Origin of the sequence: Brachybacterium sacelli, assembly GCF_017876545.1 — a bacterium.
GTDB classification, from domain to species: domain Bacteria; phylum Actinomycetota; class Actinomycetes; order Actinomycetales; family Dermabacteraceae; genus Brachybacterium; species Brachybacterium sacelli.
Genome location: NZ_JAGIOD010000001.1, coordinates 516,715 through 574,253, shown reverse-complemented (window position 1 = coordinate 574,253; position 57,539 = coordinate 516,715). Strand labels below are relative to the sequence as shown.

The following is a 57,539-nucleotide window of genomic DNA, read 5'->3' as shown; positions in this document are numbered from 1 at the left end:
GATCCGGGAGCAGCTCTTGCAGGCGCGCCGAGGCCGAGGACTTTCCGATACTGGATGTCCCGACGATCGCGATCAAACGTCCACTCATGTCTAGAGGGTAGCTACCTACTCCGCGAGCCTTCAGGTCTCCCGCGCTGGCCCTCGTGTAGGTTCCGGCACAAGCTGGCCAGTTCCGGGTTTCTTGGCCAGTGCGTGTCAGATTTCCGGCGCATCTGTCAGACGGGTGCGATGGCCCTGTGGGCGGACGTGAGACTTTCCTCCAGTGCTGCACCGTCGCCGACGACGAAATCCCGACGACGTGGGCAGAGGTGTACCGATCCGGTCGGCGAGGACTTCGCTAAGCTTCTTGCATGAACTCGCCGACGAGATCACCGAACATCCCAGATAGCCGCGCTCGGTACGACGGCCTCGCAGACTGGTATGACGCCCAGATGGCGGAAGGTCCCCACAGAGACGCGGTCCTCCGCGAAACCCTCCCCAGAGGATCCGGCACGTGCCTGGACATCGGGTGCGGCACAGGCAGGAACCTCGCCATCATCGAAGAGCTCGGCTGGACCGCAACCGGCGTCGACATCTCTGAGGACCAGCTTCGCCTGGCGCGTCAGCGATGCCCCCGAGTCCACCAGGGCGACGCCGAGGACCTCCCATTCGACTCCGAATCCTTCGATCTGGTCATGAGCGCTTGGACGTCCACGGACGTCGACGACTTCAGTCGCATGGTCAGAGAAGCCGCACGGGTCCTGCGTCCCACAGGGAGGTTCATGTTCTACGGAGTGCACCCGTGCTTCAACGGACCACATGTACACAGCCTCCCCGCAGGAGAGTTGGTCGTGCACACGACCTATCGCGAGGCACGACGACATGAGTCCGCCCCCTGGTGGGGAGAAGGCGGCATACGGTACAAAGTCGGCGGCATGCGCCAAGTTCCGCTCGCTGAGTTTCTGAACGCCTTCGTCGACGCTGGCCTTCGGATCGACAGGGTCACAGAACCGGGTGAGAAGGACGTCCCGGTCTCCATCACCATTCTCGCCTCCAAGGACCGGTCGCTTCCTTCGCCCCTCTAGGAACCTGACGCCATAGCGAGACGCCGCGCACGCGCCACGACCGTCGCACCGCAGGTCACAGTGCTGCGCGTCTGACAGGTCGGGCGAGAACCTACACCTCGCGAAGCGTCACTCTCTCCATGGAAGAGGTCCTGGATCCACTCATCAGGACTACAGTGATGCATCAATGTTGCAACAAATGCAATACTTGGGGAATGGCCCAAGACCCTCGTGGCGTCTCACCCCTTCGTCAGCTCCGCAACGTGCGGGCGCTGGACGACAGGCGCTTCGTGTTCGAGGCCATGCTCTCGGGTTGGGCGGATCAGCAGAGCAGCCGAGGCCTGGCCGAGCGGACGATTGGGAGCCGTGAACTGGTCATCCGGAGGTTCGAGGAGTTCGCTGGCCACTACCCCTGGGAGTGGTCACCGGGTGACCTGGAGGACTACACAACCCAGGCGAAGTCTCGACAGCGACCGGCGGCCCCCTCCACGATCCGCGGCTATCACTCCATCATTCGCTTGTTTGGCGACTACCTCACCGATCCGCGGTACCGGTGGACGACGGATTGCGAAGAGCGCTTCGGCACAGCCCCGCAACAGATCTGCCACGAGTGGAACACGCTCGCGCACCTGGTCGACTATGAGGGCCGCCCGCAACGGCGAGCACTCACGTATGACGAGCTCGAGCAGCTCTTTGCCGCGGCCGACCTCCGCGTCGAGACGATCCTTCAGCACGGTCGGAAGGGAGCCCTCGCAGCGCTGCGCGATTCCCAGATCTTCAAGACGATCTACGCCTACGGGCTGCGTCGGGCCGAGGCTGTTGGTCTGGACGTAGCGGACCTGCGGCCCAACGGTGCGGCTCCGAGCTTCGGCCGCTTCGGCGCAGTCGACGTGCGCTGGGGCAAGGGCGCACATGGCTCGGGACCGCGACGCCGATCGGTGCTCACGATCCCTGAGCTGGACTGGGTTACGGAAGGGCTGGCCCAATGGGTCGACCACGCCCGCCCTCGGTTCACCACGAACCCGGCGGGAGCGCTGTGGCTGACTGAGCGCGGAACGCGCGTCTCGCTGCGCTATATCGATCTGCGCTTCGCCCAGCTCCGCGACGAAGCAGAGCTACCTTCGGAGCTCAGCGTTCACGCCCTGCGGCACACGTACGTCACCAACCTCATCGAGTGGGGATACGCCGAGAAGTTCGTGCAGGACCAGGTCGGGCACGCCTACGCCTCGACGACCGCGATCTACACGTCCGTCGGCGACGACTTCAAGAACCGCATGATCAACCAAGCCCTCTCCCGGATCTATGGAGGACCCAATGTCGAACAACCCCGCTCCTGATGCCCCTATCACCTGGAACCTGCGCCCGATGATGGCCGCGGCCGGCATGTTCCAGACCACAGATCTGATCGCACCACTGCGCGCCCAGGGAGTGCAGCTCTCGCGCGAGCAAGTGTTCCGCCTCGTGACGAAGACTCCCGAGCGGCTGAACGTCGAGGTGTTCGCCGCCCTCTGCCGAATACTCGATTGCACACCCAACGACCTCATCGAGATCCCAAAGGTCCAGAGCGAGCGTCCACGCCGAGCCGCCGGCGCTCCAGAGACCTCCGGGCCGGCGATAGGCGACCTGCGCCCCATCCACGCCAAGCTGCACCGCCCGAACGAGTGAACCGACCAGGACGCACTCATCGCCACCAGGTCGGCTGCGATAGGTGTGCTCGTCACGTCGCGGCCCGTTACTTGATCCTCGAGCAGCGCATCTGCAACGCCTGCTACTCAAGACTCCGCCGGCACCCCGAACTCTGCCCCGGGTGTGATCACGTCAAGGTCCTCGCCTTCTACGATTCGGGCCGACACATCGTCTGCGCGGCCTGCGCTGGTGAATCGCCTCGGTTCGCGTGCATCACCTGCGGAAGCGAGGAACAGCTCACCGGGTCTCAGTGCGGCACCTGCCGACTGACCGAGCGTCTCAGTGTGCTGCTCGCAGACGCAAGTGGCGCGATCCATCCCGGCCTCGTCACCCTCTATGAACTTCTACTGACTGCGCGTGACCCGCGCACGGTAGTGCGGTGGCTACGAAGAACACCGATCGGTACGACTCTGCGCGCCATGGCAACTGGCGAGGCTCGGATCAGTCACTCCACACTCGATACCCTCCCGCTCTCGCCCCGAGTGCAGTATCTGCGCCACATGCTCATCAGCGCCGAAACCCTCCCGGCCATAGACGTCAGGCTCAACGATCTCGAGATTCTCGCTGCCGCCGTCATCGACGGCCTCCCCGCCCATCACGCCGGGATCATCAGTCAGTACTTCCGCTGGGGAGTTCTGCGCAAGATCAGGCAACGATCCGCGAGCAAACCTCTAACCGCCGGTATGTTCAGCGCTCGATCTTCCGAGCTGCGCAAGATCGCCGCCTTCCTGGCGTGGCTGGATGGCCAGGGAGTCGATCTGGCATCGCTGGACCAGGGCACCGTGGACCACTTCTTCGCCCACCACCGCTCCCAAGTAGCGGTCATCACATTCCTCAAATGGGCGATCCAGCAGCAGCTGACCGCACCAATCACACCGCCCCGTCGGCAGCAAGCTCGGCCCGCCCCCTCCGTTCAGGAAGACACTATCTGGCACAAGGTCGATGAACTTCTCGATGACGAGTCCATCCCGCCAGGGAGCCGCATCATCGGCCTGCTGGTGCTCGTCTTTGCCCAACGAATCAGCGACTGCGTCCGCCTACGCCGATCAGCCGTCTCTGAGGACGGTGCAACTACGAGCATCATCTTCGGACGAACACCCCTCACTCTGCCCGATCCAATCGCTGGCCTGCTCCGCCGCTACATCCGCGAACTCGATAGAGATCGTCCCTTCGTCCGTGGAGGGCCCGATTGGCTATTCCCTGGAACCACACCTCATCTCCACGTCAGCGAAGCGATCGTCGCGCTCCATCTCGCGCCGCACAAGATCCATGCCCGCAGGAGCCAGCACGCCCGCATCGACCAGCTCGTCCAAACCGTGCCCGCCAGCGTCGTCGCCGACACGCTCGGGATCAACGTCAACACCGCCATCCGTCACGCCGCCCGTACGAACGCGAGATGGGGCGACTACCCCGAGCTTCGATCGTCGCCGCCGGGAGAGTAGTGGCCGAGCGGCCGTCGCCTAACCTCGAGATATCATCGGGGTGGGGTCTCGACCGGCGCAGCAGGTCTGCCAGCGTTGGCCCCCATTGGGTTCCGGTGTGATGAGGTGGCGCTCGAAGGCGCGTGTTCAGTGGAAACCGGGCGGTCGTTCGCGTCGGGTCGGGCACAGTGGAGCTCATGAGCGCCGATGAATGTATTTTCTGCCAGGTGGTAGCCGGGACCGTGGAGTCGAGCCGGGTGTACGAGGACGACGAGGTCCTCGCCTTCATGGACATCCAGCCTGTGACGGACGGGCACCTCCTTGTCATCCCCAAGCGGCACGCGCCGTACCTGGCCGATCTGGACGAGCAGCTCGGGATGTCGATGTTCCGGGTCGGCCAGCGTCTCGCCGCGGCGCTGCGCAATTCGGGGCTTCCGTGCGAGGGCGTGAACCTGTTCCTGGCCGACGGCGAGGTCGCGTTCCAGGAGGTCTTCCACGTCCACCTCCACGTGTTCCCGCGAACACCCGGCGATGGCTTCCACATCGAAGCTGACTGGCCTGAACGGCCGCGCGCCGAGCTCAACGACGCATCCGAGCGCATCCGGAGCGGCATGGCTGCCTCGCCGTCCTGACGTCAGGTTGCCGGGCGAGCCGTGATCGTGAGAAGGACATTCAGCGAGGGGTGCGGTGCGCTGTGGTCACTCTCCGCCAGGAGCGTGACGACGGCGCGACTCTGACACTGCACCACAAACGCTGGCGGTCTCAACCCATCAACGCATCGCACATGATGGGAGTGTGCGCATGGACGGGAGAGGAGCTGGCAGGGATGGCGTTGGAAATCGAAGTGCAGGATGCCGTGTGGGAGCGATGGCGTGCAGGCGAGCCGATTCGCGTGATCGCCCGATCGGTGCACTGCAGCCGTGAGGCGGTACGCAGACACCTGGCGAAGTCGGGTGGGATCCGCCCAGCGCAGCGCCGTCGCGCTGCTCTGCGTTTGTCACTGGCGGAGAGGGAGGAGATCTCCCGAGGACTCGCCGCCGGTGATTCCGCTCGAACGATCGCTGCTCGACTCGGTCGGTCAGACTCCTCGATCTCGCGAGAGATCTCCCGCAACGGCGGCCGTGACCAGTACAGAGCTGCCATGGCAGATGAGCACGCTTGGCAGCTCGCGCAGCGCCCCAAGCTCACCAAGCTCGATGCGAACGAGGAGCTGCGCGGCGTTGTGAGGGAGAAGCTGCACGAGGACTGGTCTCCTGAGCAGATCGCGGCGTGGCTACGACGGGCCTTTTTGAACGACCCGAAGATGCGGATCTCCCACGAGGCGATCTATCGGAGCCTCTACACCGCCACATGCCCGGCCCTTCCTTCCGAGATGAGCGTTCACCTGCGTTCCGGCCGTCGGCTCCGCACATCGCGCCAGTCGCGACGCACCGGACACGGGCGTGGCCGATTGAGGAGCATGGTCTCGATTCATGATCGCCCGGCGCGGATCGAGACTCGGGTTGAGATCGGGCACTGGGAAGGGGATCTCGTCATGGGTCGGCGGCCCAGCGCTGTTGCGACGCTGGTCGAGCGCTCCACGCGTGCAGTTCGCTTAGTGAAGCTACAAGGGATCAAAGGCACGGAGGTGCGTGACGCTCTGATCCGCAACCTCCGGGAGCTTCCGCCGTGGCTGTTGCAGTCGCTCACGTGGGACCGCGGGCGAGAAATGTCCGAGCACGAGAGTATCGCCCATGAGCTCGGCATTCGCGTCTACTTCTGCGACCCTCGCTCGCCCTGGCAGCGCGGCTCGAACGAAAACACCAACCGGCTCCTGCGCCAGTACCTCCCAAAGCAGGCGGACTTCTCTCACTTGACACAGGCCGAGCTTGACGTCATCGCAGGAAAGATCAACGGCCGACCTCGGCGTGTCCTGGGATGGAAGACCAGCCAGGAACTCCTCGCAACAGCGCCCAGCCAATCCTTCCTCAACTGACGAGGTGAGTCTCAACCGGTCCACCCTGAGACGGATACCCCGCAACTCGGGTCCGTCTCGGGGTGGATGCGCCCCTGCCTCTCTGCTGACTGAATTACTGTCATGATCTCCCGTGCCGCTCGCCTCTCACCACGCCTCATCATTGCCGGGGTGGCTGCTGTTGGCTTACTTGCCGTCCTGGCGCTACTCCTCGTACGAGGGATGACCTACCGCGGCACCGTCGCGTGGTCCAACCAACTGCCAGGACCGGTGCAGAGCTTCTTCTCGTCGGTCTCGGAGTACGGAATTCTTGGCCTGATCACTCTCTTCGCCGTAGCTGCTCTGAGTGCGCGCAAAAGAGGAATGACGCACCTAGCGCGAGGTGTCGCCGCAGGGTTCGGGGTCATAGCGGCCTACGTGTCCAGCGAAGTCATCAAGGTCCTGTTCAGCGAACTAAGGCCCTGCTACAACTTCACCGTCACCACGATTGCGGCGTGCCCCGAGGCAACCGATTGGTCCTGGCCCAGCAACCACGCCACGATCTCTGTCGCCATCGCCCTTGCCGTGCTGGCCATGAATCCACGCCTTGGCATCCTCGCCCTGCCCCTCGCAGGACTTATCGGATTCAGCCGCGTTGCTGTGGGCGTGCACTACTTCCATGACGTGCTGGCCGGGGCGTTGCTTGCCACCATAGCGGTCATCGTAATCACCAAAGTGGGGACACCACCTATCGCACGGCTGCTGAAATGGTGCCGGCGGTTTCCGCTTCTCGATTGCCTTATCGCTGCGAGCCCAGACCAGTACCGCCCCCGTCCTCCCCGGCATATTCGACTCGACTCCGCGCGCACCGCGTAGGGCCGGGCGAAGCGTCTGCTGCCGTGACTCCCCAGTGCACGACACCTACAGGCGAATCACGTGTGCGCCGATGCGTTGACAGATTGAGACCGCCCTCGTTATCTAGGGTCCGCGAGCGGGAAGCGCGGCCTGACCTGATGCTTCACGTCCTGGATGTGTCCACGCCGGGAGCCTGGTGCCAATAGCGCACGAATGTCCCGTCTCAGTCTCAAGGGCGACGGCAGTCGAGGCGGTGGATGGCGTCGTCGCGGATGGCGGCTGCCAGCCATGGCCAAGCCGGCGACCGATCTCACCTCGGAGCGGGGAGCACCTGGTGTAACCCCTGGGTTGCTCGAAGCTGACCCTATGTGTAACGTCTGAATTACACATAGGCAGAGAGAGGCGGGCTCATGGACAGCAGCAGTGACGAACTGGACAGGATCGAGCGACACATCGACATCGACTCCGACGCTGAACGCGTTTGGGCTCTGATCAGCCGGCCGGGGTGGTGGATCAACGATGGGGAAGTTCTCAGCAACCCGGCAGGGAAGCAACACGACGACTGGCACCTTCTCCGAGACCCTGTTCACGGAGCCTTCTCCATCCAGACCGTCCGACTCGAACCACCTAGGCATGCCTCGTTCCGGTGGAAGCGCGATGAGTCCCAAGACACGATGGCAACCACGCTGGTGGAGTTCACGGTCATTGATCGACCCAGCGGTGTGCGTCTATCCGTGGTCGAAAGTGGATTCTCCACGCTAAGCGAAGACCGCGCGATCTGGATGTCGACCCGTGAAGAGAACGTCCAAGGCTGGGAGGTCGAGTTCAACGCAGCGCGTGCCCTTCTCGACCGGGATTCAGTCTCGCGATCGGTGTATCTACCGGCCCCGCCTGATGAGGTCTGGCCCTTCCTCGTCAACCACGGTGAGTTCGCCCGCTGGTACGCCTTCGGTGGCGCTCAAATCGAGCCGATACCCGATGGCCGAGTCGAGCTGCGGTGGGACGAACACGGGATCTTCCATGGACAGGTCCGCGAGGTGATCCCGGACGAGCGGTTCTCGTTCCTGCTCGCGCTCGAACCAGACGTCGAGCCCATGCAGAGCAACGCCACGCTCGTTTCTTTCAAGCTGCGTAGTTATGGAGAGGACGGCGCTCTGCTCACGATCCGGCAATCCGGCTACGAGCAGCTCGACGAGAATCTGGGTTCCCCGCGCGAACTCGCCGACCAGGACCGGGAGAGCTGGGAAGCCGGTCTCGATCTGCTCGTAGACTGCGTCACCTCGCCAGGCAGAACCGAATCGTGAACACCGAGGTGCAGGCTCCGAGTTCCGTCTTCGCGGCCCTCGCCGACGAGACCCGTTGGCGGATTCTGGTCCGGTTGGGTGAAGCACCCGCAAGCGCATCCGCGCTGACGCGAACTATGCCAGTCAGCCGACAAGCGATCATGAAGCACCTCAAGGTCTTGGAGATTGGCGGCCTTGTCACCTCAGAACGCAGCGGCAAGGAGATTGTGTACAGCGCGATCGGTGCTCGTCTCAGCGCACTTGCCAGAGACCTTGATCTGATCGGCCAAGGCTGGGACAACCGCCTCACACGTCTGAAGAACGAGGCCGAGGGGTCATCGTGAGGAGAACCCAGGGGACTCACATCTTCGTGATTCTCATTGCATTGACCGGGCCATCGACTTTCGCACACTTGCGTGCGATCCACTCGTCGTGAGGCGCAATGCCGTCTGTTGTTAATTGTGCTGAAGATTGACAGGGGCCTACGTCCGGCCCCGGCGGCTTTCGACCGGTCCCTTCGTCGCATCTGAGCTGAGGATCGTCCAATGTTTGTCCAGCGTATTCTTTCCCCGGTCGACGGCGTGGAGTCGTGGACGGTGTTGGGCGGGGACGGCGGCCCGGTGGCTCCGATCGAGCGGTATCTGGCGTACTTGACCCAGATCGAGCGGTCGCCGAACACGGTCAAGGCCTATGCCCACGACTTGAAAGACTGGTTCGTGTTCCTCGGCGTCCAAGGCCAGGACTGGCGTGAGGTGCGGCTGGAGAACGTCGCCGAATTCGTCGCATGGCTGCGCCGCCCACCGGGCCTGCGCGATGGGACGATCCCAGTCCTGCCGTCAGTGGAACACCACTGCACCGAGTCGACGGTCAACCGCAAGCTCTCAGCGCTCAGCGCGTTCTATCAGCACGCCGCGCGCCACGGCGTTGACCTCGGGGAGTTGCTGAAGACTTGGCAACCGGCTGGAGGCCGTGGTTCGGGCTGGAAGCCGTTCTTGCACCACATCAGCAAGGGGAAACTGCAGCCGCGGCGGGCCGTCGTGCTGAGCGCTGAACGTAAGCTCCCGCGCGTCCTCAACGCTCCCGAGGCACAAATCATTCTCGATGCCTGTGATCATCTGCGGGACCGGTTCTTGTTCGCGGTGCTGTTCGACACCGGGATGCGGATCGGGGAGGCGTTGGGTCTTCGGCATGAGGACATCGCCGCTGCCGAGTCCCAGGTCTCGGTCCGGCCACGGGTCAATCACAACGGTGCCCGCTCCAAGTCACGCAGCCCGCGGACGGTGCCGGTCAGCGCGGAGCTGGTCCGGCTCTATTCCGATTACCTTCACTTGGAGTACGGCGACCTGGACTCCGACTACGTCTTCGTCAATCTCTGGGGTCGGCCCCACGGTCACCCGCTGACCTACGCGGCAGTCTATGAACTTGTGAAGCGTCTGCGGCGGCGCACCGGGATCGACTTTGATCCGCACTGGTACCGCCACACCGCTGCGACGCGGATGCTGCGTGACGGCGTGCCGATCGAGGTGGTCTCCAAGTTGCTAGGCCACGCTGACATCACCACCACGGCCGCCGTCTATGGTCACCTGAGCGCCGAGGACGCGCGCAAGGCCTTGGAGGAAGCGGGCTGGTTCACCGGCCGAGAGGTGCGATTGTGAGCGTGCCGATCCCGCTGGTGCCCGAAAAACCGTCGAGGACGGGGCGCGAGCGACGCCGGACACCCGGTCAGGCGAGCACCTGGGACGCGGAGTATGGCAAGGACGTCTGGCGACTACGTGAACTCGGCATCAAGGACCGGCGGCTGGCCCGGATCACCTTCGAGGACATCCCGCAGTCGTGGCTCAAGGCCTTGGCCAAACGCTGGGCGCGGTGGCGCTTGGCCACGGGCCTCGGCGTGGTCAGCGTCTCCTCCGGCACACGGGCGATCACCTCCTGTGGGCAGTTCCTGGCGGACGTGGCACCTTCCGTCCAGGGGCTGGCGGACCTGGACCGGGAGCTGCTGGAGCGCTACCTCGCTCACCTGCATTCCCGGTTCTCGGGCACCGTGAAGCACCGCATGCTGATCGGCCAGTTGAACCTGTTCTTCACCACCATCCGGCAGCACGGTTGGGATGACTCCCTGCCTTCGACGGTGATGTTCTTCAGCGAGGACTTCCCCAAGGAAGCCATCCGGCAACCGCGCGCGCTGAGCGAAACCGTGATGGCCCAGCTGGAGAACCCGGACAATCTCGCCAAGTGGAGCAACCCCAGCTACGAGCTGATCACGCTGATCCTCATGCACTGCGGGCTGCGCATCACCGACACCGTCCGTCTGCCGACCGACTGCATCGTCTACGACGGCGAGGGAGCGCCCTACCTGCGCTACCTCAACCACAAGATGAAACGCGAGGCCCTTGTGCCGATCGACGCGGGGCTCGTCGAGGCCATCACCGCGCAGCGACGCCGCCTGCACGAACGGTGGCCGGACGGAGCACCGGTGCTCTTCCCACGAGTCACCGACAACGACGACGGACACGAGCCGATCGGTGACGGGGTCTACCGCAAGGCGCTGCACCGGTGGCTCAAGCACTGCGACGTCCGTGACGAGCACGGACAACCCGTTCGCGTCGTCCCGCACAGCTTCCGCCATACCCTGGGCACCAGACTGATCAACCGCGACGTCCCCCAAGAAGTGGTCCGGCGGATTCTCGACCACGACTCCCACGTCATGACCGCCCACTACGCCCGCCTCAGTGACACCACGATCCGTCGGCACTGGGAAGCTGCGCGGAAGGTCAACATCAAGGGCGAGACGGTCACCCTCGACCCGGATGGCCCGCTGGCCGAGGCGGCCTGGGCCAAGCAGCGCGTGGGACGAGCGACCCAGGCACTGCCCAACGGCTTCTGCGGGTTGCCGGTCCAGCAGTCCTGCCCGCACGCGAACGCGTGTCTGAGCTGTCCGATGTTCATCACCACAGCCGAGTTCCTGCCCGAGCACCGACAGCATCGTCAGCAGGTCGTGCAGATCATCACCGCTGCCGAGGCTCGCGGCCAGCAACGCCTGATCGAGATGAACCAGCAGGTCCTGGGAAACCTCGACCAGATCATCACCACGTTGGAGGACGACCAGGACGGCGAGGCAAGTACCTGATGCATGCCGATAACAGCCGCCACCTCATCGTCGCCGCCCGGCGGCGCCACGAGACGACCCGTGCCAAAGCAACCCAGGCCCTTCGCGACCTCGACCGCGAGGGCGGCGCGGTCAACTTCCAGATCGTCGCTCAGAAGGCGCAGGTCTCGCGGTCCTGGCTCTACACCCAGCCCGACCTCTGCGCCGAGGTCCGACGGCTCCGCGGCCTCCAGCAGGACACGGCTGGGGCACCACTGCCCGCGTCTCAACGTTCCACCGACGCATCCCTGATACGCCGCCTCGAAGTCGCCAACGCGCGAGTCCGGGACCTCACCGCCGAAAACCAGCGACTCCGGAAACAGTTGCAACACGCCCTCGGGCGACTACGGACATCGAACCAAGAGCGGTAACTGAGGCCGAGCCGCTTGATGGACAGCTCAAGATAACCGAGTCCACCAGGAAGACTCTCGATCCGCTGCGTCTCGTGCTGGACGTCATGGCCACGCCTAACCGAACTCCAGATAACGGTCGGATGTGCGCCGATGAGCGCGGAGCCTTGCTGGCCCCCAGCGCTCTAGGGCGTGCGATGGGAGCGGAGTCGCTGCACGAGCGCGGCCACTCGTGCTGGGTCGGCCGTGTCCTGGGCATCCACCACTATCACTTCCTCATCAGTCGGAGGCTCGAAGCTCGCCCGGTGATCGTGGAGGACGGCATCGGTCACGTCCGGGCGGTCCCGGGACTGTCTGTTGGCGCGAACGCGTGCCTGCTGGAGTTCAGGGCTGATCTGGACCCACACGACCAAGAACGGTGCACCGGAGCGATTGGCGATCTTCCGCCACTCATCTCTGATGAACCGCGGCGATCCGGTGTCGTCAACGACCACATGGTGCCCCGCATCCAGAAAATCACGTCCACGCTCGTGCGCGATTCGGTTGGTCTCGGCCCATTCCTCCAGCGGGATGCCTTGTCCACCGTGCAGGCCGCGTTCCTCGTTGATGAGGTCGAGACTGACCAGGCTCGCAGGCAGACCCTCAGCCAGTTGCGCTGCAAGGGTGCTCTTGCCCGCGAAGGAGAGTCCACACATCAGCGCCATAGTCATCCTCGCAACCTACCGCCGCCCTCGCATGCTGTCGCCCGAATAGCGCGACTACCCCGACGCTTAGGCCGGGCGGAGGCTGTGCCGTAAACGGTGGCGGTCTCAACCCATCAACGCATCGCACATGATGGGAGTGTGCGCATGGACGGGAGAGGAGCTGGCAGGGATGGCGTTGGAAATCGAAGTGCAGGATGCCGTGTGGGAGCGATGGCGTGCAGGCGAGCCGATTCGCGTGCGAGCTCCGGCCTTGTGAGGCACGGGAGCCCGTTCGCGGGCACTTCTCGTAAATCTCGTCGCGTTGTTGACCCTGCTGGAGTCGATGCTTAGGTTAGGGGCTGACCAAGATGGTAAACGATTACTGGCATCTGGCTGTGCGCAGGGGTGCACGGCCATGCGCAGGGCACAGGGGAGTGCACGGGTATGAGACAGCTCAACCACATCACCGGCCGCCACGCGGCGATGCCGCTGGGCGGGATCGGCACCGGTAACGTCGCGATCTGCGCCGATGGAGCTCTGCGGCAATGGCAGCTGCACAACATCGGCAATCACCGTGGCGACCTCCCGAACAGCTTCTTCGCGCTGCGCGTCCAGCGGCCCGAGCCGCCGCACAGCTCCACGACGGTCCTGCAGGCGCCGGCCCCGTCGGACGCCCCGTCCACCCCGCTGGTGACCGACGACGAGGTCCCGGCCTGGCAACGTGAGCTGCTGGAGCGATTTGGAGGAGTGCGCGGGACTTCGTTCCGGTCCACCTATCCCTTCGCCGAGATCGACTACGACCTGGACGGCCCGCTCGACGTGAACCTGCAGGCCTTTACCCCGCTGGTGCCGCTGGACGCCGAGCGCAGCTCTTTGCCCGCCGCCCTATTCACCGTCACCGTGACCAACACCGCCACTGAGGCCGTCGCTGCTTCCTTGGGGGCGGCGATGCAGAACCCCGTCGGTCACGACGGGATTACGGCACCCCAGGGGGTCTGCGCCCCCGGCTACGGCGGCAACACCAACCGGGTGCGCCGGGACCACGGCTGGACCTCGCTGCTAATGGAGAACAGCGGACTCGACCCCGTCGCCCCCGGTGCCGGCCAGGCCGTCCTGACCTGTGACGCGCCCACCGCCACAGCCCTGCCGCAGTGGGCCGACCCCGGCGAGTTCATCGAGTACCTAAGGGCACGCCCCCCTTTCGCCGAGCGTTCCCGGCTCGAGATCGCACCCCACCTGCCCGAGGACCAGATGGGGACCCCGCCCGGGGCCCACGGTCCTAGCCCGGCCGGCGCCACCTGGAACGGGGGCCTCTGCGCTGCGCTGCACCTCAAACCTGGGGCATCGACGACGGTCCGGTTCCTGCTGACCTGGCACTTCCCGAACCGGTACGTGAATTTCCCACAACCCGGGCCGTTCGCCGCCCAGTGGGGGCCCAGCCGCTTCTGGCTCGGCAACCACTATGCCACCCAGCACACCGATGCCCTCGCCGTCGCCGAGTATGTCCAGGGCCACTGGGAGCAACTCGAGGCCGACTCCCGCGCCTGGGCCGACCTGCTTACCGACACCCTCGACGAGCGCACAGCGGAGCACATGGCGGCTCAGGCCGTTGTCGTGCGTAGCCCTACCTGCTTTCGCGGTGCCGACGGCACCTTCTACGGCTTCGAGGGGGTCAACGGGGCATCCACAGGCGGCCACGCCGGCGACGTCGGCGGCTCCTGTCCGCTGAACTGCAGTCACGTGTGGAACTACGCACACACCGTGGCCGCCTTGTTCCCGCAGCTCGAATGCTCGATGCGCGAGACCGAGCTTGAAGTGTTGCAGGCACCCGACGGGTCCGTCCCGCACCGCCTCATCGCCCCCACCTACCTGCCACAGCTGTGGGACCTCCCCATCGGCGGCCCGATGGCCCCGGCCCTGGACGGCATGTTCGGGGTAATCCTGAAGAGCTACCGGGAGCTACGCTCCGGCGCCGTCGACAGCGACTGGCTGGAGCAAAAATGGTCGAAGCTGTGCCAGCTGCTCGCCCACATCCGCTCCACCTGGGACCTCGAGGGCACCGGGGTGCTGCGCGGCATCCAGCCCAGCACCCACGACATCGACCTCAGCGGCGTCAACCCGTTCATGGGCACGCTATGGTTGGCCGCCCTGCGCGCCCAGGAGGAGATGGCGCGTCTGCGCGGCGAGACGGCCTACGCCGAGGAGCTGCGCTCCCTGTTTGCCACGGGCAGCGCCGCCTACGACGCACTGTTGTTCAACGGCGAGTACTACGAGCAGCTGCTCGAGGACGACCAGGAGCGTCCGTTCCAGTGGGGCCGCGGCTGCCTCGCCGACCAGCTGATTGGACAGTGGTGGGCCCATGAGCTCGATCTGGGCCACCTGCTGCCCGCTGACCATGTCCGTTCCGCACTGCGCGCGATCGTGCGCCATAACCTGCGCACCGGCTTCCGCGAGTTCGAGCACAACTTCCGGGTCTTCGCCGATGGCGATGACACCGGGCTGCTCCTGTGCAGCTGGCCCGCCGGGGGCCGGCCCCAGGCCCCCATCCGCTACGCCGACGAGGTCTGGACCGGCACTGAGCAGCAGGTCGCCGCGCACTGCCTGCGCGAGGGGCTCGAGGACGAGGCCACGGCGATCCTCGACGGCCTGTGGAACCGCTACGACGGCAGGTCCCGCAACCCGTTCAATCACGTCGAATGCGGCGACCACTACGTGCGCTCGATGTCCGGATGGACCGTGCTGAACGCCCGTACCGGACGGGCCTGGAACGCCGCCACCGGGCAGCTGCGCCTCGCGCGCCCGGCCGACGGGGACCGGGTCCCGCTGCTGCTGGGTACCGGCTGGGGGTACGTGCAGCGCAGCGGGGAGAAGGCGGAGATGGTGGCCCTGGGTGGGGAGCTGTCCGTCGGCGAGGTTATCTGGGAGACCGGGTCATGAGCGCTCGGCAGGGCGGCCCGGGTGCGCGTCGCAGGCGGTAGCCGCGCGGCATGGCGGGGTCGGATCGGGTCCCGGGGCGAGCCGCATTTCGCACCCGGGCCGCGGTACCGTCAGCCGTTCGGGGCGATCTCGACCGCCGTCGCGCTGGTCCTGGCCGCAGGGCCGGAGCGGCCGCGGCGGCGACCCGGGCGCGGCCATCGAAGGCGCCGGCGGGGATGTCGTCGAGTTCGGCTTCCTCGGCGACGTCAACGAGCGCAAGAAGTTCAAGGCCCTGTTCACCGAGTTCAATGAGCAGTATCCCGAGATCGACCTGCAAGCCACCGCCAAGTCGGGCTCCTGGGCGCAGTTCACCTACGCCGTGGACACCCAGATCGCCGCCGGGTTCGCCGCCCCGAGGGTCCCTTTGCACGCAGCTGCAACACCAACTTCGCTCTGATCTTCTGTGGCCTCCAAGCACGCTACTACCGGCCCCGGACCCTGCTGACCGATAACGACCGGATGCCGGCAATGGTGATCGCCGGACGGATCGGCTGGGGATCGCTTGCGGAACTTTGCGCCGACGTCCTGAGGAACCGGACAGAATCCGGTGCAGTTCAGCCCATCCGTGATGTCGGATTCGGTGCCGCAGCTAGCAGGCGACGGGTGTACTCGTGCTGGGGGTCGTCGATGACCTCGGTGCTTTCGCCGGACTCGACGATCCGGCCTTCGTTCATCACCAGGACCTCGTTCGAGTACCGCCGTGCGCTGCCGAGGTCGTGGGTGATGTAGAGGACCGCGAGGTCTTCGTCACGGCGCAGGGCGTCGATCAGATCGAGCATCTCTCCGCGGATGGTGACATCGAGCATCGAGACCGGCTCGTCGGCGATTAGCACCTTCGGTGAGGCTGCAAGTGCCCGGGCGAAGGAGACACGCTGACGTTCGCCGCCGGACAGCTCGTGCGGGAACCGGTCGAGGTAGCGGTCCGTGGCGGTTAGGCCCACCCTCTCCAGCAGTTGCCGACACCGATCCCTCGCGGCCTCGTCGCCGCGAGCATCTTGATGGATCCGCACGGCGCGTCCCAGGATGTAGTCGACGCGGCGCAGCGGATTCAGCGAGGCGAACGGGTCCTGCAACGTGAACTGTACGTCGCCGACGTAGGTGCGCTGACCGATGCTTCCGGGAGCGGTGACGTCCCGTCCGTCCAGGCGGATCGCTCCGGAGGTGGTTGGCACCAGCCGTGCCAGCATCCGACCCAGCGTGGACTTACCGGAGCCGCTTTGACCGACCAGAGCGGTCACCCGGCCCCGCGCGAGGCTGACGGAGACGTCGTCGACCGCCCGCATCCGCCGCTGAGGTCGCAGTAGGCCGCGGCGGGGGCCGACGGGGTACTCCTTGACCAGGTGCAGTCCTTCGAGCACGGCACGGGCCTTCCCACGCGGGGCTGCTGGTTCGGTAGGTTCGGTGGTGGCGGTCATGCGATGCTCCCCAGGTCGGCGAGTGAGGACAGCAGCTCCCTGGTGTAGGGATGCTGCGCGTCACGGTAGATATCGAGGGCCGGGCCGTACTCGACGACGTGGCCGTGGCGCATCACCGCGATCGAGTCGGAGATCTCCAGCAGCAGTGCCAGGTCGTGGGTTGTGAACACGATCGCGAACCCGTACTCCTCGCGCAGCCGCACGATCTGGTCGAGCACATCGCGCTGGACCAGCAGGTCCAGAGCGGTGGTGGGCTCGTCCATGAAGATCACGTCCGGCTCGAGGACGAGGGCGATCGCGATGGCGACTCGCTGCTTCATCCCGCCGGAGAGCTCATGGGGGTAGGCGTCGATACGGCCGGGGTCGATCCCGACGCGCGCGAGGTGCTCCTCGGCGACCGCGGTCCGATGCGACGAGGCAAGTCCGGGACGGTGGACCCGGATGACATCGTCGAACTGGGAACGGATCGTGGTGACCGGGTTCAGGGCGTTCATGGCGCTCTGGAACACGACGGCGATCTCGTTCCACCGCAGGGCCCGCAACTCCCGCTCTTCCAGATTCAGCAGATCGGTACCGTTGCCCTCCCCACCGCGGTAGGTGATGGACCCGCCGACGACCTTCGCCGGCGGCCGCAGCAGTCGGGTGATGGCGTTGGTGAGGGTCGACTTGCCGGAACCCGACTCTCCGGCGAGGCCGAGTATCTCGCCGCGCCGCAGTGTCAGTGAGACGTCCTCGACGGCATGGACGGTGCCGTAGGCGGTCGGGTACTCCACGTGCAACCCGTCGACCTCGATGATCGGGCTGCCGGACATCACCGAGGGCCGGATGCGCGGTTCCAGGTCCTCGTCGGTCTCTGCAGCACCGGTGGCGGCGACTATCTCGGCGGTGGTGGCCGAGGCACCCCCAGGGCGCGGTGCCGTCGCCGACCCGGTTCCGGTGGTCCGGACATTCGTGCTGGTCGGGTCGGCACCTGCTGCCTTGCTCCCGGCCGGCCGGCCGGCGACGGCCGCTCCCGTGCGCAGTCGAGGATTCGAGTACTCGTCGATGCCGAAGTTGATCAGCGCCAGGCCGGCCCCGATCACGGCGATCGCGAGGCCGGGCGGCACGTACCACCACCAGGCACCGGACAACAGGGACTGGGAGTTCTGGGCGAAGTACAGCATCGAGCCCCAGCTGATGGTGGTCAGCGACCCCAGACCGAGGAAGGCCAGGCCCGCCTCGGCGAGGATGCCGCCGATGACGGAGAACAGGAACCCAGAGGCCACCAGGGGCAGCATGTTCGGCAGGATCTCCCAGAACATCAGTCGCGTTCGTGACTCCCCGGTCGCTCGTGCCGCTTCGACGAACTCGCGGTTGCGCAGCGACATCGTCTGGGCCCTGATCACACGGGCCGAGCCGGCCCAGGAGGTGATCGCGATGACCACAGCGATGGAGACGAGCCCGCGCGACGGGAGATAGCCGGTCAGCACGACCAGCAGGGGCAATCCCGGGATCACCAGAAACACCGCGGTAAGGATGTACAGCAGGTCGTCGGCGATGCCCCGCAGGTATCCGCCGAGCAGGCCGATGACCACGGAGAACAGCTGGGAGATGACGCCGGCCAGCAGTCCCACCAGCAAGGAGACGCGGGCTCCGTGGACGAACTGGGCGAAGACGTCCTGTCCGGACTGAGTGGTGCCAAGCCAGTACTGTCCCGACGGCGCTTGGAGCATGTCAAAGGAGGTCGCCTGAGGATCGCGGGTCGCGACCAGTGGTCCCACTGCAGCGATGACAACGAAGACGATGACGATGATCAGCCCGGCGCGGACTTTTCCGCTGCGCGGGAGGACACTGGACACTCTCATGGCTCAGGCCCTTTCTCGGGTGCGGGGATCGAGGAACACGTATGCGATATCGGCTACCAGGTTGGCGACGATTACCGCGAGTGAGATGATCAGGAACAACCCCTGCATGAGCGGGAAGTCCTGGGCAGTGACCGCCTGGAACAGGGCGTATCCGAGGCCCGGATAGTTGAAGATGACCTCCGTGAGCATCGATCCGCCCACCACGGCGCCGAGGGCGAGGGCGAATCCGGTGACGCTGGGCAGGATCGCGTTGCGTGCCGCGTAGGAGAACAGCACCATCTGGTTCGGCAGTCCCTTTGCCTCGGCCATCGACACGTAGTCTTCCCCGAGGATGGTCACTGTCATGTTTCGCATCTGCAGCACCCAGCCGGCGAAGGAGCCAATCACGATCGTGAGGGCCGGCAAAGCCGCGTGGTAGATCAACGAGCCCACGAACTGTACCGAGAGCTCCGGGAAGATCGCACGATCGTAGCCTCCGCCCGCGGGGAAGATGTTCACGGTCACCGCTAGCAGCAGCACCAGGATCAGGGCCATCCAGAAGTACGGGATGGCGTTGAGAAAGGTCAGGGCTGGCAGGACGTGATCGGACCATGTTCCGCGTCTCCAGGCCAGTAGCACCCCCAGGCCGGTGCCGAGCACAAAGCTGACGATGGTAGCCACTCCCACCAGGGCGAGGGTCCACGGGAGGGACTGGCTAATGATCTCGATGACCGGGACGGGGTACTGGGACAGGGAGACGCCCAGATCAAGGCGTGCCAGGTCCCCCAGGTAGCCGACGTACTGGACGATCAGCGGATCATCGGTGATCCCGAACTGAGCGGCAATTGCGTCGCGCGCCTCCGGTTCGATCTGCCCCTCAGACCTGGCGATCAGGATGCTGACGGGGTCGCCCGGCATCAACCGCGGGATCAGGAAGTTCAACGTGAGTGCGGCCCACGCGATGAAAACATACAAGCCGAGCTTGCGCAGCAAGAATCTCACGTGACCCCTCCGTCATTCTCAGTCCTGGTCAACCGCTGCAGGATGATCGTGCGGTCCGCGGTGATCACCGGTTGTCCGAGCGCATAGGGGTTGTCCTCGCTGGGGAAGCCTGTCCAGAAGCGACTGTTGTAGTTGAACCAGGCCGGGCCCGTTATGACCGGGATCGCGGGCAGCTGCTCAACGACAATTTGCTGCAGCCCGGCGACGGCCTTCTGCTGCTCGACCTCATCTTCGGTGGTGGCATAATCCGACAGCAGTTGATCTGATTCCTCATCTTTCCAGCGCTGGAAGTTGGCCGTCACCGCGCCTTCTTCGTCCGGCGCGTACTCGGAAGAGAGCATGGACCGATACATGAACCATGGATTGTGTCCGGCGACCACGGACGAGATTGTGACGTCAAAGTTGCCCATGGTGAGAGTCTCGTCCCAAACCCCGAAGGAGACGCCTTGCGGGATGAAATCTATGCCGATTTGCCCTAGCTGCTGGTTGAGGACCTGGGTCGCGATGATCCAGTCGGTGTAGCTGGAGGGGATCTGCAGCGAGAACGACAGCGGGGTGCCGTCCGGGGTGACCCGGATGCCGTCGGGGCCACGCTCGTAACCAGCGTCGTCGAGGACCTGCTCGGCCTCGTCCAGGTCGACGGTGAACTCGAGGTCTCGGTAGTCCTCGGTGATGAACTCCTCGAACGTCGGGCGGGGTAGTGCCGTGGGATGCGGGACCTCGACGTACCCGTACATCGCAATGTCGGCCAGCTGCTGACGATCGATCGCGAGACTAATACCTCGGCGTAGTTCGAGGTCCTGCCACAGTTCCTTCTCGAGGTTGAACGTTAGGTTCACGATGCTGTTGCCCGGATACCAGTAGCCACGGTACTCAGGATCGTGCTCGACGAAGATGGTCTCGATATTCGGGATGAAGTCGCTGGTCCAGTCGAGGTCTCCGGCCTGCAGCGCGGTGGCCATGGTCTGGGTCGTGTACGAGGGCCAGGCGAGGTTCTTGACTTCGAACTGCTCGGCCATCCAGTGCTCGTCGTTGCGAATGAAGGTGTATAGCTGGTCCGAGAACCGATCGAGCCTGTACGGGCCTGTCCCTACGGGATGCTCCACTTGTTCGGCCGACGGGTCCTGGAAGGTGGAGAAAATGTGCTCGGGCACGATCGGTAAGTCGCCGACCGTCGCCTCCTGGGCGAAGGTCGGGGTCTCGAAGGTGATCTCGACCGCGTGGCTGCCGGTCGCGACAGCGTCGACGACAGCCAGGGCCGAGGTGTTCGTAGCGGGAACGTCGCGCAGCATCGTGAAGGTGAAGACCACGTCCTCGACGTCGAAGCTCTCGCCGTCGGTCCACGTGACATCGTCGCGCAACGTTGTGGTCAGGACCGTTCCGTCATCGTTCCACTCGAACTCGGTGGCCAGCCAGGGTTCAGGGTTCCTAACGTCCATCGGAGTGGACAATCGCAGGGTCTCGTAGATGAGTCCACTGGACCCCTGCAACGGCGTCCCCGAATAAGGATTGAAATTGCGCTGAAACAGCGTGGTGTCCGCAGCCTCGATCCGCAGCGGCCTGTCCTCCTCGGATTGCTGGCCACCGCTGCAGGCGGCCAGCCCGACCGTGGCGGCGCTGCCGACGGAGCCGAGCATCAGTGCTCGGCGGGTGATGTTAAATGTCATCGCCACTACCTTTCTTTGCGTGACTTCGCATCGAGGGCCGGCACCGACCTCACTGATCCTTGCCGATCTAGCGCGATGCTGTCTCCTGCCATGATGTTTATCCCGACGGCACGGAAAATACCCCGTACAGGGTGGACGAATTCTATTGAGTCGACGCGGATTCGTCCTCCGTGGCACAGGAGCAGGGGGGCGTCCTGTCCGGCGTCCAGGACGCCCCAGCCGGTCCCGGTGGTAATGATCCCGAAGAAGCGATCGCCGTCCAGCGCCTCAAGGCGGGGCGCGAGGCCCAGGGTGCGTGATCGGCCGTCCCACCGGTGGTCTAGCAGCGCGAGCAGGACACCCCAGCTCGCCATCGACCTGGCGTAGTGATGGCCGCTCTCGGTCTCATTCCAGGGGTTTCGACGAACCCCGTTGTGCCGCTCCCGCACCGCCCTCACCACCTCGAGGCCCTCCCGGACGAATCCTTCGTACACGAGGTGGGTGGCGACCTGGTACTCGATGCCGGTCCAGACCTCGTCGCAGTAGATGAACGGCAGGCGGGGCCTGCCGCCCCGCGGCCAAGTGCAGAGCACCAGGCCGGCTTCGCCGTACATGGCATAGGTGCGCTGGACGGTCTCGTGGCTACGGAGGTCGGGGAAGAAGTTGTTCCTGTGGACGGCGGCGATCGCTGATCGCACATGCTCAGCTGGGAGAAGATGGCCCAGTCCGGTGAGGTGAGCCAGGGTCTGTCCCAGCAGCTGATCGGCCAGGCATCCCGACCCGTACTGGTACCGATGCGCGTCGACGTCGTCCAGTCGCTGGTCGTAGTACTCCCCGTTGTACAACAGGTCGTCGATGCGTTCCGAGGCGAGATCAAATGTCTCGCGATAGCGCGAGGCTGTGGCCTCTTCGCCCTGATGCAGCGCCATCTCCTCCCCTGCACGCACGGCAGCCAGGAGCATCGAGTTCGCCAGGGAGTTGGGGCCGAAAAACTCTATGTCGTAGGTGTTGTGCTGCTCGTTATCGAGCACCATGTCGCCGTCGGAGTCCCAGTGGGTAAGGGCGTAGTCGAGCGCGAGGCGCACGGAAGGCCACAGCTCTTCCAGGAACGTGTCATCGCCGCTGATCGTCCACTCGCGATAGACGCGCACGATCGTTCCCAGCTGGCCATCGACCGCCGGACGGTGGTCCCACGGCTGACCATCGAACACGGCGTTGGTGCGAAACCGCATCCGGCCGTCGGGAGCCGTCTCCCGGAGGATCTCGTTGCGGCGCGCGCCTGCTTCCAGCGTGGGGAACAGATGTGCGACCGTCTGCGCATAGTTCCAGACGTGTGTGCAGGTGCCCTCGCAGCTGCCAACATGGTCAAGTCCCCCTTCCCAGGCCGCGAACTGCCCGGTGGGACTGCCATCGTCGAGCACGAAACAGGTCGTGCTCCGAAGGGCGACGAGGGCGCTGCTCACCGCGTCGATCACCTCGGGCGGGAGGGTCGAGGAAAATAGTGCGTCGCGGAAGGCACGCGTCGAGCCTTCGAGTTGGGGCAACCGGACGGCGAGATCGCGAGAGACCTCCCACGCGTCCTCGTATCGCACCGCGTAGTGGTTGGGCACCGTCTCGTCGATGTGCGTGTTCGGCAGAGCCCCGCCTTGCCAAGCTCGGCGCCGGTTCGGCGTGTGCCAGGCGAGCAGGAACTCGAACTCCTGGCTCTGGCCCGGAGCCAGGGTGTGGACGATCCCGAGACTGCCGACGCGCACCTTGTCGTCGAACGCCCCCGGGTCCTCGGGATGTCCGCCGTGGGGACCGAGTAGCCCGTCGGAGGCGAAGTCCTCCCAGAACAGATGGAAACCGTCCGGCCGGGCACCGACGAGCCAGCACTCGGTGGCGGTCACCGAGGCATCCGTGGTGACCAGCGCCGCGGACGCGAACAGTGGCGAGGAGGGGGGCAGATCGGTGCTGAACTCGATGCCGCGGACCACGCCGTCGTCGCGATACCGGTTCGTCGGGGTCCCCTCGAAGGTCGGGGCATCGGCTGCGGTCCGCCCGGAGATCCCGGCCGGATTGCACATGGAGCCGGCGATGGTGACGTCGACGGTAGCCGGCTGCGGATTATGGACCCGGTAGCGGAGCACCGCCGCCGGGATCCCCGAGTCGTCCGCATCCAGGGGAACGAGCGGCGTGAAGGCGGTCAGTTCCACGGTGACCGGAAGGTTCTGATCCGTGAACTCGACGGTGGCGAGCGGGTATTCACCGCTCATGCGGGCGTTGTCGAGCCGGGGAAGGCCCGCTCCGCGCCCCGGGGCGAATCCGCTCGCGCCGTCGAAGGGCGGCCGGAATTCGGCCTCGAGCACCGCGCTGACCGGGTCCTCCTCCACGCGACAAACTCGGATGGCGAAGAAGGTGTTCGGGAGCCACGCACCTTTCGCTGGGCAATTGGCGATCTCCCAGTCGCGCAGCTCCCCGCGACTTCCCAGGGATACGTTCCCGGTCCCGATACCTCCGAGCGGGAAGGCAGCAACCCGCGCCGTGGGGTCAAGTACGCGCGCGGCACGTTTCTCATGGCCAGTCATCAGGTGCAGTCCTTGAGGGTTCGGGGGCGGAGTAGGGGTCTCGAACGTGACGCCGCGATGGAGCAGCCCGGAGGCATGGCTCCACGGCGTTCAGAGCATCAGTCGGGCCTCGCTCGCCCAGATCTCCTTGCGCTCCGGGACCTTCGGGGTCCAGTCGGCGCCGCGGTCACCGAAGGCGAGGATCCGGCTGCCGCCGAGCGGGACCAGCGTCCCGTTACCGGAGTTCATATAATCGACGGTCACCGGGGTGGTCCACGAGTGCCCGTTTCCGTCGGGAGACGCGAGGAGGGACTGCCCGGGCCGCCCGATCCACAGGACCATGGTTCCGTCGGGCATCGGCAGCAGGTCCGGGAAGACGCCGACGACCGGGATTTCGTCGGGGCCGGCGACGACCGGGCGCAGGTCGTTCCAGGTGCGGCCGCCGTCGATCGAGGTCGCCTGATACAACGGCTGATAATTGCCGGTGCGCATCACTGCGAGCAGGTTGCCGTCGCGGGTCTGGGCGATCGCTGCCTCGCTGAACCCTTCGTAGCGAGGGTGGTCGGAGAGGTCGGGGTCGACGGCGATTGTCCCGCGGACCTCCCAGGTGATCCCGCCATCGCTCGAGGCGAGGAGAATCTGCCGATACCGCTCGTCACCCTCGTAATACCCGTATCCCGATTGGAAGAGCGTGCCGTCGATCTCCTTCACCGAATGGACGAGGACGAAGCCCCCGAGCTCGTGGCCAGGACGACTGGTGCCGTCGGAGATCGGCCTCATCGCGGTTGGCGCCGTCATGGTCCCCTCACGATGCGTCCAGCTGCGGCCGCCGTCGGAGGAGACGGCCGTCGGGACGATCGCCTCGGTGTCACCGGATCCCTCGACCATGAAGGTGTGGTAGCTGACCGCCAGCAGCTCGCCACTGTTCAGGGTCGACAGGTAGAACGACTGCTCCTCGGGGAAGGGGTTGCGCTCGTCGACTTGCGTCCAGGAGCGCCCCTCATCGGTCGAGGCGGCCAGGGCCGTGCCCGTATCGTGCGTGGCGTCGCCGTGGACGGGGTAGCCCACGAGCACCTCCTGGCGGCCGTCGGCCGTGACGTGGACGGTGGCGGTGTTGGGCATCTGCATGAAGCCGTCATCGGTGGAGTCGACCGTCACCGGGTCTCCGACGTGGAAGGTCCGCTCCCGCGGCGCCTTGGCCACGTGGCGGCCATCGGCGAAGGTCACATCGTCGATCACGACGGAGTCGCCGGAGGCGATCTGAAAGCCGGTGATGGACTCGACCGCGCTCACTCCGACCGGACCCACGGCGCCGACCAGCTCGTGGGGGCGGGGCCGCTTTCCGGGATCGTCCGCGGCGTAGATGAGGGCTCGTTCCATTCGCCGCGAGACCTGGACGATGACGGTGTTCCATCGACCAGTTGCCACGGCGTCGGCGGCTCCGAACTGCGTCCACCCCAGGGAATCCTGTTCGAGACCGTCGAACCACCACAGCGAGCCGTCCGCGCGGGTCTCGATCTGGAAGACGGGTGCTTCGTCGACGCTCCCCTCGATGCGTCCGAGCAGCGTGAGCTGGACGCCGCGGGCCGGCTCACGCGAATACAGGCGCAGGCGAAGATCGGCGCCCCGCTGGGGTGAGCGGCGTCGTTCGATCGTGCCGCGGCTGTCTCCGTCGGCGATGGCCGGCGCGGGCGCCGCCGCGAGGAAGGGGGCAAGGGCTGCGGCGGCGAGCAGTGGCCGCCTGCGCAGTCGTTGCGACGAGGACGAGTTGATAGCCATGCGCGCTCCCAGAGAGGTCGAGACGAGTACGTACTCGTGTCACGGAATGGATGGATGATCCTCGGTATGCCAGCGGTACCAGCACCGCAGTTCCGCCCGGTCCGGCACGGGTGGCACCGACCGGGCGACATCGAGATAGGAGAACGCCACGGCCGAATGCGCGAACGGGCGCAGCCGCGCGGGATCCCACGGGTTGCTGAAACGGAACGTCAGGGCGGAGTCGAACCAGATCGCGTCGGTGTCGTGGAAGCGGTACAGGCTCACCGCGCTGTCGAGGTTGTCCTTGAGGATCACCCCGTGGTCGGGGCCGATCACAGGCCCCTCGCGGAAGTACCAGCCACCGAGGAAGTAGTCCTCCATCCCGGTTCCGATGATCTGCTCGCCGTCGGCGTCGATGTGTTCCGGAGCCTCCAGATAGCTCAGGTACGAGCGCGGTTCCCCCTGCAGCGACAGCAGGGTCCCCACGTACCGGCCGGGACCGGTGGCCTCCAACAGCGTCAGCGGGTCCTCGCCCTGGTGCCGTCCGGTGGAGAACGCTCCGTGCAGGACCGGGGCGTCCGGTGGCAGATCCGCCAGCTGGTAGAGCCCATTGAGAAACAGGTCCACGCGCTGGTCGGGGTCGCGGTTGTCGATGTCGATCCGCAGCGAGTGCCGAAACGGCATCGGGAGGGTCAGGTAGAAGCCGCCCGAGGAGGCGCCCACCCAGCGGCTGGCGTAGTTGCGTACCCGTGCGAGACCGAGGCCGAAGAGGTCCGCGATCGGGGCGGCGATCTGCGGGTGCTCGGAGTCGTCGACGTGGATGCGCAGCACCACGTGTTTCAGCACTGCCGGGTCCACGAGCCGGTCCGGTTCCCAGTGGGCCCAGAACCAGCCCGGCAGGGTCAGCCACAGCTTGGCGAGATAGCCCGATCCGTCGATCCGGGCGACGGTGCGGCTGGCGCCCGGTTCGATGAGAGCGACCTTGAGGCCGCTCTCCCGGTCGAAGGTGGTGACCTGCCGGGTCGCGCGGGGCCGGGGCAGATTCAGCATGACGGTCCCCTCTCACTCCTTCTGCGCGAGCGTCTCGTACAACTCGTCACGGAACGAGTCGCCGCCTCACCGATCGCACCCGCCGTCCTTGTCCGGCCGGGAGTGCGGTCGGGCGATGTCGCTGACCCCCTTGTACTCGTACGGGTCGTCCCCGGTCACCATTACGATGTCCCGGAAATCGTGCTTCCCGATGTGGGTGCCTTCCGGCAGACCCTGCCACGGCAGCAAGGACTCGGCGCTCATGTAGTGGTTCGTCAGGGCACGGCGGTACCCGTGTCGACCGGAGTTCTGCAAAGAACGGTGCAGCAGGTACCCGTTGAAGATTATCGCGCTGCCGGCCGGGATCTCGACCGGTACGGCATCGGATTCGTCCCAGGGGAAATCGTAGGCCTCGATCGAGCAGTCGAAGGCGGGGTCGAACTGTTCGCGATCCGGATACAGGATGCCCCGGCGGTGGGACCCGGGCAGCACCCACAGGCAGCCATTCTCGATGGTGGCGTCGTCCAGGGCGATCCACGACGCGGTCAGTGAGCGGTCGCGGGTGGGGATGAAGTACTCGTCCTGGTGCCATGCCTGCCCGGGCTTGCCTTCCGACTTGATGAATAGCATCGACTGCATGGCCTTGACGTTGGGGCCGATCACCTGGGTAAGGACGTCGACGATCCGCGGGGCCTTCAGTGCCTCGAGCGCGGCCTCGGAGATCTTGTGCGGATAGTGGATGCATAGGAACTGCCGCATCAGCTCCTCCGTGTCGGTCGCCGCCTCTACCTCGGCGGGTTGCGCGTCGACCTCCCCGAGCTCACCCCGGCAGATGCGCGCGGCGTCACGCTTAAGTGCCTCGACGAGACCGGCATCGATCGCATCGTCGAGGATGACGAATCCGTCTCGCGCGAAGTCGTCGGCAAGGTCAGGCTGGTGGGGATCCGAGTGGGTTTCAGTAGCGATCTGTGTGGTCATCGCGTATCAGTACATCGAACGCACGCACTGTGGTCAATGTCATGAAGTTGCGGTTTAATGACTGATCATGACCCTGACTGAACTCACGCTCTCCGGATCTCGGCTGGCGCAGGTCGCGGACTACCCCGCCGGCTCCAGCTACGGGCCGCGACGCCTCCCTGATTTCGAACTGGTATGGCTGCTCACCGGATCCGCTCGGCTCACCCTCGTGCCAAGAGCCGCCTGCGTCGAAGCCGTCGACTATACGCTGCTACCCGGCGATCTCGCGGTCGCCCGGTCGGGGGACCGCGATCACTATGCCTGGGACCCGCGCGTTCCCAGCCGGCATGCCTATCTACACTTCACCGTGGACGCGCTGGGATCACTGCCTGACCCGAGTAGGTGGCCCGCGATGCGTAAGTTCTCCGATCTCCCACTGCTAGAGGCCCTGTGCGACTATCTGCTGGCCCTGGCCGCTGACGGTTCTGAGTCTGCCTGGCATCGCAGCACCCAAGTTCTGCATTGGCTGGTGGACCTCTATGTGACCGGCCCGCTGCCGCACGACCCGATGGCCGGCCTCCCCGCACCCGTGCATGTGGCGTTGGAGAAAGTTCGTGACATCTGGACGCGGGACGGGCTGCGGTTGATCCACGTGCAGGAGTTGGCCAGTGATGCACACGTCTCGACGGCGCATCTGCATCGGGTCTTCCGGGCCAGCCTCGGGGTGGGGCCGGCGAGATGCCTGGAACTAGTGAGGCTTTGGCAAGCAGCGACGGCTCTCCAGCGCAGCAACGCCACCGTCAGTGAGGTCGGGGCGTTGTGCGGTTATCCGGATCGTTTCCACTTCTCTCGGCGATTTCGCAGTTTGTACGGGATGTCTCCTCGAGAGGTCCGGTACCAGAGTGGGGCGCTTGACTTCGCCGGCCCCTTGCGACGAGCGGGATTGTTGGGACTTGCGCAAAGGCTCCTTGCCCCGATACGTCCTTCGCTCTGAGCTCTGATCCACCGTTCGTTTTGAGGGCCTCGGGCGGGGGCCCAGACCTCCGGAAGTAGTGATGGCCCGTCGCTCGGACCTGCGGGTTCGTTCTCGGAGGCACCGTCTGAAACTCGTTAAGGTTCGGGAATCGGGTTATCCACAGGCGATGCTGGGCCTGCTGGCTTTCGGCGCTGAAGGCTGGCCCGCCCAGCCCCTCAAAGCCTGCTCAGCGGCGTTTGACCTCAACACTGTCTTCGGCGCTACTTCCGGAGGTCTGGGGCCGGCTGCAGTTATTGTGGCCCATCGTAATTGAGGGAGCAGCAGGGACTGAATGTGATGTCTAGGGAGATCGTGGACAGTATCTTAAACCGCCACCCGGCCGAGTGAACTACCAGGTCACAGAGCCGCGTTCCCCGAACCAGCTGACCGATACACCAACTATCACTTGGTTCGGGTCCTGCTGCCGGGGTCGACTGTGGTCTGTGCGGGGTGAGTCACCTGGCGTTGCTCGTGAATAGGCCGGGATAATCGATGACCAGCCCCGTGTCGTCCACGAGGATGGTCCGGTGGAATTCCGAGTTGCGCAACTCGTAGAGGTATTCGTGCTCGGACAGTCGCGTATAGCGTAGCGGTTCGGTAGACACCTCGAGCTCCGGTACCGTGATGTAGGCCGTGATGATGTCCGCGCTCTGCCCAACCTCGAGGCGCAGACGACGGATGGGCAGAGTATTGCTCAGCGGGGAGACAGAGAGATCAATCTCGCTAGCCTCGTAGAGATCGGGGCGGGTCTGGCCATCGACGACCCAGACACCCTCTCGCCGAACGACTATTAAGCTGCGGCCCGCCATCCACATGGTAAGGTCCGCGAAACGCCAGTCGACGTGGGCATGTAACTGGTATGAGCATGTGTTCTCTGCGTCCTCAATAGTGCTCGTCACGAGCACACTGCCGGCGCGCTCATCTACCTCACAGCGTTCGACGCTCCGGGAGGCAACCCCTGTCCACTCGATCTGTACCATTGTTCGAGTGTGGCCCGGCCAGCCTTCACTCAGCAAGGACCTCGGAAAAAAACCCCACGCAGGAATGTCCCGGGACCGCTGCGGACAGCACGGTCGCGACCGGGTCCGCCATAGGTGACCAACAGCTCGGCCAGGCCGCACTGCTTGTCTCCGGGTATCGCGCGTCAGCCCTTGATGGAGCCTTCGGTGAGGCCGCCGCGCCAGAAGCGCTGCAGCACCAGGATGAGGATCGCCAGGGGGATCACGGACAGCAGGGCGCCGCCGGTGGTGAGCTGGTAGAACTCTGGCAGCCGGTCGGTCTGGGCCTGCCAGTTGTCCAGGCCCAGGGTGATCGGGTAGAGCTTCTCGTCGGCGAGCATGACCAGAGGGAGCATGTAGTTGTTCCAGATGGCGACGAACTGGAACAGCACGATGGTCACAATGGCTGGGGTCAGTTGCGGTAGTGCGAGGCGGTGGAATAGTCCTAGTTCTCCGACGCCGTCGATCCGTCCGGCCTCGAGCAGGTCGTCGGGGACAGCGGCGCTGGCGTAGATCGAGGCCAGGAACAGACCGAACGGGCTGACCAGGGACGGGATCAGCACCGACCAGTAGGTGTTGGTGATGCCGAGGGAGCTGAACAGGAAGAACAGCGGCAGTGCGACGGCGGTGCCGGGCACCAGCACACCGCCCAGAACTAGCACGTATACGAAGCGCCGTCCCGGGAAGCGGTACTTAGCCAGCGCGTACCCGGCGGCGCAGGCGAAGTAGGTGGCCAGCACGGAGCCGACCCCGGAGTAGAGGACGGAGTTCAGTGCCCACCGGGGGAAGACGCCGCCGTTGGCGGACAGCACGGCACGGATGTTCTCGATCAGCAGGAAGTCGTTGCCGAACCAGAAGCCGTTGGTGCCGAACAGGTCTTCGGTGGACTTGGTGGCGTTGATGACCACCCAGTAGACCGGTACCAGGAAGTAGACCGCCACGAGCGCGAGGATGGCCGTGACGATGATCGTGGTGGTGGGTTTGCGGCCGGCAGACCGGGTTCTGGAGCGAGCACCCGTGACGGGCGTCGCCTTACGGCGTCCGGAGGTCCGTTGCTCGGCGGCGTTGGTCTGGTCAGTGGTGTTCATCGACGTTTCTCCGTCCAGGAGGAGATTCCCAGCGCGATCGCCGAGAGGGCGAAGGCGGAGACCGCGATGATCACGGCCTGGGCGGCCGCCATGCCGATGTCGTTGTACTGGAACGCGAAGGCATAGGCGGACATGTTCGGGGTGTACTCGGAGGTGATCCCGGCGCTCATGGATTGCAGCAGCTGCGGCTCGGCGAACAGCTGCAGGGTGCCGATGATCGAGAAGATGATCGTCAGCATCAGAGCCGGGCGGATCAGCGGCAGCTGGATCGAGGTCGCGACCTTGAACGCGCCGGCGCCGTCGATCTTGGCAGCCTCGTAGAGTTCACCGGGGATCGCCTTGAGCTGGGCGATGATGATGAGCATGTTGTAGCCGGTGTAGGTCCAGGTCACGATGTTCGCGATCGACCACAGCACCATGTTCGGGCCGAGGAAGTCGATGTTGATCCCGACCAGTCCGAGCACGTCGACGATGGGTGAGAGGCCGGGGATGTACAGGTATGACCATAGGATCGTGGCGATCACGCCAGGGATCCCGTAGGGCAGGAAGTAGGTGGCCCGGAAGAACCCGGGGAACTTGGCGCTGGCGCTCTCCAGTAGCAGCGCGAGGAGGGTGGCGGCCACGATCATCACGGTGACCTGCACGATGCCGAACAGGATCATGCGACCGATGGACTCGATGAAGTTCGCGTTAGAAAGCGCGGCGACGTAGTTCTCGACCCCGGCGAAGCTTCTGGTCACGCCGCCCTCTCCGAGCAGGCCGGAGCGTTCGATGCTGGAGAAGCTGTACCCGATGGCCATGAGGATCGGCACGATCATGGTGCTGATGAACACCACCAGGAATGGGGCGAGTAGGATCCAGGGTGCTGACTTCGATCTCATCGTGCTTCCTCCGCATCCAGGCCGATCTCGCGCATGATCTCGACGATCTCCGTCTGCGCGTTCGCGAACATGTCAGTCAGCGGGATCTCGCCGTTGACGGCGGCGGTCATGCCGTCGCCGATGATCGTGCTGACGCGTTGCATCAGCGGCGCCCAGGTCCATTCGAGGTTTTGTCCCTCGGCCATCGGTACCATCACCTCTTCGTTGTAGTTCTGTCCGGAGAAGAACTCGGAGGGCTGCTGCCGGGCTTTGCCGATGTAGTCCTTGGCGGTCGACCAGCCGATGCCGGAGTATTCGATCATGGCGTCGATGCTCTCGGGGTCGGTGCTCATCCAGGTGAGGAACTCCAGTGCCTCGAGGGGATGCTGGGAATTGGAGAGGATCACGCCCGAGGAACTGCCTTGTACCGCAGAGGCGTAGCCGCGTCCGTCCTGCCACACGGGCATGGGTGCGACTGCCCATTTCCCGTGCCCATCGGGAACTGTTTTGATCAGGGCGTCGGACCAGGAGCCGCCGATGGCTGCCAGTACTTTGCCTTCGCCGGCGGCGGCATACCAGGGTGTGGTGAAGGCTCCGTACCCGGTGCCGATGATCTTCTCTGCGAGAATCTGGTCCCAGAATTCGGCTACTCGTATCGAGGCGTCGTCGGTCATGTTGACGATCCAGCCGTCACTCTCGGGGCGGAACCAGACGGCGCCGGCCTGCATCACCCAGGCGATCGGCATGAAACCGTCGCCTGGGTCGAGGCTGATGAGACTCTTACCGGTCTCCGAGACAGCGCCTGCGGTCTCGTGGAACTCCTCCCAGGTGGCAGGTGGGGTGAGGCCGAGCTCATCCTCGAGCACCTCGCGGTTGTAGAAGGTGGCCACGGGGCCGTAGTCCTGGGGGACGGCCCAGAAGGAGTTCTCGATGTTCACCTGGCTGATCGCGCTCGGAGCGAACTGGTCCTCCTGCTCCGCGAAGCCGTACCGGGTCAGGTCCACCAGTGCGCCCGCGAGGGCGAACTCGGGCACCGAGCGCATGTCGACGTGGCCGATGTCGGGCCCGCCACCGGCCGCGACGGCGGAGAGGATCTTCGCGTAGTCCTCACCAGAGATCCAGGTCGCCTCAACCCGGATCCGGTCCTGCTTCTCGTTGAAGATGTCGCAGACTTTCTGCAGATCCTTGAACCAGGACCAGTACGTCAAAGTCACGGGACCGTCCGACTCCGGGATGGTGGGTTCGGCATTTACCGCACCTTGGTGCGGCGGGGCACACGAGCCCAGAGCTGCCGCCGTCAGCGCGGCTCCCGAGCCGCCGAGCGCCGAGCGTCGAGTGGGTCGCGACATCATTACCTCTCTTCCTCAAGAAAATGCGGTCACAAGGTAGCAGTGCTTCAGAGCGTCGCGGCATAGGGGTCGAAGTCGGCGGGCATCGGCTCGACCTCGGTGAACGAGGAGGTCACTTCCACCGTCTGGCCCCGACTGACGGCTGTCTCGATGGCGACCATGATGTCCAGGACATGCGCGGCGATCTCCCCCTGAGCCCGGTGCGGAACCCCGGCACGGATGGCACGGGCCATCTCCAGCACCCCCAGGCCACGGCCGGTGGTCGCTCCGCTGGCGGGTACGACGGTGGCTTGCTCACCCCGGTAGGCGGTCAGCGCCGAGCCCCCGTCGAACACGTTCGGGTCAGGAAAAGCCAGGGTCGCGTCGGTGCCGTAGACCTCGACGAAGCCGACCCGCGTGTGAGGTGAGTCGAAGCTGAGGAGCACGGTTGCGTTGTGACCGGATTCGAAGCGCAGCAGCGCTGCCACCTGCGTGGGCACCGTGACCTCGAAGCTCTCTCCTGCTTTGGGGCCCGATCCGATGGTGCGTTGTTCCCTGGCCCGGGATCCCGCGGCGCTGACACTCGTGACCGGACCGAGCGCGAGTGCGAGGGTGGTGGCGTAGTAGGGGGCGATGTCGTACAGCGGGCCCGCACCCTCTTGGAACAGGAAGGCCGGGTTGGGGTGCCAGTCCTCCGGGCCGGGCGACTGGAACAGCGTCAGCGCCGAGGTGGGGGTGCCGACTTGGCCGTCGCGGAGGGTGCGCAGCGCCGTCTGGATGCCCGCGCCGAGCACGGTGTCGGGAGCGCCGCCCACGCGGACGCCGTGCTCGTTTGCGGTGGCGAGTAGCTCGGTGGCGTCGGCAGGTGCCGTGGTAATGGGCTTCTCGGTCCAGACGTGTTTGCCGACAGCGACGATAGAACGAGACACCTCGGCATGGGCGACGGGAATGGTCAGGTTGATGACGAGCTCCACGTCGGGATGGTCCAGCACGTCCTGGGCGGTACCCGAGGCGGGGATGGCGAAATCCTCGGCCCGCTGCTGTGCGGCCTCGGGAACCAGGTCACCGATAATGTGCACGGCCACGTCCGGGAACGACGTCAGGTTGGTCAGGTACTCGAGGGAAATGGTGCCGGCGCCGATGATGCCGACGCCCACGGGCCCGGTGCGGGTCCTAGAGATCATAGGGGTTTCCTTGTCAGGGACGGGACGGCTGGTCTTGCGGCGGGATCAAGCCTCGGCGCGAAGCCGCCTGAGTGACGCCTCAAGGCCCTCGAAGACATCCCCGTCGTATTCGTCGAATTCGATGACGCCGTACTCGACTCCAGCGGCGGCCGTCAAGGTCTCCTCCAACGGCATCCGGCCGGCACCGACGGGCAGCTGCCCGGCGGGATCCTGGGCGAGGTCGCCGTCCTTGAGATGGACGAGCTTCACGCGTTCGCCGAGGGTGGCCAGCAGGGTCGTGATATCGGCTCCGCCGACCACGGCCCAGTAGGTATCGATCTCGAGGACGACCCGCGGGGCCAGATGCTCGGCGAACAGTTCCAACGCGGAGCGGCTGTCAAGCTGCGCTGCCAGTTCGAAGTGGTGGTTGTGGTACCCGACGCGGATACCGGCCTCAGCTGCCTGCTCGGCGCGCGCATTGAGGCGGCCAGCGAGATCTCGAACCCGTGCGGGATCCTGCCAGTCGGCCGGCTCCCAGAACGGATCCACCAGGTAGGTGACACCGACGGCATTGGCCGCCTCGAGCACCTCGTCAAAATCGACGTCGCCCAGGAACGACTGGTGGGCGCTGGGGAAGGTGATGTCGAAACGTTCGCGGGCCCGCACCAGATCGTCACGGAACTCCACCAGGCCGAACGGCTCGGCTGTGTCGAACCCGAGGTCGCACAGGCGCTGCACAGTGCCCGGGAAGTCCGCAGCGAGGGCCTGGCGGACGCTGTACATCTGAACGGATATCTTCATGCTGCTCCTCTGGTCACGACATCTATTTGGTAAGCTGGCTCGCGGTCCGCGTGACGGCAGCGATCACGTCAGCGACGTCTTGGTCACTCATGTCCTGATGTAGGTTGATTTGGATGGCGCGGCCGAGCAGGTTTAGGCTCTTTTGGCAGAGGCCAGCTGGGTATTCCACAGTGCCTGAGTAATGGGGCGATTTCCAGGGGTTGTTGGTGGCGGACACTCCGCGTTTGGCTAGCACGTAGTCCCAGTTTGCGAAGATGTGCCTGTCGGGCACGCCACTGTTGTAGATCGTGGCGTTACCGATGCCTTCCCAAGAGAGACGGGAAGAGAATTGCCGGACGTCGATACCTTGGCCGGGAAAAAAGGTCAAACAATAGGACGCGTCACCTGCGGGATCCGGCACGCGCTGGAGGTCGATTCCGGTTACTTCTGCCAGTGCCTCGACAATTCGAGACTTGATCCTGCGAAGTCGCCTAAGGAGGGCGTCAAGGCGCTCGGATTGCGCCAGAGCGACTGCAGCGTTGATTTCGCTCATGCGATAATTCTGGCCTGGGAATGTCTCGACGGGCGCTGGATCGGTCTTGTTGGAATCCCACATTGCAAAGGCACTGTCGTGGTAGATGCTGGCCCGCTGAAAGACTCGATCGTCACTGGTTGCGACCAGCCCGCCCTCACCGGCGGTGATCATCTTGTATTGCTGAAAACTAAAGCACCCTGCGTCGCCGATGGACCCCAGAGGCTGCCCCTGGTAACTGGCCCCGTTCGCCTGTGCTACGTCCTCGATAATGTATAACCCATGCTCACGCGAGATCTTCACCAGCTCGTCCATCTGGCAAGGCACCCCTCGCATGTGTACCGGGATGACCGCCGCGGTGTGGTCGGTGATGGCAGCTTCAAGGGCATCCGGGTCGATTGTGAGGGTGTCATCGATGTCGACGATCACCGGGACCGCTCCAGCCTGGAGCACCGCTGAAGCGGTGGCGATATAGGTATATGAGGGAATGATGACTTCGTCACCAGGACCGATACCCGCGGCCACGAGTGCGCATATCAGCGCTGAGGTACCCCCGTTGACAGCCAAACAGTGGCTCGTGCCCACACGCTCGCGATAGATAGCTTCCAGCCGCGCGGCCTCGGAGTCCTCGATCCCGTCCTGGGTGTACCGGAAGACGCGTCGCTTATCGAGAACCTGCAAAACGTAGTCACGTTCGGCTTGTCCGATCTCATCCACGCTGAGTGCGGCTCCGAAGTTCCATGGGCGAGTGCGAACCGGGATGTCCAAGGTTGATCTCCTACAGTTGAGCCTGGTCGTGAGCGCATTAGGCGACCGCCTACGATGGCACCATGCTGCCACTGTGGGCGTGAGGTGACTATGAGCATCCAACCCGGAACCGGTATAATCTTGACATGTTGCCACTAGCGAAGTTGCATGAGTTCTCTGAGGTTGAGGTGTTCAATGGAGCGGTGTGCTGGTGCTCGATGGGCCGTACCGACGTCGGCCAAGCAGCACATACGCACGGGTTCCTCGAAGTGGAGGTGGTCACCGACGGAGTCGGGGTGCACGTCTGCGAGCAAGGACGCAAGGAGTTACACCCGGGCGATATGGTCGTTTTGCGTCCGGGCGCATGGCACGCGTATGAGCGATGCAAAGGCCTAATGCTCACCAATCTATCTATAGCCCGATTTGCTGTCTCCGTTTCCGAAGGAGCGCTAACTACGTACCCGTCGTTACGAGAGCTGTTATGGACACGTCCTAGCGCCGCAGGGGGGCATGGCGTTCACGTGACTTCGATTCCAGCGTCAACCGCGAACGACATTAGCGACCTCGTGCTGGAGTTACGAGAGACACTTGAGCAGCAGCCAGCCAATGGTGTCTTAATTATGGGGAGGCTGCTGACGGTCTTGGGGGTACTTGTCGCCGATCTGAACACTCCGATGGATAGCACATTGCATCATCGCGCGGTTAATACCGTAGTCACCGCTCTGGTGGAATCTCCCGAGTATCACTGGTCTCTGAACGAACTTGCGAATCGTGTGTCACTGTCCCCTTCATATTTGTCACGTTTAGTCCGTGATCATACCGGCGCCGCGCCTCTGCAACTCCTTGCGCAGATCCGAGCCGAACGGGCTGCAGCGCTGCTGATTCAAACTGAAGAAGCGGTAGCCAAAGTCGGAGCGCGCGTGGGGTGGTCTGATCCGGCGTATTTTAGTCGTAGATTCAAGGAAGTGCTGGGAGTCTCGCCAAGCGAACACCGTCGACGCTTTAGGTCTACTGCCGGATCTATCGAAGTACCGGATACGTCCATCGCAAGTACACGTGTACAGCCCATCGAGGTTGGTAGTACTAGTAAGTGATCCCCGTTGGCAGTCGGGCCTCGTTGGCGCGGGTCTTGGGGCGCCAGATGAGTTCGTTTACACCCAGGATTGGCGCAGTGTTGAACTGGGGCGCATTGGCCGCCCGGGCTAGGAGAGGCTGGGCTGTGCCTCTCGGAACTCCACATCGAGGACCAGGCCGGCTGGTCCATCCTGTCGATGACGCGCAGCAGGTGAATGCGGGGGGAGTCGAGGAGAAACATCGCACCGGTCACACCGATTGAGCGCGGCAGAGCAAGTGCACGTGGAGTCTACTATTGTCGGGGACTTTGAGGTCCTCGGGGTGGAAAGGTGCTAACCGTCGAGAACCTCTACGCTTAGTGTCAGAAACCCCATCCCACCGGCGCGCCCGCACTCAACTCTGAGGGCTCTATGCCATCATCTGGGTGCGCGGACGTTGAGCCCCATGTTTCGCATAATCTCTATGATCTGCTCCTGAGCTCGGGGTAGAAAATCTACGAGTCGAGTGTCGCCTGCTACTCTCGAGCGCATTCCGTCCCCGAGTATATCCATGAAACGCTGGCAAACTGGTGGCCACAACCAGTTGAGATTCTGTCCGTTACTCATCGGCACGAGGACGTCTTCATTATAGCTCTGTCCGCCAAAGAATGCTGATGGCTCGAGTCGCTCTGCGCCTATGTAGCCCGCCATGGGGGACCAGCCAATACCAAGGTGCTCGATCATTGCGTCGACTCCCGGCTGCGAGGTACACATCCAAGTGAGGAACTCGAGTGCCTCGGCGGGATGTTCGGAATGTGCCATGACGGCTCCGCAAGACCCGCCACTCTGTCCGGAAGCGTAGCCAGTGTCCCAGCGAGGCATCGGGGCGACCCGCCACTTTCCGTGGCCGTTGGGTACGGCCTTGAGGAGCCCATCAGCCCACGAACCTTCGATATGAGAATAGATTCGTCCTTCGCCAGCGGCCGCGAACCATGGGGTTGACCACGGGGGGATGGTCGTGGTGACTAGATCATTGGCGATCGCGTGATCCCAGAATTCAGCAACACCTCTCGAGACGTCGTCGGTCATGTTCACTATCCAGCCGTCGGGCTCAGCCTGAAACCATACTGCCCCTGCCTGCATCGCGTACATGGTGAGGTCGCCACCACTCACGTTCAGGGCAGAGAGGTAATGAGTTGGATCGTGGTCCCGTACCCCCTGTGCTAGCTCGGACCACTCCTCCCAGCTCGCTGGCGGTACAGCTCCGAGAGCCTCAAAGAGTGGTTCCTGATAGAACATCGCAGCAGGGCCAGTGTCATGTGGGATTCCGTAGACGGAGTCCGCTACCACAACTTGCGACCACGCTGCGGGGTCGATCTGGGATTCGACTGCCCACGCTCCATATCGGCCGATGTCGACGAGGGCGCCGGCCAGGGCGAATTCATTGGTGTCGCGTAGTTCGACCTGTCCGATGTCGGGGCCAGCACCAGCAGCCACTGCAGACAGAAGTTTTGCATTCCCTCCGTCACCTGGGCCGGGTATCGATGTGGCTTCGACTCGAATACGGTCCTGGGTGGTATTGAAGATGTCGCACACAGTCTGTGGACCCCTCATTCCCGACCACCAGGACAGCGTTACAGGCGTGTCGGATGACGGAATGGTGGGGGACGCGTTTACGTTATCAACGGCAAGTGGTTTCACGCAGCTGCCAAGCGCGGCTGTGGCAACGGATGCTACGGACATGCCGAGCATCTTGCGGCGACCGAGATGCGTCATGAGGTTCTCCTGTCATGTTAGGACGTTGAGACTACGTTCATCGCGAGATGGCGTTGCTTAGTGGGGGCAGCGGTGCTCGGTAGCAAATAGTAGTTGGTCTGCGGCACTCAACGCCGTGCCCCCGTTGCGCCTGTTATTCTCGTCGTGCCCGTTGGGGCCAAAGCGCCTATTCCAGTCGGGCCAGTCACCGCGAAAGCGGGTGTTGACAAATACATCTTAGAAGCCACTATCTCATCCGGAGCGTAGAAGAGACTATGAGCATCCAGTTCTGACCTTGCCTAATATTGCCAGCGCGCAGCACACGATGCTCAGGTACAAGCAGCAGTTTGACCGTCCCGGTTCGGATGCCGATGCTGTTCGGCATTCGCCTCTGCTGGCGGAGTCCGCGCGGGACCACTCTTCAGGGCATTCCCAAGAGGGGATCGCTTTGGGGAACACGGCCCCGGGGTCGTCCGCTGGCCGACGGCGGGGCCGTCATCGAGTGTCGGAAGAACTCCGGCAGACGAAGTCACAGCGCATCGTTGGGGTATACCCCACGGCGCAGATCTGTCCCAGAACTATCGTTTTTGACCCTGCAGAACAGGGGAGACTACGGTCGCGTAACTGTTGCGCAGGGTGCGCCTCAACGCGACGGATCTGTCGCGTTGGGGTGTCGCGCCGTCGCAGCAGCTCGCGTGTCTCGTGGTTGCTTCAGTGGTCTGGGCGGGGTGCGGGTACGTCCTGGGGGCCTGGGCGGTTGTGTAGCGGTGCCGGTATATGAAGGCCAGCGGCGCGCAGGCGCTCCTCCACTAGCTCGGTGAGTCGGGATGCAGTGGGCCATTCCTGGCTGCGGTGATGGTTGATGGCGTCATACACCTCACCCGCTTGGGTGCCCTTACGGACCGATTCGGGCAGAGAAAGGCCTGTCCGGTGGGCAAGGATGCTCTGAGCCATGTCGTCGGCCAGAGTCTCGAGCCGGGGGTCGTCGGGGCTCATCCCTTCAGCGGCCCAGCTGGCATGAAGGATGGCGACGTGGGTCGGGTCTCGGAGGCGCTCTTCGAACTGCTCCAGAAAGTTCTCGAAGAGATCAGGAGCCATGGCGTTCGCCAGCACGAGACCTTCACGTTGGAGGTCCACAAAGGTGTCATCGAAACTGAGATCCCTCAGATGGGCTAGCAGTTCGATCGCCCGTTGTGGCAAGAGGGCCTGTTCGACGGACGTCAGTTCGTGGAGTTTGCGTTGGCGCTCACGAAGCACGTGGATCTGGTCCTCGATCCGCTGGTCCAGTTCTTGTAGAGATTCTTCGAACGATGCTGGGTCTGTGGCAAGGAGCAGGTCGACCTGGGCCAGGGGTACGCCCGCGCCCCCTAGGGTGCGGATCTGTATCAGGCGAAAGAGCTCCTCGGAGCCGTAGCGCCGGTAGCCCGATGGGTCGCGTTCGGGCTCCGGCAGAAGGCCGAGACGGTGGTAGTGACGCACCGCCTTGACGGTGACCCCGGTGTAGGCGGCTGCCTGGCTGATCGTGACTCCACGTACCACGTGCATCTACTCCGTCGGGGCTGGTGGGGTGGTCTTCCTTGCTTCAGCGTTTGCCTGACGTACGGCAGCCGCGATGGCGTGGTACTCACGTCGGAGAAGCTGTGAGTGATTGCTAGGGACCTTGGAGCCCACGGTGAGGTTGGGCGATATGGCGAGTACTGGGTCCAATGATGCCCGCACTTCCTCCATCTCGTCAGAGCCGCTACCAAGGTTCCCACCCGTCCCCAGCACGTACACGGCAGGACACTCGATGCGTTCCAGGACCGGGGCGATGGCCGCCGTGATCTCGTTGAGCTCGATGTTCACCTCAGCATGATCGCTGGCGCTCATGCGTGCTGCGAGTCCCAGCCGACTGGCAATCGGGAAGAGCCACCGTAGCCGGTGGAACAGCTGCCGTATCCGATCCTGACCTTCCGCACCGGTGAGACCCCAGGGCAGCGCTCCGTCCACACAGACCACGGCCCGGACTCGACTCGGATATCTGGCGGCCCAGTGCGCAGCCAGGGTGGCTCCCATCGACCAGCCGACGAGGATGGGCTGCTCGATCCCCCGTGCCTCCATGACGGCCCCGATGTCCTCCACGGCACCGTCGAAGCTGTAGTCAGAGGACGTGTGTGACCGCCCCCGCGCTCTCTCGTCAAAGGTCACGTGTCGCCACTCCTCGGTTCCCAAGGACTCGATGACCCGTTTCCAATGCTTCTGATCAGCGAAGCTGCCGTTGAGGTAGATCACCGGCTGATTAGAGCCGCCCGTATCGGTAACAGCCAGTTCAGTGTCGGCGACGGGAAGCATGCCCATCCATGGTTTGTTCGTCATAGAGTCAGCTTCCAGCGTTGACCTAGGGTCAAGGTCAAGCCGAAGAGTCCTGGACATCAGTACGACATGACCCTTGGCCGCACTGTTGCTTTTGGGTATACCCCAGCGGCGCACCCAGACCGCGACGTCGCCTGTAAATTTCACTGAAAAATGGCGGGATTCTGCCAACGCTTCGTTGCGGGGGTCCTGCTGGCGTTCCTTACGAGGCTGGGCCGCAACGCGAGTGGCCCCTAACTACGCATCATCCCCGTTTGCTTAGGGCGGTACGTCGGGCAGGTCGTAAGGCAGCACTTTCATTGTCATTGGGATGTGACCTGAGTCGTTGAGGTCGCTTCCCGCCACGGCAGGAAGAGTCCGGAGAGCGCCAGTCCGATCACTCCGACCAGCAGTCCGCCCCGCACTCCGATCCCCGTGGCAACGAGGCCGCCTGTCAGGGCGAACAGTGGGGCGAGTCCACGGGAGGCGAGAGTGAACGCCGTGGTCACCCGGGTCATGTAGGCGTCGTCGGTCGCCTCCATGCGGTAGGCGGTGTAGACCGGACGGAACACTCCGGCGATGAGCAGGAGCAGAAACGTCGAAATCACGTAGACCACCAAGCCCGCCAACCCCGAGGGCAGGAACGGCAGGGCAAGCACCGGCAGGCCTCGCAGCACAGCGGAGCCCACCAGTGTGCGGTGTTCGCCGACCCGCCGGCTCACGCGCGGCGCGAGCCAGGATCCAAGCAGACCCCCGAGGCTCGGTAGTGCGAGGGCGAGCCCGAACTGCCAGGCGGGTAAGTCCAGGCCGCGTAGCAGCAGCACAATCTCGAGCGGGCCGATCCAGGCGACGAAGGCGGCGAAAAGCGTCGAGTTCAGCAGAAGTGGGCGTAGTCGGGAGTCCCGGATGATGACGGTGAATCCTGCGCTGGCCTCGGCCAGGAAGTGTCGGTTCCCCGGAGGCGGGGGAGCGGGCTCCGGGCGGCGGATCCGGCTGATGCCGAGCGCGGAGGCCAGCAGACCGACAGCCTGCATGCCGAGGGTGACGGTGGAGCCCAGCAGTTGGATGATTGCTCCGCCAAGGGCGGGCCCGAGCGTAGTCAGCAACCAGAAGGTCGATTCCAGCTTACCCAGCGCCTCGGTGCGCCGTTCGCGGGGCACAAGATTCTTCAGGTGCGCGGCCGACGCCCCACCGAACGCGATGCTGCCGAGTGCTCCCACACCAGAGACGGCGACCAGCTGCCAAAACGAGAGAATGCCGAACGCTGCGGCCAGCGGCACTGAGGTGAAGAGCACAGCCCGTACGACGTCGGCCGCGATCATCACCGGTCGCTTTCTCTGCGCCTCGAGGAACGGCCCGAGTGGGAGTGCCAGTGCCGCACCAACCAGACCCGCGACCGCGGTGAGCAGAGAAACCTGGAGGGTAGTCGCCTCGAGCGTGCGGACCGCTATCAGCGCCAGTGCGCCCATCGCAATCGCGGTACCGGCGTCGGAGGCCGCCCGTGCAAACCACAGCAGGTTGAAATCCCGATCCAGCGGTAGCGCAGACAATGCCGACGTAGACGAGGCGCTGGTGGTCTCCGTTGTCATCCGCACTCCTTTGCCCGCCCCGGACGATCGATGCTAGAGCTTCCGGTGCGCGCAGGTCCGCGCGGCGCGCCGGGCGGCCCGATGGGATCCCGGGGGGGGTGATCACCCCGGCAGAGTCCGAGATCCTCCACGACGAGGCCTCCCCTGGAAAGCCCGAACTCGCAAAGTAACGACAAGGATCCAGGGTTGATTCACCGGACCCAGTGAGGGCGGATCCGGCTGTGCGATCGCTGCCATCGCGCGATCACGCCATCGAGTAGTACAGATCCGGTAGCATCAGGCCGCTTCGGCAGCTCATATAGCTACAGCTTTACGAGACACGCGGCCGAGCGGCGGAAGAGCCGTCTCGAGCTGGGCCGTTAGCGGCAAGGAGTGTCTCGTGAAGTCGTCGCACTGCGTTCCGTCTCAGATCTTCCGGTTCGGGTAGTTTGTGAGGCATCATGTGGCGATGAGGCTTCTGGGGTACACGCGGGTGTCGACGGCGGGGCAGGACCCCGCGTTGCAGCTCGACGCTCTCCTTGCGGCCGGTGTGCAGAGGCGGGATGTGTTCTCGGATGTGACGTCTGGGGCGAAGAGCGCGGCGGAGCGTCCGGGCATGAAGAAGCTCCTGGCCTACGCGGAGCCTGAGGACACGGTGGTGGTCTGGCGGATCGACCGACTGGGCCGGTCGCTGATCGACGTGCTTAACACCGTGAACCTGCTGCGGGACAGCGGCGTGAAGATCCAGTCGGTCTCCGACGGGATCGATCCCGAGACGTCGTCGGGCCGGCTCATGCTCGGGATGCTCGCGACGCTGGCGGAGTACGAACGCGAGCTGATCACCGAGCGCGTCAACGCGGGAATCGCAGCAGCCCGGGCCCAGGGCACCAAGTTCGGCCGGCCGCCCGTGAACCCGGAGGTCGTGGATCGCAAGCTCGCGATCGCTGCCGAAGAGAGAGCGAAGGGGCGCACCGCTGAGGAGGCGGCGCGCCTGGTGGGGTGGTCACGGGCGACGCTGTATCGCCACCAGCGGGACGCGGCCGCTCGCGAGAGCATCGCGCAGGCGTGACATGGACGGGTCGCAGAAGTGGAAGATTCTGCGGCTCCACGTCGAAGACGGCATCCCGCTGGCGAGTCTTGCCCGGGAGACTGGGGTGGGGGAGCGAACGCTCTCGCGTTGGCACAGCCTCTACCGGACAGGTGGCATTTCGGCTCTTGAGCGGGCGCAGCGCGCCGATGCCGGCGTGCGGCGGGCCGCGCCTGAGCTGGTGGCGTTCGTGGAGCACCTGGCTCTAACCAAGCCTCGCCCGAGCATCGCGACGCTGCACCGCCTGGCCGCGACCGAGGCCGCACGAAGAGGAGTGAGCACGCCGAGCTACGCGACGGTGCGGTCGATCGTGCGAGCGTTGGATCCAGGGATGGTGACGCTCGCGCTCGAGGGCCCAGCGTCCTACCGGGACCGCCACGAGCTCGTCTTCCGCCATCGCGCGGATCGTCCCAATGCCCTGTGGCAGGTCGACCACACCGAGCTGGACATCCTCATCAAGGACCCCAGCGGGAGACCATCCAGGCCCTGGCTGACCACGGTCATGGACGACTACTCGCGGGCGATCTGCGGATACATGGTCTTCGAGGGTGCGCCGTCGGCGATGAACACCGCGCTGGCGCTGCGCCAAGCGATCTGGCCTAAGAGCGACCCCGCCTGGCCGATGTGCGGCATCCCAGACGTCCTTTACGTCGATCACGGCAGCGACTTCACCAGCCATCATCTCGAGTACACCGCGATCGCGTTGAAGATCCGCATCATCCACTCCGCCGTCGCCCGCCCCCAGGGCAGAGGAAAGATCGAGCGGTTCTTCCACACCGTCAACACCGAACTGCTCGCGACCCTGCCCGGGCGCCTCACCCCTGGGCAACCACGCCCAGTGCCGGTGCTGGACCTTCCTGGTCTCGACAGGGCCGTCGGGGAGTTCGTCGGCCAGTACAACCAGCGCACGCACACCGCGATCCGAACGAGCCCGAAGGCGGCCTGGATCGCTGAGGGATGGCTGCCGCGACTACCCGAGAGTCTCGAGGAGCTCGACGGGCTGCTTCTGCGGGTCTCCAAGCATCGCACCGTCCAGCGCGACGGGATCCACTTCCAAGGCCAGCGCTACCTCTCGCCCACGCTCGCCTCGTTCGTCGGACGCACCGTCACCATCCGCTACGACCCCCGGGACCTGTCCGAGATCCGTGTCTACGACCACGACACCTTCGTATGCACAGCGATCGACGAAGCCCACCCCAACCAGCGCTACAGCCTCCACGACATCGAAACCGCCCGCAGAGCCCGCCGCCGACAACTGCGCAAGGACATCAACGACCGCATCCCCACGACTCCACGACCCCCTGACGACCCACCAACGCCGCCCGCTCCCGCGCGACGGCCCAGGAAGCGCCTGAAGACCTACGAAGAGGACGAGTAGATGAATCGCGACTTCATCGTCACCAAGGAACACCGCCGCTTCACCGAGTTCGCCGGCGCCATCCGCAAGGACGTCACCATCGGCATCTGCCACGGCGAGGCCGGCGTCGGTAAGACGCAGTCCGCCCGCCGGTACGCCCACTGGGACACCCTCGAACCCTTCATCCAAGCCTGGGGGCCACGCAGCGAGGCCGACCTGAAACAGTACGCCGCCGCCCACCGCTCCCGCACCGTGTTCTACACCCCCGAGGTCCTCGCCAAGCACCGCGATCTCATGCGCGACATCGAGTTCTACCGCGGCAAGGTCGGAGTGCTGATCTACGAGCATCTCTGCGCGATCGGGAAAATCACGACCACCGAAGTTCCCCGCACCATCGACTTCACCGAGCTGATCATCATCGACGAGGCCGAACGTCTCACGCCGACCTCACTCGAGCTACTCCGAGACCTCCACGACCGCCACCACGTCGCCCTCATGTTCATCGGGATGCCCGGCATCGACCAGCGTTTCCGCCACTACCCCCAGCTCTACAGCCGCCTCGGGTTCTCCCACCGCTACCGCGCCCTCGCTCGCGAGGAACTGCTGTTCGTCCTGACCCGCCACTGGAAGCGCCTCGGCCGCACCCTCGACCCCGAAGACTTCACCGACGCCCAGGCCATCGCCGCGATCGAACGCATCACCAGAGGCAACTTCCGCCTCCTCGAGCGCCTCTTCCCCCAAATCGGACGCGTCCTGAAGATCAACCAACTCGACACCATCACCGACGACGTCATCGAAGCAGCCGCCAGCACCCTCATCACCAGCTAACGCCACTCACCCCCACCAGAAGCCCGCCATTCACCGATCCACTTCACAGTCGCCACGGTTGAGAGTAGGGTCCCCGCCGGGCATTTCGTGACAGATCTGTCTACCGTGCAGCTCCGAACACCTCAACGTGACATCCGGAGGACCTGCTCCCCGGCCAACCGAGCACCTGCGGGACGAGATGCGATCACTGCTGTGCGCGGATAGGCCGGAGAATAATTCTCAACCGAACGATGCCGGTCCCCGGCAAACTGGGCTTCCGAACCCGCCATCGGAGTCGGTTTGCGCGACCCGTAGGCCGGGTGCACCCTGAGTTCTAGGTGCTCTCGGGGTCGGGGCCGAGCACGGATCGCCCGCCGTCGACGGGGAGAACCGCGCCAGTAATGAATCCTGATTCGGGTGCCAGGAGGAAGGCGACAGTGCGGGCAACGTCCTGGGGGTGGCCGACGTGGCCGAGGGGGTGCAGGGCCTCCATCTGTCGATCAGTCTCGGGGTGTTTGCGTCGGTGGTCTTCATACCGGGCCGTCGTTATCGAGCCCAGCGCGACCGCATTCACTCGGATGCCCTGTGGCCCGTGGTCGACGGCGGCCGCACGCGTGAGTCCTTCGATCGCGGCTTTCGCTGTGGCGTAGGGAAGGGCACCGCGGACGGGCCGCTGCGCCTGATGTGAGGAGACGTTCACGATCGCTCCGGGCCGCGAATGAGCGAGGAAGTGTTGCACCGCGGTATGGCATCCGACGACGGCGAGGTTGAGGTTCAGAGATATGAGCTCGCTGATCTGTATAGCGGTGGCAGTCGCGAGGCCTGCGTCGCGGAAGATTGCAGCATTGTTCACCCAGCCGCTCAGTGGTCCGTATTTTTCAGCAAGGCTCGCAGCAGCTGTCGTCGCTGCGGGGTCGCTTCCATCTCCGTGGACATGATGCACGCTGGAGGATGTGTCCTCTGGAGGAGTTGGGTCGAGGTTGAAGACAATGTTCCCGGTTGAGCAGAGGTGCTCAGCGATTGCACTTCCGACGCCGGAGGAATGATCAGAACCTGTGGATGGCTCTCGGCGGGGTGGCGTGCAAGGCGCGCACCTTCCCGAGGATGATCTACAAGGAACGAAGTCTCTGATCATGGACCGGCGTTGACGCGCTGGTTCGGGAAGGTGCGCCCGATGCTCAAGATAGTCCCCGACAACTCGGAGTCCAACCACTGCGACGACGGCGCGGCGGGCGGATCCTCACTGCTGGATGCGATCGTGCGCGATGGTGCCCGGCAGATGCTCGCGGCTGCGCTGCAGGCCGAGGTCGCCGCCTACGTCGACACCGCAGCCGGCGAGGTCGACGACAGCGGGCACCGGCTGGTGGTGCGCAACGGCTACCACGCCACCCGCGAGGTGACCACCGCCGCCGGTGCGGTGCCGGTGACCGCCCCGAGGGTCAACGACAAGCGCACCGACGAGGCCACGGGTGAGCGCAAGCGGTTCGCCTCGGCGATCCTGCCCGCCTGGGCGCGCAAGTCCCCGCAGATGGCCGAGGTGCTGCCGCTGTTGTACCTGCACGGGCTCTCGTCCAGCGACTTCGCCCCGGCGCTGGAGCAGTTCCTCGGCTCGGCCGCTGGGCTGTCGCCGACGACGATCACCCGGCTGACCAGCCAGTGGCAGGACGAGGCGAGGGCGTTCAACACCCGGTCGCTGACCGGGACGGACTACGTCTACGTCTGGGTCGATGGGATCCACCTCAAGGTGCGGCTGTCCCAGGACAAGATCTGCCTGTTGGTGATGATCGGGGTCCGCGCCGACGGCAGTAAGGAGCTGATCGCTCTCGATGACGGCCACCGCGAAAGCGCCGAGTCCTGGGCCGACCTGCTGCGCGAGACCAAGCGCCGCGGGATGGCCGCCCCGGTCCTCGCGATCGGCGACGGCGCGCTGGGATTCTGGTCCGCCCTTCGCGAGGTCTTCCCGACCACCCGGGAGCAACGCTGCTGGTTCCACAAAATCGCAAACGTGCTCAACGCGCTGCCCAAGTCCGCCCAGCCCGGTGCGAAGAAGGCCCTCGCGGAGATCTGGCAGGCCGAGGACCGCGAGCACGCCGAGGCTGCCGCGAAGGTTTTCGCCGACGAGTACGGGGCCAAGTGGCCCAAAGCGGTCGCGAAGGTCACCGACGACCTCGACGTGCTGCTGGAGTTCTACGACTACCCCGCCGAACACTGGGTCCACCTGCGCACGACCAACCCGATCGAATCCACGTTCGCCACGGTCCGGCTGCGCCAGCGCGTCACCAAAGGCCCCGGCTCCCGCGCTGCCGGGATCGCGATGGCGTTCAAGCTGATCGAGTCCGCCCAAGCCCGCTGGCGGGCCGTAAACGCACCCCACCTGGTCGCGCTCGTCCGGGCCGGGGCGACCTTCGCGAAGGGCCGACTCGTAGAGCGCCCCGACGACCAGACCGACCACGGGCCAGGAGACCGCCGACGGGCCGCTTGAGGCACCGAGCTATAGGGCTGGGCAGGCAGACCCGAGATGCGATGTCACCCGCCGGCTAACCTACCGTCTGGTCGCCAGCTACCCAGCCACGATGCCCGGTTACCGCAAGCCGGCGGTGGCCAGGGCCAGAGTTCACCAGTCGCGCTGATCGACCGGGGTGTAGAGGATCTCGCCGACGTTCACATGGGGCGGGGCGGTCAGTGACCACAGTATGGCGTTCGCGACGTCGTCGGTTGTCATCAGCCGCATCCCGTTTCCATCGCCCATGCCTGCCAGGAGATCCCCCAGGACCTCTTGGTCGGCGTGCTGGGAGAGTTCGGACTCGGTCGCGCCGGGCTCGAGCAGTGTCACCCGCAGGCGTGAGGGGTAGACCTCTTTGCGGAGGATCGTGGTGAAGGCCCCCAGGGCGTGCTTGGTCGCCGCATAGGCGGCGAAGGAGGGTTGATGGACCCGTCCCGAGTTCGAGGAGACGTTGATGATGTGCCCTTGACCGCGCTCCTGCATACCGGGAAGAACCGCGCGCGCCGCATACATGGACCCCATGAGGTTCACGGACACCATTCGGTCCCAGTCAGCCGGGTCGGCCTCGGCGATCAGCCCCGGAAGCATGATCCCGGCACTGTTGACCAGGACGTCGACGCCACCGAACTCAGCCGTGGCACGGTCGACGGCCGTCTGGACCTGGCCGAACTCCGTGACGTCGGCGGGCAGCGCGAGAGCGTGTCCTCCGGCGCTGTCGATCTCCTGCGCGAGCTCGGTCAGGCGCTCCGCGCGGCGGGCCAGGAGCGCGACCTGGGCGCCATGGGATGCGAGCACCCGGGCCGTGGCCCATCCGATGCCCGATGACGCTCCGGTCACCAAGACCCGACGGCCGAGAAGAGGGGACGACGCTTGCTGTGTCTGCTGTGTATCGATCATGCCGGCGACGCTATGACCTGGAGTCGACTCCAGGTCAAGGCGGCGCGTAGCCTGTGGTCGTGCTAGAGGACTTGTCGATCGGTGACGTGAGCGAACGGACCGGGCTCAGCGTGGACACTTTGCGATTCTACGAGCGCGAGGGTCTGCTCCCACGCGCGCCTCGCAGCGCGAGCGGGCGGCGCATCTTCACCGCGGACGACATCGAATGGATCAGCGTCTGCCAGCGACTGCGCGCTTCGGGAATGCCGATCCCGGACATCGCGAAGTACGCGGAGCTGGTCCGCAACGGGCCCGGGAACGAGCCCCAGCGCCTGGAGATCCTCCAGCGACACGAGGTCACCGTCCGTGCTGAGATGGCCACGCTTCACAAAGCGCTGGACCTGATCGAACTCAAGGTCGACGCCTACGCGCGGGCGATGCAGGAAGGAAACGCCGACCAGCTCTTCGTGCGAAGCAGCGACGACGATGCAGCACTTGCCCCTCGAGACGGCTCCCGAGGCGAGAATTGCTGACTGCCCTGCACAGAGCGCCCCAGTCCGACGAGGGACCTGCTGCCTTGATGTCGAGGCCGGCGTCTGTCGCGACCGTCCGGGACGGTGAACCCGTGGAGGTGCAGGTCGAGCACTTTACGGGTCTTCATCTCGAGCGCCCGAACGCTTCTCGCAGCAGAACATCGCGCAGGTGTGGGGACCCTGACGTGGTGAACACCCCGACCGTGGAGACTCCCGTCGGTCTGCTCCGCAGCGAGATGGACCAGCGCGTCGGCCAGGTCCGTGCGCGCGGTGAATCGCCCGGTATCCAACGGTTCCCGAATCTCGTAGGTCGTGGCTTCGCCCTCAGGGCCCATCTCCCGGCCCGCGCGATCCTCGGCGAGCAGTTCCGGCCCGAGTGACCGGCGCTCATAGCGCCGGATCAGCAACTTCTCGGTCAGATAGCAGAACACCGATCCACAGGTCTTGACTATTCCTCCGCGACGCCGCCGCTGGCACCGGTGACGACGACTGTAGGTGTGGCGTTCATGCTTTCTCGCGAGCGTGAGCTGGGTCGAGGTCAGTCTCAGTCAGAGAGGGCGACATCCCCCTATCCTTCTCTGCCTGGGCTATCGATGTCCACCAAAGACCGATGGAGATCAGTGCTAGCGGCTGTGCAGTGGCGTCGGCCAAGTGCACGCGTAGGTGTCACATGATCTGTGGTGCTTGGGTGGTGGCTCCGTGCGAGGTGACGTTAATGGGCGCTTTCTGGGCAAGGCCAGCGAGAAGCAGGTCTGCGCTGTAGGAGAACTGCGCCCCCCAGTGGCCCGACTCGGTTGAGAGTTCTGCCATCGCGGGATAGGTCTCCGCGTTGGCGCGGAGGTGCTCGTGAACGGCTCGCCGAGCCGGCGACTCATCGCCGTGTTGCCATGATGTTTCGGCGGCGACTGAGCCGATCACTAGGTTTGAGACAGCTGCGGCTGACGCCGTGAGTTCGTCTCCGGTGAACCCTGCTCGCGCCAGCGCGGCATAGACGAACTCTGAGCGCGCCAGAGCTTCGGGCCCCAGGAGTGGCCGGCTGCTGGCCAGCGCTCCTGACCAGGGATGGGCAAGCAGGGCTGCGCGAAGGTTATGCATGAATGCACGGACGTCCTCTATCCAGTCGTCAGCGGGCCGCGTCGGTAGCGGCAGCTCGGCAAACACTGCGTCGACGGCGAAGTCGAGAAGATCGTCGCGAGCCGACACATGCCAGTAGAGGGTCGTGGGGTGCACATCGAGCGCGGCCGCAATGGAGCGCAAATTCAGTCCAGCGGGGCCACCGTGGTCGAGTTGGGACACGACTTCGGCAGCGATGCGTTCGCGGGTGAGGCCGTGCTGACCTCGTCGTGGCGGGCGCTGGCGCAGCCACACTGCCCCAGGCACCGAGGGGCCGGTGGCTGCCTTTTTCGGACTCATAGTCCTACACGGTAGGTCTATGACTTGCGCACAGGCAACTTAGTCCTACACAGTAGGACTCTGGCACTCGTCGTCTGCGAGTGCCAGACCGGATGGGGTGAGAGCGGCCGCATCAGGCTGGTCGTCCGTCGCGGGCACCCCGTCCGGTCACATCCGCTGGAAGGAAAGGGTCTGTAGTCATGGCAAAGCTCATTGCGTTCGATGAGGAAGCACGGCGCGGTATGGAGCGAGGTATGAATCAGCTCGCCGACGCCGTCAAGGTCACGCTCGGCCCCAAGGGTCGCAATGTCGTGCTCGAGAAGTCCTGGGGCGCCCCCACCATCACCAACGATGGCGTGTCGATCGCCAAGGAGATCGAGCTCGAGGATCCTTACGAGCGGATCGGCGCGGAACTCGTCAAGGAAGTCGCCAAGAAGACGGACGACATCGCTGGCGACGGCACCACCACGGCGACAGTGCTCGCTCAAGCACTGGTGCGAGAGGGGCTGCGCAACGTCGTTGCGGGGTCGAATCCGATGGCGCTCAAGAAGGGTATCGAAAAGGCCGCTGTCGCGGTCAGTCGCAGACTGACCGCGACCGCGCAGCCCATCGAGAGCCGCGAACAGATCGCCGCGTCTGCGTCGATCTCGGCAGGTGATCGTGGGATCGGCGAGCTCATCGCCGAGGCGCTGGACAAGGTCGGCAAGGAAGGCGTGATCACGGTCGAGGAGTCCAACACCATGGGCCTCGAGCTGGAGCTCACCGAGGGCATGCGGTTCGACAAGGGCTACATCTCGCCCTACTTCGTCACCGACGCCGAGCGCCAGGAGACCGTGCTGGAGGACCCCTACATCCTCCTGCTGTCCTCCAAGGTCTCCTCCGTCAAGGACCTGCTGCCGCTGCTGGAGAAGGTCATCCAGGCCGGCAAGCCGCTGGCGATCCTCGCCGAGGACGTCGACGGCGAGGCCCTCGCGGTCCTCGTCGTCAACAAGCTCAAGGGTTCCTTCAAGTCCGTGGCCGTCAAGGCACCCGGCTTCGGCGACCGCCGCAAGGCGATGCTGGAGGACATGGCGATCCTCACCGGTGGCCAGGTCATCGCTGAGGAGGTCGGCCTGAAGCTGGAGACCGCCGGTCTCGAGCACCTCGGCCAGGCGCGCAAGATCGTCGTGACCAAGGACGAGACCACCATCGTCGAGGGCACCGGTGACGCCGAGCGCATCGCCGGTCGCGTGTCGCAGATCCGTGCCGAGATCGAGAACTCCGACTCGGATTACGATCGCGAGAAGCTCCAGGAGCGTCTCGCGAAGCTGGCCGGCGGCGTGGCCGTCATCAAGGCCGGCGCGGCGACCGAGGTCGAGCTCAAGGAGCGCAAGCACCGCATCGAGGATGCCGTGCGCAACGCCAAGGCCGCTGTGGACGAGGGCGTTGTCGCCGGTGGCGGCGTCGCACTGGTCCAAGCCGGCATGAGAGACGCGGTCGAACAGATCAACCTGGACGACCCCGACGAAAAGACAGGCGCAGCAATAGTTCTCGTCGCACTCGATGCCCCACTCCGACAGATCGCCGCCAATGCCGGCCTGGAAGGAGGAGTGGTAGTCAACATCGTGCGCAACCTTCCAATCGGCGAAGGGCTCGACGCCGCGACAGGCGAGTACAAGGACCTCGTCGCTGCGGGCATCATCGACCCCGTCAAAGTCACCCGGGCGGCACTAGAGAACGCGGTCTCGATCGCTGCACTCTTCCTCACGACCGAAGCCGTGATCGCTAACAGTCCAGAGGACTCCACGCCGCCCACCAACGTGGAAGCCGGCATGGGAGGAATGGGCTTCTAGTTGTACTGATCGGGGACGTTGGTCAATCGTGAGAACGGCGGCTGGTTGCCGCAGGCCGTGTGCGGGCGGTGGTGGTTGTAGTAGTGCAGCCAGCTGTCGAGCTCACTGCGTCGTTCCGTCTCGGACGTGTAGCAGCGGGCATAGGCCCAGCCGTCAGCCAGGGTTCGGTGGAAGCGCTCGATCTTGCCGTTGGTCTGTGGCCGATACGGCCTCGTGCGCTTGTGCCTGATGCCGAGTTCTGCGCAGGTGTCTCGCCACAGGTGTGACCGGTAGGCGCCGCCGTTGTCGGACAGGACCCGCTCGACGGTGACCCCGCGGGCGTTGAACCACTCGACGGCCCTGACGAGGACGGCGGTGGCGGTGAGGGCGGTTTCGTCGTCGTGGATCTCGGCGTAGGCGACGCGGGAGTGGTCGTCGATCACGGTGTGGACGTAGGCCTTGCCCATGAGCGGATCCCGCCACTTGTTGCGGGGCTTGTCGGGTGTGGCGACTCGGTTGCGGTGGCCTTGTTGTCGGCCGACGTAGCGCCAGCCTCCACCGTCGGGGATGTTGCCGAGCTTCTTCACGTCGACGTGGAGCATCGCGCCGGGGTGGTCGTGCTCGTAGCGGCGGACGGGCTCCCCGGTGGCGCGGTCGACGTGGGAGAGCCGGTTCAGCCGGGCGTCGACCAGGATCCGGTGGACCGTGGACGGTGCGATCCCGAGCCGGCAGGCGAGCTGGACCGGGCCTTCGCGCAGTCGGAGGCGAAGCCGGATGCAGCGCTTCGCAGTTGCGTGGCTGGTCTTGTTCGGCGACCGGCGGGGCCGTGAGGAGCGGTCCTGCATGGACTGGCCGGTGCGGTAGCGGTCGGCCCAGCGCTTCACGGTGGGCCAGGAGACCTGGAAGCGGGCGGCGACCTCGCTGATCGGGAAGCCATCGTCGACCACGAGACGGCCGACGATCAGGCGGTGCCGGGGCGTGAGAGCGGCGTTGGGGTGGGACACGTAGAGCCTTTCGGATGCGAAAGCGGCCGGCGACCTTACGGTCGCCGGCCAGCTGGTTGGTGCTGTTACGCGGATGGTCCAGCCCCGGGGCATGCACCGCGCGTCATCTCGACAGACAGGGGCATCCGGTCGCGGGATGGTGGGGTGTTACCAGGTGGGAAGCTCGCCCTGGCCTGGGGTGACGCGTCGCTCCTCCTGGCTGATGGGACGGTCGTTGATGCTGGCTTCGCGATGGGTCATGTAGCCGTGCGCGTCGAAGCGCCACAGTTCGTTGCCGTAGGAGCGCCACCACTGGCCGTCATGGTCGTGCCATTCGTACTGGAATCGCACGGCGATCTGGTCGTCGGTGAACGCCCACAGGTTCTTGCGGAGTTGGTAGCCGAGTTCCCGATCCCACTTGTCGGTGAGGAAGGCGATCACCTGGTCGCGGCCGGTGATCGTCTGGTCACGGTTTCGCCAGACGGTGTCGACGCTGTAGGCCTGCGCGACCTTCTCGGGGTCGCGTGTGTTCCACGCGTCCTCGGCGGCCTGCACCTTGAGGGCGGCGGTTTCGGCGGTGAACGGCGGGGTGGGTTTACGGGTTTCGGTCATGTGATGGCTCCTTGCTCTGGGAAGGGGATGTGTCAGTGGTGTGTGGGCGTTGACCATGTGGGCGGCGCCGGGTGGTACTCGATGCCGTCCTGTACCTGTCGGGCGCGGCCGGGGCCGGCGAGTCGACCGACGAGGTGGAGGGCCATGTCGATGCCCGCCGAGACGCCGGCCGCGGTGACGATCTGCCCATCGTCGACCCAGCGCTGGTCGGGGCATGGCGTGATGGTCGGGTCGAGGGCGAGTAGCTCGTCGAACCTTGCGTGGTACGTGGTAGCCGGGCGTGCGTGCAGGAGCCCTGCGGCGGCAAGTATCAGGGCCCCGGTGCAGACACTGCTCACCAGGGCACCGCTCTCGGCGGCGTCGCACAGCCACCGCAGGTGGTCAGTGTCCGCAAGGCGTGCCCTGGTGCCGCGTCCTCCCGGCTCCACGATGAGGTCCGGGCGCGGCACCGCTGCCTTGGCTGCGGTGGGAACCACCTGGAGTCCCTTGGCGCAGCGGCGGGGCTGGCCGTCATCCGTGGCCAGGTCCACCCGCCAACCATCGGCCGGATACGTCTGAGTCCAGTACGACAGCACTTCCCACGGGCCGACGGCGTCGAGTTCCTCCGTACCGTCGAACAGGTCGATCACGATGCGCTTGCTCATGGCATCAACCCTGCCGGGGCGCCTTGCCCAGTGCGAGCGGCAGGAATGACGTAGTGCGCGCAATTCCTGCCATGATCGGTGCGTGCCACACCACGTCGTCGCCCTCGCCCTGCCCGGAGTGGTCGCCTTCGACCTGTCGACGGTTGCCCAGGTCTTCGGGCATCCCGCCGAAGAGGAGTACACCTTCGCGGTGGCGGCGCCCGACGGTGATGACGTCATGACCTCCAGCGGATTCAGCATCGGCGCCGTCCATGACCTGGATGCGTTGGCCCACGCCCGCACGGTCATCATCCCTGGCTACCGGCCCCATCACCGTCCTCATGGCGACACGCTGAGGGTGCTCCGCAACGCCTACCAGCGCGGCACGAGAGTCGCGTCGGTGTGCACTGGCGCCTTTGCCCTCGCTGCAACCGGGCTCCTTGACGGGCTGACCGCCACCACGCACTGGCAGGACGCCGGGGAGTTGCAGCGGTTGTACCCCGAAATCACGGTGCAGCCCGATGTGCTCTACGTGGACCACGGACAGGTCGCCACCAGTGCCGGCGTGGCCGCCGGAATCGACCTATGCCTGCACCTGGTGCGCAGGGACCTTGGGGAGCGGGTCGCCGCCCGTATTGCCCGCCGCATGGTGGTACCGCCCCACCGAGCAGGCGGCCAGGCCCAATACATCGAGCCAGCGGCAGCTCCCACGACACACGGTTTCGCCGAGCTCACCGACTGGATCGTGGACCACCTCGAGCAGAGGCTCAGCGTCGCCGATCTGGCGCGCCATGCGCACTTGTCCGAACGGCAGCTCGCGCGGCGCTTCGTTGCTGAGACGGGACAGACCCCTCTGCAATGGATCCTGCACCAGCGGGTTCTTGCTGCCCGACGCCTACTGGAAAACAGCAGCCTGCCAATGGACGTCATTGCGCAGCGCACCGGCTTGGGAACAGCAAGCACGCTACGGCGTCACCTGCGTCGAGAGATCGACGTGACTCCCACGAACTACCGGCGCACCTTCCGCGCTGACTAAGTACGGGTCGATCAACCTCTCCGGTCACTACATCTAGTAGCAGACGGCCGTTGGGGCTGGCGAGATCCCGCCAGCCCCAACGATGGGATGAGCCTCCTGCACGCGGCTCGGCCCGAGGAATAATTCTCGATCGAACGATGCTGGTCCCCGGTAACGGGTGATGACGCGGACTCGCGGGCCTAGGCCTCACCGACGCACTGTCCCCGCACGCCTGCGACGAGTCGCCAGGACCAACTGACCAGGAGCGACCATCCATGGCCGAGACCCTCGACCCCTGCTTCCCCGCCCTGCACCGCGTCCACCCGCGCGGCTGGCTCAACGACCCCAACGGGATCCTCCGCACCGCCGACGGCCGGTGGCATGTGTTCTTCCAGCACAACCCCCGCTCGGCCCGCCACGAGCACATCTGCTGGGGGCACATGTCCTCCCCGGACCTGGTGACCTGGCGCGAGGAACCGATGGGACCGAGCCCTCGCCCCGGGGAAGCGGATCAGGACGGCTGCTGGAGCGGCGTCGGCCTGCTCGACGCCGCCGCTGACACCGCCGCGTACACCGCCGGGGTTCCCACCCTCGTCTACTCCGGGGTCGACGGGGTGGAGAACCAGCTCGCCCGGGTCCTCGTCGCGCGTCTGGATCCGGCCGGGACCGAGCTGATCGCGCCGGGCACCGTCGCGGCCGACATCCCGGAGATCCCCGGGCTGATCGGCGTGCGCGACCCCTTCGTCCTCGAGCACGGCGGCAGACGCTGGGGGATCCAGGGCGCCGGGATCCGGGAGGCCGGCGGATTCGTCCCCGTCTTGCTGCTGTACACCTGCGACGACCTCGAGCGCTGGGAGTATGTCGGCGAGCTGCTGCGCGGCGATGACCCCGTGGCCGCCGAGCACGCGCCGGCCGACCTCTGGGAATGCCCGCAGCTCGTGCCCGTGGACGGACGCTGGGTGCTGCTGCTGTCGCTGTGGCGCCATCCCGAGCGGAGCGGACGCTCCACGGTCCAGGTGAATCACCTCGTCGGCGACCTCGCCCTCGATGACGGAGGCATCCCCCGCTTCGTCCCGACGGGCGGAGGCCGCGTCGACCTCGGCCCGGACTTCTACGCGCCGCAGGCCGTCCTCGACCGCGACCGGGTGCTGCTGTGGGGCTGGTCCTGGGAG

At 65.2% G+C, this 57,539-nt stretch carries 51 protein-coding genes (2 of these 51 only partly in view); 24 read left to right on the top strand and 27 right to left on the bottom strand.

Annotated elements, in window-relative coordinates; all coding sequences use genetic code 11:
* Positions 1-88, bottom strand: the start of a protein-coding gene (locus tag JOF43_RS02410) for a phosphotransferase-like protein (protein WP_209898589.1). 509 nt of this gene lie to the left of the window's left edge; 88 of the gene's 597 nt are visible here — the first part of the coding sequence; it begins with the start codon at positions 86-88; its stop codon lies beyond the left edge, outside the window.
* A gap of 262 nt (positions 89-350) precedes the next feature.
* Here JOF43_RS02410 and JOF43_RS02405 point away from each other — a divergent pair, with 262 nt between their 5' ends.
* The 12 genes from JOF43_RS02405 to JOF43_RS02350 all read left to right on the top strand — a co-directional run bounded on the left by JOF43_RS02405 (position 351) and on the right by JOF43_RS02350 (position 11,737).
* Entirely contained in the window at positions 351-1,064 is a 714-nt protein-coding gene (locus JOF43_RS02405) for a class I SAM-dependent methyltransferase (RefSeq protein WP_209898586.1), read from the top strand.
* A gap of 119 nt (positions 1,065-1,183) precedes the next feature.
* On the top strand, positions 1,184-2,380 hold the full coding sequence (locus JOF43_RS02400; RefSeq protein ID WP_245353991.1) for a tyrosine-type recombinase/integrase: 1,197 nt from the start codon (positions 1,184-1,186) through the stop codon (positions 2,378-2,380).
* Positions 2,358-2,708 (top strand): helix-turn-helix domain-containing protein, encoded by a 351-nt coding sequence (locus JOF43_RS02395; RefSeq protein ID WP_209898583.1) that lies wholly within the window; start codon positions 2,358-2,360, stop codon positions 2,706-2,708. Before JOF43_RS02400 ends, JOF43_RS02395 begins: the two co-directional genes overlap by 23 nt.
* A 305-nt stretch (positions 2,709-3,013) precedes the next feature.
* On the top strand, positions 3,014-4,171 hold the full coding sequence (locus JOF43_RS02390) for a hypothetical protein (protein WP_209898580.1): 1,158 nt from the start codon (positions 3,014-3,016) through the stop codon (positions 4,169-4,171).
* A 236-nt stretch (positions 4,172-4,407) separates the two neighbouring features.
* Positions 4,408-4,782 carry an HIT family protein gene (locus JOF43_RS02385; protein ID WP_425351482.1) on the top strand — a complete coding sequence of 125 codons (375 nt, stop codon included), beginning with the start codon at positions 4,408-4,410 and terminating at the stop codon, positions 4,780-4,782.
* Positions 4,783-4,976: 194 nt separating this feature from the next.
* Entirely contained in the window at positions 4,977-6,125 is a 1,149-nt protein-coding gene (locus tag JOF43_RS02380; RefSeq protein WP_209898574.1) for an IS30 family transposase, read from the top strand.
* Positions 6,126-6,227: 102 nt separating this feature from the next.
* Entirely contained in the window at positions 6,228-6,959 is a 732-nt protein-coding gene (locus tag JOF43_RS02375; RefSeq protein ID WP_209898571.1) for a phosphatase PAP2 family protein, read from the top strand.
* A gap of 389 nt (positions 6,960-7,348) precedes the next feature.
* Positions 7,349-8,242 carry an SRPBCC domain-containing protein gene (locus JOF43_RS02370; RefSeq protein WP_209898568.1) on the top strand — a complete coding sequence of 298 codons (894 nt, stop codon included), beginning with the start codon at positions 7,349-7,351 and terminating at the stop codon, positions 8,240-8,242.
* A complete protein-coding gene (locus tag JOF43_RS02365) occupies positions 8,239-8,565 on the top strand; it encodes an ArsR/SmtB family transcription factor (RefSeq protein ID WP_342592066.1) in 327 nt (108 codons plus the stop codon). Before JOF43_RS02370 ends, JOF43_RS02365 begins: the two co-directional genes overlap by 4 nt.
* 201 nt (positions 8,566-8,766) lie before the next feature.
* A complete protein-coding gene (locus JOF43_RS02360; protein WP_209898565.1) occupies positions 8,767-9,876 on the top strand; it encodes a site-specific integrase in 1,110 nt (369 codons plus the stop codon).
* Positions 9,873-11,348 carry a tyrosine-type recombinase/integrase gene (locus JOF43_RS02355; RefSeq protein WP_342592065.1) on the top strand — a complete coding sequence of 492 codons (1,476 nt, stop codon included), beginning with the start codon at positions 9,873-9,875 and terminating at the stop codon, positions 11,346-11,348. Before JOF43_RS02360 ends, JOF43_RS02355 begins: the two co-directional genes overlap by 4 nt.
* Complete coding sequence (locus tag JOF43_RS02350; protein WP_209898562.1) at positions 11,348-11,737, top strand: DUF6262 family protein; 390 nt, start codon at positions 11,348-11,350, stop codon at positions 11,735-11,737. The genes JOF43_RS02355 and JOF43_RS02350 overlap by 1 nt, the downstream gene beginning before the upstream one ends.
* A gap of 164 nt (positions 11,738-11,901) precedes the next feature.
* Here JOF43_RS02350 and JOF43_RS02345 read toward each other — a convergent pair whose 3' ends face one another.
* Positions 11,902-12,426: a P-loop nucleotide/nucleoside kinase family protein gene (locus JOF43_RS02345; protein ID WP_209898560.1), complete on the bottom strand. Its 525-nt coding sequence runs from the start codon at positions 12,424-12,426 to the stop codon at positions 11,902-11,904.
* Positions 12,427-12,843: 417 nt separating this feature from the next.
* Here JOF43_RS02345 and JOF43_RS02340 point away from each other — a divergent pair, with 417 nt between their 5' ends.
* On the top strand, positions 12,844-15,336 hold the full coding sequence (locus JOF43_RS02340) for a GH116 family glycosyl-hydrolase (protein WP_209898556.1): 2,493 nt from the start codon (positions 12,844-12,846) through the stop codon (positions 15,334-15,336).
* Positions 15,337-15,929: 593 nt separating this feature from the next.
* Here the strand turns inward: JOF43_RS02340 and JOF43_RS02335 are convergent.
* The 8 genes from JOF43_RS02335 to JOF43_RS02300 form a co-directional block, all read right to left on the bottom strand.
* A complete protein-coding gene (locus tag JOF43_RS02335; protein WP_209898553.1) occupies positions 15,930-16,790 on the bottom strand; it encodes an ABC transporter ATP-binding protein in 861 nt (286 codons plus the stop codon).
* Positions 16,787-18,634, bottom strand: coding sequence for a dipeptide/oligopeptide/nickel ABC transporter permease/ATP-binding protein (locus tag JOF43_RS02330; RefSeq protein ID WP_209898550.1), 1,848 nt, complete (start codon positions 18,632-18,634; stop codon positions 16,787-16,789). The genes JOF43_RS02335 and JOF43_RS02330 overlap by 4 nt, the downstream gene beginning before the upstream one ends.
* A 3-nt stretch (positions 18,635-18,637) precedes the next feature.
* A complete protein-coding gene (locus tag JOF43_RS02325; RefSeq protein ID WP_209898549.1) occupies positions 18,638-19,615 on the bottom strand; it encodes an ABC transporter permease in 978 nt (325 codons plus the stop codon).
* Complete coding sequence (locus JOF43_RS02320; RefSeq protein ID WP_245354188.1) at positions 19,612-21,282, bottom strand: ABC transporter substrate-binding protein; 1,671 nt, start codon at positions 21,280-21,282, stop codon at positions 19,612-19,614. Before JOF43_RS02320 ends, JOF43_RS02325 begins: the two co-directional genes overlap by 4 nt.
* 5 nt (positions 21,283-21,287) lie before the next feature.
* Entirely contained in the window at positions 21,288-23,828 is a 2,541-nt protein-coding gene (locus JOF43_RS02315) for a GH116 family glycosyl-hydrolase (protein WP_209898543.1), read from the bottom strand.
* 90 nt (positions 23,829-23,918) lie between these two features.
* The gene (locus JOF43_RS02310) at positions 23,919-25,586 is read right to left on the bottom strand and encodes a sialidase family protein (protein ID WP_209898540.1); all 1,668 of its coding nucleotides are present in this window, start codon (positions 25,584-25,586) and stop codon (positions 23,919-23,921) included.
* A gap of 39 nt (positions 25,587-25,625) precedes the next feature.
* On the bottom strand, positions 25,626-26,615 hold the full coding sequence (locus JOF43_RS02305) for a DUF2961 domain-containing protein (RefSeq protein ID WP_209898537.1): 990 nt from the start codon (positions 26,613-26,615) through the stop codon (positions 25,626-25,628).
* Positions 26,616-26,681: 66 nt separating this feature from the next.
* Positions 26,682-27,572: a phytanoyl-CoA dioxygenase family protein gene (locus JOF43_RS02300; protein WP_209898534.1), complete on the bottom strand. Its 891-nt coding sequence runs from the start codon at positions 27,570-27,572 to the stop codon at positions 26,682-26,684.
* Between the two features lie 67 nt (positions 27,573-27,639).
* Between JOF43_RS02300 and JOF43_RS02295 the strand changes: the two genes are divergently transcribed.
* On the top strand, positions 27,640-28,545 hold the full coding sequence (locus JOF43_RS02295; protein WP_209898531.1) for a helix-turn-helix transcriptional regulator: 906 nt from the start codon (positions 27,640-27,642) through the stop codon (positions 28,543-28,545).
* A gap of 476 nt (positions 28,546-29,021) precedes the next feature.
* On the opposite strand, the gene JOF43_RS02290 is transcribed toward JOF43_RS02295, so the two are convergent.
* From JOF43_RS02290 to JOF43_RS02260, 7 genes are all read right to left on the bottom strand, one after another.
* Positions 29,022-29,546 (bottom strand): putative glycolipid-binding domain-containing protein, encoded by a 525-nt coding sequence (locus JOF43_RS02290; RefSeq protein WP_209898528.1) that lies wholly within the window; start codon positions 29,544-29,546, stop codon positions 29,022-29,024.
* A 164-nt stretch (positions 29,547-29,710) separates the two neighbouring features.
* Positions 29,711-30,652, bottom strand: a complete 942-nt coding sequence (locus tag JOF43_RS02285; RefSeq protein WP_209898525.1) for a carbohydrate ABC transporter permease — start codon at positions 30,650-30,652, stop codon at positions 29,711-29,713.
* A complete protein-coding gene (locus JOF43_RS02280; RefSeq protein ID WP_209898523.1) occupies positions 30,649-31,533 on the bottom strand; it encodes a carbohydrate ABC transporter permease in 885 nt (294 codons plus the stop codon). The genes JOF43_RS02285 and JOF43_RS02280 overlap by 4 nt, the downstream gene beginning before the upstream one ends.
* Entirely contained in the window at positions 31,530-32,726 is a 1,197-nt protein-coding gene (locus JOF43_RS02275) for an extracellular solute-binding protein (RefSeq protein ID WP_342592063.1), read from the bottom strand. Before JOF43_RS02275 ends, JOF43_RS02280 begins: the two co-directional genes overlap by 4 nt.
* A gap of 182 nt (positions 32,727-32,908) precedes the next feature.
* The gene (locus JOF43_RS02270) at positions 32,909-34,024 is read right to left on the bottom strand and encodes a Gfo/Idh/MocA family protein (RefSeq protein WP_209898516.1); all 1,116 of its coding nucleotides are present in this window, start codon (positions 34,022-34,024) and stop codon (positions 32,909-32,911) included.
* 45 nt (positions 34,025-34,069) lie between these two features.
* Positions 34,070-34,804 carry a sugar phosphate isomerase/epimerase family protein gene (locus JOF43_RS02265; RefSeq protein WP_209898512.1) on the bottom strand — a complete coding sequence of 245 codons (735 nt, stop codon included), beginning with the start codon at positions 34,802-34,804 and terminating at the stop codon, positions 34,070-34,072.
* A 22-nt stretch (positions 34,805-34,826) separates the two neighbouring features.
* Entirely contained in the window at positions 34,827-36,032 is a 1,206-nt protein-coding gene (locus tag JOF43_RS02260) for a DegT/DnrJ/EryC1/StrS family aminotransferase (protein WP_209898509.1), read from the bottom strand.
* Between the two features lie 176 nt (positions 36,033-36,208).
* Here JOF43_RS02260 and JOF43_RS23250 point away from each other — a divergent pair, with 176 nt between their 5' ends.
* Positions 36,209-37,156 carry an AraC family transcriptional regulator gene (locus tag JOF43_RS23250; protein ID WP_209898505.1) on the top strand — a complete coding sequence of 316 codons (948 nt, stop codon included), beginning with the start codon at positions 36,209-36,211 and terminating at the stop codon, positions 37,154-37,156.
* Between the two features lie 396 nt (positions 37,157-37,552).
* Here JOF43_RS23250 and JOF43_RS02250 read toward each other — a convergent pair whose 3' ends face one another.
* From JOF43_RS02250 to JOF43_RS02235, 4 genes are all read right to left on the bottom strand, one after another.
* Positions 37,553-38,890 (bottom strand): ABC transporter substrate-binding protein, encoded by a 1,338-nt coding sequence (locus JOF43_RS02250; protein WP_209898502.1) that lies wholly within the window; start codon positions 38,888-38,890, stop codon positions 37,553-37,555.
* A gap of 690 nt (positions 38,891-39,580) precedes the next feature.
* Positions 39,581-40,414, bottom strand: coding sequence for a MerR family transcriptional regulator (locus JOF43_RS02245; RefSeq protein WP_209898499.1), 834 nt, complete (start codon positions 40,412-40,414; stop codon positions 39,581-39,583).
* Entirely contained in the window at positions 40,415-41,206 is a 792-nt protein-coding gene (locus tag JOF43_RS02240; RefSeq protein WP_245353990.1) for an alpha/beta fold hydrolase, read from the bottom strand.
* Between the two features lie 317 nt (positions 41,207-41,523).
* Positions 41,524-42,789 (bottom strand): MFS transporter, encoded by a 1,266-nt coding sequence (locus JOF43_RS02235; RefSeq protein ID WP_209898496.1) that lies wholly within the window; start codon positions 42,787-42,789, stop codon positions 41,524-41,526.
* Between the two features lie 448 nt (positions 42,790-43,237).
* Between JOF43_RS02235 and JOF43_RS02230 the strand changes: the two genes are divergently transcribed.
* The 3 genes from JOF43_RS02230 to JOF43_RS02220 are packed head-to-tail and all read left to right on the top strand — an operon-like array spanning position 43,238 to position 46,040.
* Positions 43,238-43,837, top strand: a complete 600-nt coding sequence (locus JOF43_RS02230) for a recombinase family protein (protein WP_209898493.1) — start codon at positions 43,238-43,240, stop codon at positions 43,835-43,837.
* A 1-nt stretch (position 43,838) separates the two neighbouring features.
* Positions 43,839-45,233: a Mu transposase C-terminal domain-containing protein gene (locus JOF43_RS02225; RefSeq protein ID WP_209898490.1), complete on the top strand. Its 1,395-nt coding sequence runs from the start codon at positions 43,839-43,841 to the stop codon at positions 45,231-45,233.
* Positions 45,234-46,040 carry an AAA family ATPase gene (locus JOF43_RS02220; protein ID WP_209898488.1) on the top strand — a complete coding sequence of 269 codons (807 nt, stop codon included), beginning with the start codon at positions 45,234-45,236 and terminating at the stop codon, positions 46,038-46,040.
* 313 nt (positions 46,041-46,353) lie between these two features.
* On the opposite strand, the gene JOF43_RS02215 is transcribed toward JOF43_RS02220, so the two are convergent.
* Complete coding sequence (locus JOF43_RS02215; RefSeq protein WP_209898485.1) at positions 46,354-47,154, bottom strand: SDR family NAD(P)-dependent oxidoreductase; 801 nt, start codon at positions 47,152-47,154, stop codon at positions 46,354-46,356.
* A 39-nt stretch (positions 47,155-47,193) separates the two neighbouring features.
* Here JOF43_RS02215 and JOF43_RS02210 point away from each other — a divergent pair, with 39 nt between their 5' ends.
* Positions 47,194-48,501 (top strand): IS256 family transposase, encoded by a 1,308-nt coding sequence (locus JOF43_RS02210; protein WP_209898482.1) that lies wholly within the window; start codon positions 47,194-47,196, stop codon positions 48,499-48,501.
* A gap of 132 nt (positions 48,502-48,633) precedes the next feature.
* On the opposite strand, the gene JOF43_RS02205 is transcribed toward JOF43_RS02210, so the two are convergent.
* Complete coding sequence (locus JOF43_RS02205) at positions 48,634-49,419, bottom strand: SDR family oxidoreductase (protein WP_209898479.1); 786 nt, start codon at positions 49,417-49,419, stop codon at positions 48,634-48,636.
* Positions 49,420-49,472: 53 nt separating this feature from the next.
* Between JOF43_RS02205 and JOF43_RS02200 the strand changes: the two genes are divergently transcribed.
* Together JOF43_RS02200 and JOF43_RS02195 are read left to right on the top strand one after the other, a co-directional pair.
* Entirely contained in the window at positions 49,473-49,931 is a 459-nt protein-coding gene (locus JOF43_RS02200; RefSeq protein ID WP_342592062.1) for a MerR family transcriptional regulator, read from the top strand.
* Positions 49,932-50,119: 188 nt separating this feature from the next.
* A complete protein-coding gene (locus tag JOF43_RS02195) occupies positions 50,120-50,311 on the top strand; it encodes a hypothetical protein (RefSeq protein WP_209898473.1) in 192 nt (63 codons plus the stop codon).
* Positions 50,312-50,597: 286 nt separating this feature from the next.
* Here the strand turns inward: JOF43_RS02195 and JOF43_RS02190 are convergent, their stop codons facing one another.
* The gene (locus JOF43_RS02190) at positions 50,598-51,344 is read right to left on the bottom strand and encodes a TetR/AcrR family transcriptional regulator (RefSeq protein ID WP_209898470.1); all 747 of its coding nucleotides are present in this window, start codon (positions 51,342-51,344) and stop codon (positions 50,598-50,600) included.
* Between the two features lie 179 nt (positions 51,345-51,523).
* Here JOF43_RS02190 and groL point away from each other — a divergent pair, with 179 nt between their 5' ends.
* Positions 51,524-53,155 carry a chaperonin GroEL gene (groL, locus tag JOF43_RS02185; RefSeq protein ID WP_209898467.1) on the top strand — a complete coding sequence of 544 codons (1,632 nt, stop codon included), beginning with the start codon at positions 51,524-51,526 and terminating at the stop codon, positions 53,153-53,155.
* Here groL and JOF43_RS02180 read toward each other — a convergent pair.
* The 3 genes from JOF43_RS02180 to JOF43_RS02170 all read right to left on the bottom strand — a co-directional run bounded on the left by JOF43_RS02180 (position 53,152) and on the right by JOF43_RS02170 (position 55,373).
* Entirely contained in the window at positions 53,152-54,138 is a 987-nt protein-coding gene (locus JOF43_RS02180; protein ID WP_209898463.1) for an IS481 family transposase, read from the bottom strand. The two genes, groL and JOF43_RS02180, sit on opposite strands and share 4 nt — an antisense overlap.
* Positions 54,139-54,285: 147 nt before the next feature.
* Positions 54,286-54,729 (bottom strand): nuclear transport factor 2 family protein, encoded by a 444-nt coding sequence (locus tag JOF43_RS02175; protein ID WP_142093233.1) that lies wholly within the window; start codon positions 54,727-54,729, stop codon positions 54,286-54,288.
* A gap of 32 nt (positions 54,730-54,761) precedes the next feature.
* Positions 54,762-55,373 (bottom strand): DJ-1/PfpI family protein, encoded by a 612-nt coding sequence (locus JOF43_RS02170; RefSeq protein ID WP_209898460.1) that lies wholly within the window; start codon positions 55,371-55,373, stop codon positions 54,762-54,764.
* A gap of 82 nt (positions 55,374-55,455) precedes the next feature.
* Here JOF43_RS02170 and JOF43_RS23110 point away from each other — a divergent pair, with 82 nt between their 5' ends.
* Together JOF43_RS23110 and JOF43_RS02160 are read left to right on the top strand one after the other, a co-directional pair.
* Complete coding sequence (locus tag JOF43_RS23110; RefSeq protein ID WP_209898456.1) at positions 55,456-56,388, top strand: GlxA family transcriptional regulator; 933 nt, start codon at positions 55,456-55,458, stop codon at positions 56,386-56,388.
* A gap of 254 nt (positions 56,389-56,642) precedes the next feature.
* Positions 56,643-57,539: the 5' portion of a glycoside hydrolase family 32 protein gene (locus JOF43_RS02160; protein ID WP_209898452.1), read on the top strand. The gene runs 432 nt beyond the window's last position; 897 of the gene's 1,329 nt are visible here — the first part of the coding sequence; the start codon lies at positions 56,643-56,645; its stop codon lies beyond the right edge, outside the window.

Coding starts and splice junctions, on each gene's coding strand:
- JOF43_RS23250 (WP_209898505.1), top strand. CDS start 36,209: ATGTTGCCACTAGCGAAGTTGCATGAGTTCTCTGAGGTTGAGGTGTTC.
- JOF43_RS02350 (WP_209898562.1), top strand. CDS start 11,348: ATGCATGCCGATAACAGCCGCCACCTCATCGTCGCCGCCCGGCGGCGC.
- JOF43_RS02405 (WP_209898586.1), top strand. CDS start 351: ATGAACTCGCCGACGAGATCACCGAACATCCCAGATAGCCGCGCTCGG.
- JOF43_RS02280 (WP_209898523.1), bottom strand. CDS start 31,533: ATGAGATCGAAGTCAGCACCCTGGATCCTACTCGCCCCATTCCTGGTG.
- JOF43_RS02225 (WP_209898490.1), top strand. CDS start 43,839: ATGGACGGGTCGCAGAAGTGGAAGATTCTGCGGCTCCACGTCGAAGAC.
- JOF43_RS02320 (WP_245354188.1), bottom strand. CDS start 21,282: ATGACATTTAACATCACCCGCCGAGCACTGATGCTCGGCTCCGTCGGC.
- JOF43_RS02205 (WP_209898479.1), bottom strand. CDS start 49,419: ATGATCGATACACAGCAGACACAGCAAGCGTCGTCCCCTCTTCTCGGC.
- JOF43_RS02310 (WP_209898540.1), bottom strand. CDS start 25,586: ATGGCTATCAACTCGTCCTCGTCGCAACGACTGCGCAGGCGGCCACTG.
- JOF43_RS02265 (WP_209898512.1), bottom strand. CDS start 34,804: ATGAAGATATCCGTTCAGATGTACAGCGTCCGCCAGGCCCTCGCTGCG.
- JOF43_RS02300 (WP_209898534.1), bottom strand. CDS start 27,572: ATGACCACACAGATCGCTACTGAAACCCACTCGGATCCCCACCAGCCT.
- JOF43_RS02220 (WP_209898488.1), top strand. CDS start 45,234: ATGAATCGCGACTTCATCGTCACCAAGGAACACCGCCGCTTCACCGAG.
- JOF43_RS02270 (WP_209898516.1), bottom strand. CDS start 34,024: ATGATCTCTAGGACCCGCACCGGGCCCGTGGGCGTCGGCATCATCGGC.
- JOF43_RS02250 (WP_209898502.1), bottom strand. CDS start 38,890: ATGACGCATCTCGGTCGCCGCAAGATGCTCGGCATGTCCGTAGCATCC.
- JOF43_RS02395 (WP_209898583.1), top strand. CDS start 2,358: ATGTCGAACAACCCCGCTCCTGATGCCCCTATCACCTGGAACCTGCGC.
- JOF43_RS02295 (WP_209898531.1), top strand. CDS start 27,640: ATGACCCTGACTGAACTCACGCTCTCCGGATCTCGGCTGGCGCAGGTC.
- JOF43_RS02240 (WP_245353990.1), bottom strand. CDS start 41,206: ATGGGCATGCTTCCCGTCGCCGACACTGAACTGGCTGTTACCGATACG.
- JOF43_RS02375 (WP_209898571.1), top strand. CDS start 6,228: ATGATCTCCCGTGCCGCTCGCCTCTCACCACGCCTCATCATTGCCGGG.
- JOF43_RS02290 (WP_209898528.1), bottom strand. CDS start 29,546: ATGGTACAGATCGAGTGGACAGGGGTTGCCTCCCGGAGCGTCGAACGC.
- JOF43_RS02315 (WP_209898543.1), bottom strand. CDS start 23,828: ATGACTGGCCATGAGAAACGTGCCGCGCGCGTACTTGACCCCACGGCG.
- JOF43_RS02340 (WP_209898556.1), top strand. CDS start 12,844: ATGAGACAGCTCAACCACATCACCGGCCGCCACGCGGCGATGCCGCTG.
- JOF43_RS02215 (WP_209898485.1), bottom strand. CDS start 47,154: ATGATCAGAGACTTCGTTCCTTGTAGATCATCCTCGGGAAGGTGCGCG.
- JOF43_RS02360 (WP_209898565.1), top strand. CDS start 8,767: ATGTTTGTCCAGCGTATTCTTTCCCCGGTCGACGGCGTGGAGTCGTGG.
- JOF43_RS02190 (WP_209898470.1), bottom strand. CDS start 51,344: ATGAGTCCGAAAAAGGCAGCCACCGGCCCCTCGGTGCCTGGGGCAGTG.
- JOF43_RS02345 (WP_209898560.1), bottom strand. CDS start 12,426: ATGACTATGGCGCTGATGTGTGGACTCTCCTTCGCGGGCAAGAGCACC.
- groL (WP_209898467.1), top strand. CDS start 51,524: ATGGCAAAGCTCATTGCGTTCGATGAGGAAGCACGGCGCGGTATGGAG.
- JOF43_RS02210 (WP_209898482.1), top strand. CDS start 47,194: ATGCTCAAGATAGTCCCCGACAACTCGGAGTCCAACCACTGCGACGAC.
- JOF43_RS02175 (WP_142093233.1), bottom strand. CDS start 54,729: ATGACCGAAACCCGTAAACCCACCCCGCCGTTCACCGCCGAAACCGCC.
- JOF43_RS02400 (WP_245353991.1), top strand. CDS start 1,184: ATGGAAGAGGTCCTGGATCCACTCATCAGGACTACAGTGATGCATCAA.
- JOF43_RS02305 (WP_209898537.1), bottom strand. CDS start 26,615: ATGCTGAATCTGCCCCGGCCCCGCGCGACCCGGCAGGTCACCACCTTC.
- JOF43_RS02285 (WP_209898525.1), bottom strand. CDS start 30,652: ATGAACACCACTGACCAGACCAACGCCGCCGAGCAACGGACCTCCGGA.
- JOF43_RS02335 (WP_209898553.1), bottom strand. CDS start 16,790: ATGACCGCCACCACCGAACCTACCGAACCAGCAGCCCCGCGTGGGAAG.
- JOF43_RS02170 (WP_209898460.1), bottom strand. CDS start 55,373: ATGAGCAAGCGCATCGTGATCGACCTGTTCGACGGTACGGAGGAACTC.
- JOF43_RS02230 (WP_209898493.1), top strand. CDS start 43,238: ATGAGGCTTCTGGGGTACACGCGGGTGTCGACGGCGGGGCAGGACCCC.
- JOF43_RS02380 (WP_209898574.1), top strand. CDS start 4,977: ATGGCGTTGGAAATCGAAGTGCAGGATGCCGTGTGGGAGCGATGGCGT.
- JOF43_RS02330 (WP_209898550.1), bottom strand. CDS start 18,634: ATGAGAGTGTCCAGTGTCCTCCCGCGCAGCGGAAAAGTCCGCGCCGGG.
- JOF43_RS02245 (WP_209898499.1), bottom strand. CDS start 40,414: ATGCACGTGGTACGTGGAGTCACGATCAGCCAGGCAGCCGCCTACACC.
- JOF43_RS02235 (WP_209898496.1), bottom strand. CDS start 42,789: ATGACAACGGAGACCACCAGCGCCTCGTCTACGTCGGCATTGTCTGCG.
- JOF43_RS02370 (WP_209898568.1), top strand. CDS start 7,349: ATGGACAGCAGCAGTGACGAACTGGACAGGATCGAGCGACACATCGAC.